The sequence below is a fragment of the Amycolatopsis sp. NPDC049688 genome, from assembly GCF_040674975.1.
Taxonomy (GTDB): domain Bacteria; phylum Actinomycetota; class Actinomycetes; order Mycobacteriales; family Pseudonocardiaceae; genus Amycolatopsis.
The window spans coordinates 97,936-146,405 of sequence record NZ_JBFANY010000008.1 but is presented as its reverse complement, the minus strand read 5'-3'; the positions used below and the strand labels follow the sequence as shown (position 1 = coordinate 146,405).

The 48,470-nt window shown below is 72.7% G+C and carries 25 protein-coding genes (1 of these 25 running past the window's edge); 11 read left to right on the top strand and 14 right to left on the bottom strand.

Going from position 1 to position 48,470, the window contains the following annotated elements:
- From AB0J55_RS25855 to AB0J55_RS25845, 3 genes are all read right to left on the bottom strand, one after another.
- A partial coding sequence (locus AB0J55_RS25855) for a type I polyketide synthase (RefSeq protein WP_364253401.1) occupies positions 1–16,200 on the bottom strand: 16,200 nt, incomplete at its 3' end.
- Between the two features lie 37 nt (positions 16,201–16,237).
- A complete protein-coding gene (locus tag AB0J55_RS25850) occupies positions 16,238–18,985 on the bottom strand; it encodes an acyltransferase domain-containing protein (RefSeq protein ID WP_364253399.1) in 2,748 nt (915 codons plus the stop codon).
- A 24-nt stretch (positions 18,986–19,009) separates the two neighbouring features.
- On the bottom strand, positions 19,010–20,500 hold the full coding sequence (locus AB0J55_RS25845) for an FAD-binding protein (RefSeq protein WP_364253396.1): 1,491 nt from the start codon (positions 20,498–20,500) through the stop codon (positions 19,010–19,012).
- A gap of 202 nt (positions 20,501–20,702) precedes the next feature.
- Between AB0J55_RS25845 and AB0J55_RS25840 the strand changes: the two genes are divergently transcribed.
- The 5 genes from AB0J55_RS25840 to AB0J55_RS25820 are packed head-to-tail and all read left to right on the top strand — an operon-like array spanning position 20,703 to position 28,670.
- A complete protein-coding gene (locus AB0J55_RS25840; protein WP_364253393.1) occupies positions 20,703–21,494 on the top strand; it encodes a hypothetical protein in 792 nt (263 codons plus the stop codon).
- Between the two features lie 34 nt (positions 21,495–21,528).
- Positions 21,529–22,950: a methyltransferase gene (locus tag AB0J55_RS25835; RefSeq protein WP_364253390.1), complete on the top strand. Its 1,422-nt coding sequence runs from the start codon at positions 21,529–21,531 to the stop codon at positions 22,948–22,950.
- A complete protein-coding gene (locus AB0J55_RS25830) occupies positions 22,937–25,696 on the top strand; it encodes a condensation domain-containing protein (protein ID WP_364253387.1) in 2,760 nt (919 codons plus the stop codon). Before AB0J55_RS25835 ends, AB0J55_RS25830 begins: the two co-directional genes overlap by 14 nt.
- Positions 25,693–27,453, top strand: coding sequence for a non-ribosomal peptide synthetase (locus AB0J55_RS25825; protein WP_364253384.1), 1,761 nt, complete (start codon positions 25,693–25,695; stop codon positions 27,451–27,453). Before AB0J55_RS25830 ends, AB0J55_RS25825 begins: the two co-directional genes overlap by 4 nt.
- The gene (locus tag AB0J55_RS25820; protein ID WP_364253381.1) at positions 27,450–28,670 is read left to right on the top strand and encodes a cytochrome P450; all 1,221 of its coding nucleotides are present in this window, start codon (positions 27,450–27,452) and stop codon (positions 28,668–28,670) included. Before AB0J55_RS25825 ends, AB0J55_RS25820 begins: the two co-directional genes overlap by 4 nt.
- Before the next feature lie 205 nt (positions 28,671–28,875).
- On the opposite strand, the gene AB0J55_RS25815 is transcribed toward AB0J55_RS25820, so the two are convergent.
- The 3 genes from AB0J55_RS25815 to AB0J55_RS25805 all read right to left on the bottom strand — a co-directional run bounded on the left by AB0J55_RS25815 (position 28,876) and on the right by AB0J55_RS25805 (position 33,046).
- Positions 28,876–31,275 (bottom strand): glycoside hydrolase family 3 C-terminal domain-containing protein, encoded by a 2,400-nt coding sequence (locus AB0J55_RS25815; RefSeq protein ID WP_364253378.1) that lies wholly within the window; start codon positions 31,273–31,275, stop codon positions 28,876–28,878.
- A 134-nt stretch (positions 31,276–31,409) separates the two neighbouring features.
- Positions 31,410–31,700, bottom strand: a complete 291-nt coding sequence (locus AB0J55_RS25810; protein ID WP_364253375.1) for a hypothetical protein — start codon at positions 31,698–31,700, stop codon at positions 31,410–31,412.
- A gap of 32 nt (positions 31,701–31,732) precedes the next feature.
- Positions 31,733–33,046 (bottom strand): histidine kinase, encoded by a 1,314-nt coding sequence (locus tag AB0J55_RS25805; RefSeq protein WP_364253372.1) that lies wholly within the window; start codon positions 33,044–33,046, stop codon positions 31,733–31,735.
- 301 nt (positions 33,047–33,347) lie between these two features.
- Here AB0J55_RS25805 and AB0J55_RS25800 point away from each other — a divergent pair, with 301 nt between their 5' ends.
- The 5 genes from AB0J55_RS25800 (at position 33,348) to AB0J55_RS25780 (ending at position 37,896) form a co-directional block, all read left to right on the top strand.
- Complete coding sequence (locus tag AB0J55_RS25800; RefSeq protein ID WP_364253369.1) at positions 33,348–34,019, top strand: VC0807 family protein; 672 nt, start codon at positions 33,348–33,350, stop codon at positions 34,017–34,019.
- 39 nt (positions 34,020–34,058) lie between these two features.
- Positions 34,059–35,252: a macrolide family glycosyltransferase gene (locus AB0J55_RS25795; RefSeq protein ID WP_364253366.1), complete on the top strand. Its 1,194-nt coding sequence runs from the start codon at positions 34,059–34,061 to the stop codon at positions 35,250–35,252.
- A 111-nt stretch (positions 35,253–35,363) separates the two neighbouring features.
- On the top strand, positions 35,364–36,350 hold the full coding sequence (locus tag AB0J55_RS25790) for an ABC transporter ATP-binding protein (protein ID WP_364253363.1): 987 nt from the start codon (positions 35,364–35,366) through the stop codon (positions 36,348–36,350).
- A complete protein-coding gene (locus AB0J55_RS25785) occupies positions 36,347–37,162 on the top strand; it encodes an ABC transporter permease (protein ID WP_364253360.1) in 816 nt (271 codons plus the stop codon). The genes AB0J55_RS25790 and AB0J55_RS25785 overlap by 4 nt, the downstream gene beginning before the upstream one ends.
- Positions 37,163–37,236: 74 nt before the next feature.
- Positions 37,237–37,896, top strand: coding sequence for a response regulator transcription factor (locus tag AB0J55_RS25780; protein WP_364253357.1), 660 nt, complete (start codon positions 37,237–37,239; stop codon positions 37,894–37,896).
- A 46-nt stretch (positions 37,897–37,942) separates the two neighbouring features.
- Here the strand turns inward: AB0J55_RS25780 and AB0J55_RS25775 are convergent, their stop codons facing one another.
- The 8 genes from AB0J55_RS25775 to AB0J55_RS25740 form a co-directional block, all read right to left on the bottom strand.
- Complete coding sequence (locus tag AB0J55_RS25775; protein ID WP_364253354.1) at positions 37,943–38,995, bottom strand: DegT/DnrJ/EryC1/StrS family aminotransferase; 1,053 nt, start codon at positions 38,993–38,995, stop codon at positions 37,943–37,945.
- 11 nt (positions 38,996–39,006) lie between these two features.
- Positions 39,007–40,356, bottom strand: a complete 1,350-nt coding sequence (locus tag AB0J55_RS25770; protein ID WP_364253351.1) for a glycosyltransferase — start codon at positions 40,354–40,356, stop codon at positions 39,007–39,009.
- 5 nt (positions 40,357–40,361) lie between these two features.
- On the bottom strand, positions 40,362–41,390 hold the full coding sequence (locus AB0J55_RS25765; protein WP_364253348.1) for a GDP-mannose 4,6-dehydratase: 1,029 nt from the start codon (positions 41,388–41,390) through the stop codon (positions 40,362–40,364).
- A 276-nt stretch (positions 41,391–41,666) separates the two neighbouring features.
- Positions 41,667–44,519: an AAA family ATPase gene (locus AB0J55_RS25760; RefSeq protein ID WP_364253345.1), complete on the bottom strand. Its 2,853-nt coding sequence runs from the start codon at positions 44,517–44,519 to the stop codon at positions 41,667–41,669.
- A gap of 731 nt (positions 44,520–45,250) precedes the next feature.
- The gene (locus AB0J55_RS25755) at positions 45,251–45,739 is read right to left on the bottom strand and encodes a hypothetical protein (RefSeq protein WP_364253342.1); all 489 of its coding nucleotides are present in this window, start codon (positions 45,737–45,739) and stop codon (positions 45,251–45,253) included.
- A gap of 11 nt (positions 45,740–45,750) precedes the next feature.
- Entirely contained in the window at positions 45,751–46,347 is a 597-nt protein-coding gene (locus tag AB0J55_RS25750) for a TetR/AcrR family transcriptional regulator (RefSeq protein ID WP_364253339.1), read from the bottom strand.
- 137 nt (positions 46,348–46,484) lie between these two features.
- Entirely contained in the window at positions 46,485–46,925 is a 441-nt protein-coding gene (locus tag AB0J55_RS25745) for a nuclear transport factor 2 family protein (RefSeq protein ID WP_364253336.1), read from the bottom strand.
- A 5-nt stretch (positions 46,926–46,930) separates the two neighbouring features.
- Positions 46,931–47,806 (bottom strand): TIGR03619 family F420-dependent LLM class oxidoreductase, encoded by an 876-nt coding sequence (locus AB0J55_RS25740; protein ID WP_364253334.1) that lies wholly within the window; start codon positions 47,804–47,806, stop codon positions 46,931–46,933.
- 147 nt (positions 47,807–47,953) lie between these two features.
- Between AB0J55_RS25740 and AB0J55_RS25735 the strand changes: the two genes are divergently transcribed.
- A protein-coding gene (locus AB0J55_RS25735) for a hypothetical protein (protein WP_364253331.1) crosses the window boundary here: on the top strand, positions 47,954–48,470 show its 5' portion. The gene runs 332 nt beyond the window's last position; the window shows 517 of its 849 coding nt (coding positions 1–517); it begins with the start codon at positions 47,954–47,956; its stop codon lies off the right edge, out of view.

The following is a 48,470-nucleotide window of genomic DNA, read 5'->3' as shown; positions in this document are numbered from 1 at the left end:
GTCACGCACCTCGGCAAGCGCCGGCTCGGTCCCGACCGGCGAAACCCCCGCCACCGCGGAGTCACGCACCTCGGCAAGCGCCGGCTCGGCCCCGACCGGCGAAACCCCCGCCACCTCCGATTCGCGAGCCTGCGCCGGCTCGCGATCGGCCGACAGCGCCCGCACCAGCTTGCGGGCCTGGGCTCGCAACGCCGGTTCCCCTTTCGCCGACAGCGCCCAAGCCACCACCGGCGGCTCCGGCACCGCCGCCACCGGAGCCGAAGCCGGGGCCGGTTCCGGCGGGAGCTCCAGGATCGCGTGCGCGTTGGTGCCGGAGATGCCGAACGCCGACACCGCCGCGCGGCGCGGGCGGTCCACCGCCGGCCACGGGCGCTGCTCGGTGAGCAGCTCGACCGCACCCGAAGTCCAGTCCACCCGGGTCGACGGGGCGTCCACGTGCAACGTCTTCGGCAGCACGCCGTGGCGCAACGCCTGCACCATCTTGATCACCCCCGCCACGCCCGCCGCCGACTGGGTGTGGCCGAGATTGGACTTCAGGGACCCCAGCCACAGCGGCGCCGACCGGTCCTGGCCGTAGGTCGCCAGCACCGCCTGGGCCTCGATCGGGTCACCCAGCGTCGTCCCGGTGCCGTGCGCCTCGACCACGTCCACGTCCGCAGTGGACAGTCCGGCGTCGGCCAGTGCCGCCCGGATCACCCGCTGCTGCGACGGGCCGTTCGGTGCGGTCAGGCCGTTCGACGCGCCGTCCGAGTTGACCGCCGATCCGCGCAGGAGCGCCAGGACCTCGTGGCCGTTGCGGCGCGCGTCCGAAAGCCGCTCCAGGACCACCATTCCGGCGCCTTCGCTCCAGCCGGTGCCGTCGGCGGCGTCCGCGAAGGCCTTGCACCGGCCGTCCGCGGACAGCCCGCGCTGGCGGCTGAACTCGACGAAGATGTCCGGCGTGCCGAGGACCGCGACGCCGCCAGCCAGCGCCAAGTCGCACTCACCGTGGCGCAGCGCCTGCCCGGCCAGGTGCAGCGCGACCAGCGACGACGAACACGCCGTGTCCACGGTGACCGCGGAACCCTCCAGACCCAGGTGGTAGGCGACCCGCCCGGACAGCACGCTGCCCGCGTTGCCGGTGAGCAGGTGCCCCTCGGCACCGGCCGGCGCGCCGGCCGCGTAGCCGGAGTGGGCGGCGCCGACGAACACGCCCGTGTTGCTGCCGCGCAACGTGCCCGGGTCGATGCCCGCGCGTTCGACCGCTTCCCACGAAACTTCCAGGAGCAGCCGCTGCTGCGGGTCCATGGCGAGGGCTTCGCGGGGCGAGATCCCGAAGAACGCCGCGTCGAAGTGCGCGGCACCGGGCAGGAAACCGCCGCCCTTGGCGTAGAACGTGCCCGGGTGCGCCGGGTCCGGGTGGTACAGCTCGTCGACCGGCCAGCCGCGGTCGTCCGGGAACCCCCCGATCGCGTCGCGGCCCTCAACGACGAGCCGCCACAGGGCGTCCGGCGAATCGACGTCACCCGGGTAGCGGCAGCTCATCGCGACGATCGCGATCGGGTCGTCCGCCGGGACGCGCACCGCGGGCACCACCGCCGCGCCGGCGGATTCGCCGTGCAGGAACCTGGCCAGCGCTTCGGGGGTCGGGTAGTCGAAGACGAGCGTCGCGGGCAGCGTGCGGCCGAGCGCGGTCGCCAGCCGGTTGCGCAGCTCCACCGAGGTCAGGGAGTCGAAGCCGGTGTCCTTGAACGCCTTCGCGGGGTCGACGGCCTCGGGGCTCGCGTGCCCCAGCACCGCGGCGACGTGCTTGCGGACCAGCTCCAGCAACCGGCGCCGGGCCTCTTCGGGGTCCAGGCCGGTCCAGCCGTCGTCGACGACGGCGGCGGCCGCGGCCCGGCGGACCGGTGCGCGCACGAGCCCGCGCCACAGCGGGGCGAGGTCGCCGGCCGCGCGCAGGGCGGCGAAGTCCAGGCGCAGCGGCACGGCGACCGGCCGGCCGAGCCCGATGGCCGCGTCCATCGCGGCCAATGCGTCCTCAGTGGACAGTGGACGGATGCCCGAGCGCTCGATGCGGCCGCGGTCGCGCTCGCCGAGCTTGCCGGTCATCGCGCTGCTCAGGGCCCACTGGCCCCACGCCAGGGAAACCGCGGGCAGGCCCGCGGACCGCCGTCGCACGGCGAGGGCGTCCAGCGCGCTGTTCGCCGCGGCGTACCCGCTCTGGCCGGGCGCGCCGACGATTCCGGCGACCGAGGAGAACAGGACGAACCAGGCCAGGTCGTGGTCCCGGGAAAGCCTGTCGAGCGCCGACGCGCCGTCCACTTTGGCGCGAAGCACCGAGGCCACCCGGGCCGGTGTCTGCGCTTCGAGCACGCCGTCGTCGAGAACGCCCGCGGCGTGCACCACCCCGATCAGCGGTTGCCCGGCGGGGATCTCCCGCAGCACGTCCGCCACGAACCCCGGCTCGGCCACGTCGCCGGCGACCACGGTCGCCTCGGCGCCGAGCGCGGTCAGCTCCTCACGCAGCGCGGCGGCCCCGGGCGCGGCCGGGCCCCGCCTGCTCACCAGCACCAGCCGCCGGACTTCCGGACGGCGGGCCAGGTGCCGGGCCACGGCGGCGCCGAGCGTGCCGGTGCCGCCGGTGACGAGCACGGTGCCCGCCGGCTCCGGCCGCGGCAGCGTGAGCACGTTCTTGCCGACGTGCCGGGCCTGGCTGACGAACCGGAACGCCTCGGCCGCCCGGCCGAGTTCCCAGGCACGCACCGGCAACGGCGTCAGCTCGCCGCGGCCGAAGGCGGCCAGGAGGTCGGCGAGGATGGCCGCGATCCGGTCCGGGCCGGGGTCGCCGAGGTCGAAACGGTGGTAGTCCGGGCCCTCGCGGACGTCGGTCTTGCCCAGCTCGACGAACTGGCCGCCGGGGGCGAGCAGCTCCAGCGAGGCGTCGACGAACGGCCCGGTCAGGGAGTTGAGGACGACGTCGACGGGCCCGAACCGCTCGCGGAAGTCCAGGGTGCGGGAGCTCGCCAGGTGCGCGTCGTCGAGACCGAGCTCGCGGAGCACGTTGTGCTTGCCCTCACTCGCCGTGGCGAACACCTCGGCGCCCTTCCAGCGGGCCAGCTGCACCGCGGCCATGCCGACCCCGCCGGCCGCCGCGTGGACCAGCACCGACTGACCGGCGCGGAGCCCGCCGAGGTCGAAGAGGCCGTAGTAGGCGGTCACGAAGGCGACCGGCACGGTCGCCGCTTCGGCGAACGTCCACCGGGCCGGGATCCGCGCCAGCCGGCGGGCGTCCGTGCCGGCCCGCGGGCCGAAGGCGTCGTCGACCAGGCCGAACACCCGATCCCCGACGGCGAGGTCGCGGACCCCGGAGCCGATTTCGACGACCACGCCCGCCGCTTCGGAGCCGAGGCGCGCTTCCGGGTCGGGGTACATGCCGAGGGAGATGAGCACGTCCCGGAAGTTCAGCCCGGCCGCGCGCACCTCGATCCGGACCTCGCGCTCGCCGAGCGGCGCCTCGGCCGTCCCGGCCAGGGCCAGGCCGTCGGTGGTCCCGGTGCCGGTGGTGACGAGCTGCCAGGTCGCCGCGGCGGGCGGGGTCAGCGGCAGCGCGCTCGCCCGCCTCAGCCGGGGCGCCGACGCGGTGCCTTCCCGCAGGGTCAGCTGCGGTTCCCCGAAGGTGTCCATAGTGGACAGCAAGGCCTGCGACCGGGGATCGTCGTCGACGTCGGCCAGGAGGAACCGGCCCGGGTGTTCCGACTGCGCGGATCGCACCAGGCCGCCGGCCGCGGCCGCCGCGAGGTCGCCGTCAGCTGCCCCGCGGGTGACGAAGACGAGCCGTCCCGGCCGTTCCTCGGCGAGCCAGCTCTGCAGTCTTTGCAGGACCTCGATGGTGGTTTCGTGGACGTCTTCCCCGGTCACGGGAGCGAAGACGAGGTCCGCGGCCGTCGCCGCGGGGTCGGCGGTGACCGGGGTCCAGACCTGCTCGAACAGCGTGTCGGGGACGGTTTCCGCGGGTGCGGCGAGCGCGCGCAGCAGCAGCGATCCGACCGTCACCACGGGTGCGCCGGTGGCGTCCCACGCGGTGAGCGCAACGGCGTTCTCTCCCGCCGGCGACAGCCGGACCCGCAGCTCGGTGGCGCCGGCGGCGTGCACCGCGACGCGCGTGAAGGAGAACGGGACCCGGGCCGAACCGTCGTCCGGGGTGACGATGCCGAGGCCCAGCGGGTGCAGGGCGGCGTCGAGCAGGGCCGGGTGCACCGCGAAGCCGGCGGCGTCGAACGGCTCGGGCAGCGCCACTTCGGCGTACACGTCGGTGCCGTCCCGCCAGACGCGGGTGAGACCGCCGAAGGCTTCGCCGTATCTGAAACCCATCGCGGCGAGCCGGGGGTACAGCCCGGCGATGTCGACCGGCTCGGCCCCGCGCGGCGGCCACTCGGCGCCGGTTTCCCGGGGAAGGGGCGTGGGGCTGACGCTGCCGGTGGCGTGCGGCGTCCACTCGGCGTCGGCGGCCCGCGAATGCACCGCGATCGGGCGGCGTCCGGCGGCATCGGCCGGACCGGCCGACACCTGGACGGTGACCGCGCCGCGGCCGGGCACCACCAGGGGTGCGGCGAAGGTCAGCTCGTCCACGACGGTGCAGCCCACCTGGTCGCCGGCCTGCACCACGAGTTCGAGCAGCGCGGTGCCGGGGACCAGCACCGTGCCGGACAGCGCGTGCCCGGCCAGCCACGGGTGCGTCTCCAGCGACAGCCGTCCGGTGAGGACAGTGCCTTCGCCGTCGGCCAGGTCGACCGCCGCGCCGAGCAGCGGGTGCTCCAGCGCGCCCACCCCGGCCGCGCCGAGGTCGCCCCGGGCCGCTCCGGCGCGCGGCCAGTAGCGCTCGCGCTGGAACGGGTAGGTCGGGAGGTCGATGCGGCGGCCGCCGGAGAAGAACGGCGTCCAGTCGACCTCGACCCCATGGACGTGAGCGGTGCTCAATGCCGTGAGCAGTGCTCTCTCTTCGGAGCGGTCTCGCCGGAGAGCGGGAACCGCGGTGCCGTCGACCATCGCGCTGAGTACCCCATCGGGACCCAGCTCCAGGAACACACCGACGCCTGCGGACTTCAGTGTCTCGACACCGTCGGCGAACCGGACGGTCTCGCGCACGTGCCGCACCCAGTAGTCCGCGGTGAACGGTTCCGCGAGAGCACCGCTCACGTTCGAGATCACCGGTATCGTCGGCCGGTGATAGGTCAGGCTTTCGGCGACCGCGCGGAACTCGGCCAGCATCGGGTCCATCAGCGGCGAGTGGAATGCGTGGCTCACCTTCAGCCTCTTGGTCTTCGGGAACTGCGCCGCGATCGCCAGCACCGCGGCCTCGTCACCGGAGATCACCACCGACTCCGGGCCGTTCACCGCCGCGAGAGAAACACCCTCGGTCAAAACGATTTCGGACTCAGGCGCGGCGATGGAGACCATCGCGCCCCCGGGCGGCAGCGCCTGCATCAGCGACGCCCGCGCCGACACCAGCCGACAAGCGTCCTCAAGGGACAACACCCCAGCCACATGCGCAGCCGAGATTTCACCGATCGAGTGTCCCGCCACAAAATCCGGGCGGACACCGAACGACTCGACCAGCCGGAACAACGCCACCTCGACCGCGAACAACGCGGGCTGGGTGAACTCGGTCCTGTCGAGCAGCTCGGCATCGTCGAAAGCGGGCCGCAGGCCGGGGAAATGTGCAAGCACCGCGTCGAAAGCCGAGGCGTACACCGGGAACCGCTCGTAGAGCTCAAGACCCATCCCGGCCCGCTGGGCGCCTTGGCCGGTGAAGAGGACCGCCAGCAGCGCGTCCGGATCGGCGGTGCCGGTGACGACGTCCTCGCCCAGCAGCACCGCGCGGCGGCCGAGCCGGGCGCGGGTGGTGGCCAGCGAGAAGCCGACGTCCACCGGGTTCGCGTCCGGGAGCCAGGCGATCAGGGCGTCGAGAGCAGCGTCGTCGTGGGCGGAGAGGACGAACGGCAGCAGCGCGTCCGTCGGTCCGGGCTCCGGCTGCGGCGCGACACCCGGCGCCTGTTCGAGGATCGTGTGGACGTTGGTGCCGCTGACGCCGAACGCCGAAACGGCGGCCCGGCGCGGCCGGTCGCGGTCCGGCCAGTCGCGGGCTTCGGTGAGCAGCTCGACCGCCCCGGCCGACCAGTCCACTTGCGACGACGGCGTGTCGACGTGCAGGGTGCGCGGGAGAATGCCGTGCCGCAGGGCCTCGACCGTCTTGATCACCCCGGCCATCCCGGCCGCGGCCTGGGTGTGACCCAGGTTGGACTTCACCGACCCGAGCCACAGCGGCGTTTCGCGGTCCTGGCCGTAGGTCGCCAGCAACGCCTGCGCCTCGATCGGATCACCCAGCCGGGTGCCCGTGCCGTGCGCTTCCACCGCGTCGACGTCCGAAGTGGACAGACCGGCGTTCGCCAGCGCAGCCCGGATCACCCGCTGCTGCGAAGGACCGTTCGGCGCGCTCAAGCCATTGGACGCACCATCCTGGTTGACCGCCGAACCACGGACCACGGCGAGCACCTGGTGGCCGTTGCGCTCAGCGTCCGACAGTCGCTCCAGCAGCACCAAACCGACGCCCTCGCCCCAGCCGGTGCCGTCCGCGGCGTCGGCGAACGCCTTGCACCGGCCGTCCGAAGCGAGGCCGCGCTGGCGGGCGAACTCGAGGAACGCCATCGGCTCGGCCATGATCGCCACGCCACCGGCCAGCGCGAGCGAGCACTCGCCCTGCCGCAGCGCCTGCGCGGCCAGGTGCATCGCGACCAGCGCCGACGAGCACGCGGTGTCCACCGTGACGGCCGGGCCTTCCAGGCCGAAGGTGTAGGACAGCCGCCCGGACATCACGCTGGGCGCCTCGCCGGTGAGCAGGTACCCCTCCGAGCCGGGCTCGAAGCCGGCGCCGTAGCCGGAGCTGCTCGCGCCGACGAAGACGCCGGTCGCGCTGCCGCGCAGGGCCGCCGGGTCCAGCCCGGCCCGCTCGAACACCTCCCACGACGTCTCCAGCAGCACCCGCTGCTGCGGGTCCATCGCGAGGGCTTCCCGCGGGGAGATGCCGAAGAAGGCCGCGTCGAACTCGGCCGCGTCGGCCAGGAACCCGCCGACCTCGGCGAATTCCGCGTCGCCGAAGGAGGCCAGGTCCCAGCCGCGGTCGGCGGGGAACGCCGTCAGCGCGTCGACGCCGTCGGCGACCAGCCGCCAGAGGTCTTCCGGCGAGCGCACGCCGCCGGGGAACCGGCAGCCCATCGCCACGATCGCGATCGGCTCGTCGGTGGCCGCCGCCGCGGTGACCACCGCGGTTCCGGTCCGGCCGAGCAGCAGGCGGTGCAGTTCCGCGGCGAGCGCGGCCGGGTTCGGGTGGTCGAACACCAGCGTCGCGGGCAGGACCAGCCCGGTCGCCGCGGTGATCCGGTTGCGCACCTCGACCGCGGTCAGCGAGTCGAAGCCGAGTTCGCGGAACGCCCGCCCGGCCGGGACCGCCGTCGCGGAGTCGTGCCCGAGCACCGACGCGGCCTGGCCGCGCACGATGTCCAGCAGCAGCCGGCGGCCCTCGGCCTCGCCCAGCTCCGCGACCCGCCGGGCCAGCGCGGGACGCTCCGGCGTTTCGGGGGTTTCCGCGAGCGCCCGGACCTCGGGGAGGTCCTCGATGAGCGGACGCCGCCGGGACAACGTGAAACCGGGCGCGAACCGGGCCCAGTCGACGTCGGCGACGGCCAGGAACACCTCTCGCGCGTCCAGGGCCTGGCAGAGCGCCTCCACCGCGGCTTCCGGCGCCATCTCGCGGAGGCCGCGCCGGCGCAGCTGGTCTTCCAGCTCGACGTCGCCCGCCATGCCCCCGCCGCCCCAGAAACCCCAGGCGACCGAGGTCGCGGCCGCCCCGCGGGCCCGGCGTTGCTCGGCGAGCGCGTCGAGGTACGCGTTGCCCGCCGCGTAGGCGCCCTGGCCGCCGCTGCCCCAGACCCCGGCGTTCGAGGAGAAGAGCACGAAGGCGTCGAGGTCGTCGCCGAGCAGTTCGTCCAGATTGCGGGCCCCGGCGACCTTGCCGCCGATGACGTGCGCGAACTCGGCCGCGGTGGTGTCCAGGACGGGGGTGGCCTGCGGCAGCCCGGCCGCGTGCACGACCGCGCGCACCGGCTCGTCCAGGTCCGCCAGCAGCGCGGACAGCGCAGCGCGATCGGCGACGTCGCAGGCAGCGATCGTCACCCGCGTTCCGAGCGCGGACAGCTCGGCTTCGAGTTCGGCCGCGCCCGGGGCGTCCGGGCCGCGGCGGCTGGTCAGCACCAGGTGCTCGGCACCGTCGGCGGCGAGACGGCGGGCGACGTGTCCCCCGAGTGCACCGGTACCGCCGGTGATCAGGACCGTGCCGCGCGGCTTCCACCGCTGCGCCGGCGGGGTGAAAGGCGCGCGGACGAGCCGCCGGGCCAGCAATCCGGACGGCCGGATCGCGAGCTGGTCCTCATCGTCCACACCGGACAGGGCGGCGGCGAGCAACGCCCCGGTCTTCGCGTCCGGCTCGGCGGGCAGGTCGACCAGGCCGCCCCAGATTTCGGGCCGTTCCAAGCCGATCACGCGGCCCAGGCCCCACGTCATCGCCTGCGCGGGCCGGATGTCGTCGCCGGTGACCCCGCCGCGGGTCAGCAGCCACAGTGGCGCATCGGCCATCGCCTGGGCCAGCGCGAGGTTCGCGACGGCTCCGCCGGTTTCGTCGAGCGCGAGCAGCGACACGACCCCGGCGAACCCTTCGGCGCCGGTGAACTCGGACGTCACGACCGGCTCGGCGCCGTGGGCGGCCAGCGCTTCCGGGACGCCTGCGTCGTCGTGACCAGCGGGAACGATGACCAGCCAGCGGCCGGACAGCTCCGGCGAGGAGGGCGCGGCGACGGGCTTCCACTCGATGCGGTAACGCCACGAGTCCACTTCGGACGCGACGCGAGCTCGGTCGCGCCAGCGGGTCAGCGCGGGCAGGACCTCGGCCAGGGTGCTGCCCGGCTCGACGTCGAGGGTGCCTGCGACGGTGTCGAGGTCGAGACCGTCCACGGCGGCCCAGAACGCGGCGTCCACCGGGTCGGCGGCCGCGGTGCCCGCGTCGAGCCAGTAGCGACGGCGCTGGAACGCATAGGTGGGCAATTCGATCCGGTGGGCACCGGGGAACGCGGGCGTCCAGTCCACCGCGACCCCGCGCACGTGCGCCTCGCCGAGCGAGCGGAGGAACCGCTCGTACCCGCCGTCGTCCCGGCGCAGGGAACCGAGCGCTTCGACCCCCTCGGCCTCGCCGATCGCCGTGGTCAGCACGGGGTGCGGTGAGGACTCGACGAACGTGGCGAAGCCTTCCGCGGCGAGCGTGCGCACCGCCACGTCGAGCCGGACGGTTTCGCGGAGGTTGGTGTACCAGTAGCGCGCGTCCAGCTCGGCGCCGTCGAGCCAGGTACCGGTGACGGTCGAGAAGAACGCGATGTCGCCAGCCCGCGGCCGGATCGGGGCCAGCACGTCGAGGAGTTCGGCACGCAGCTGCTCGACCTGCGCCGAGTGGGACGCGTAGTCGACCGGAATCCGCTTCGCGCGCACGCCGTCCGCCTCGCACGCGGCGACCAGCGCGTCCAGCGCCGCGGGCGCACCCGAGACGACGACGGCGGCCGGGCCGTTCACCGCGGCGATCGACAGCCCGTCGGTCAGCCGAGCTTCGACGGCCGCGAGAGGAGCAGCGACCGACACCATCCCGCCGCCGCCGGCCAGCGCCAGAATGGCCCGGCTGCGCAACGCCACCACGCGGGCACCGTCCTCAAGGGACAGCGCGCCCGACACCACCGCCGCGGCGATCTCGCCCTGCGAGTGGCCGACGACGGCGTCCGGCACCACACCGAAGGACCGCCACAGCTCGGCCAGCGACACCATCACGGCCCACAACGCGGGCTGGACGACGTCGACCCGGGTCAGTGCCTCGGCGTCGGCCAGGACGTCCCGCAACGACCAGTCCACAAAGGGCGCCAACGCAAGAGCGCACTCGTCGAGACGCGCCGCGAACGCCGGTGAGGACCCCGCCAGCTCCAGAGCCATCCCGGCCCACTGCGAACCCTGCCCGGGAAACACGAGCGCAGTACGGCCGGGGGCAACCGTCCCGGTGACCACGTTCGGCGCCGGGAGCCCCTCGGCCAGCGCGGAAAGCCCGCCGGACAACGCCGTCCGGTCGCCGGTGACGACCGCGCGGTGCGGGAAGCCGGTGCGCGAGGTGGCCAGCGAGAACGCGATGTCCGCGACGCTGCCCTCGTGTTCCCGAAGAGCTGCGGCCTGCGCCTGCAGTGCTTCGGGCGTCTTGGCGGACAGCACCCACGGCACCACCGCGGGCTCGGGCGTGGGTGCCGGGCCGGTGTCGCCCTGTTCGAGGATGACGTGGGCGTTCGTGCCGGAGATGCCGAACGACGAGATGGCCGCCCGCCGCGGTCGCGGGCGCTCCCAGGCGCGCGGCTCGTCGAGCAGCCGCACCGCGCCGCTGTCCCAGTCCACATGGGACGACGGCGTCCCGGCGTGCAGCGTCCGCGGCATCAGCCCGTGCCGCAGCGCCTGCACGGTCTTGATCACCCCGGCCACGCCGGCCGCCGCCTGGGTGTGGCCGATGTTCGACTTGAGCGAGCCCAGCCACAGGGGCTCCGCACGGTCCTGGCCGTAGGTGGCGAGCAGGGCCTGCGCCTCGATCGGGTCGCCCAGCGCGGTGCCGGTGCCGTGCGCTTCGACCAGGTCGACGTCCGAAGTGGACAGCCCGGCGTCGGCGAGGGCCGCCCGGATGACGCGCTGCTGGGCCGGTCCGCTGGGCGCGCTGAGCCCGTTGGACGCGCCGTCCTGGTTGAGCGCGCTGCCGCGGAGCACGGCGAGCACCGGGTGCCCGAGCCGCCGGGCGTCGGACAGCCGCTCGACCAGCACCAGGCCGGCGCCCTCGGCCATGCCCATGCCGTCGGCCCCGGCCCCGAACGCCTTGCAGCGCCCGTCGGCGGCCAGGCCGCGCTGGCGGCTGAAGGCGGTGAACGACGACGGCGTCACCATCACCGCCACGCCGCCCGCGAGGGCCAGCGAGCATTCCCCGCGGCGCAGGGCCTGCGCGGCCAGGTGCAACGCCACCAGCGAAGACGAGCAGGCCGCGTCGATGGTGACGGCGGGGCCTTCCAGCCCGAGCGTGTAGGCGATCCGGCCGGAGAGCACGCTCGACACGCTGCCGGTGAGCAGGTGTCCTTCGAGGCCGTCCGGGATGTCGCGCATCCGGGCGTGGTAGTCCTGGTAGTTCGCGCCGACGAAGACGCCCGCGGGTTCGCCGCGCAGGGTGGCCGGGTCGATCCCGGCGTGCTCGATCGCCTCCCACGAGATCTCCAGCAGGAGCCGCTGCTGCGGGTCCATGGCGAGCGCTTCGCGCGGCGAGATGCCGAAGAACCCGGCGTCGAAGTCGGCGACGTCGTGCAGGAAGCCACCTTCGCGGACCGTCGACGTTCCCTGCCCGTCGGAGCCGTCGAACAGCTTCGCGAGGTCCCAGCCGCGGTCGGCGGGGAACGCCGAGATGGCGTCGCGGCCTTCGGTGACCAGGGTCCACAGGCCGTCCGCGGACCGCACGCCGCCGGGGTACCGGCAGCCCATGCCGATGATGGCGATCGGGTCGTCGGCGTCCGCCGCCCGGGTCACCACGGCCGGCCCGGTGCGGGCGCCGAGGACGGCATCCCGCAGGTGCGCGGCCAGCCGCCGCGGGGTCGGGTGGTCGAAGACGAGCGTCGCGGGCAGCCGCACGCCGGTCGCGGCGGCGATCCGGTTGCGCACGTCCAGGGCGGTCAGCGAGTCGAAGCCGAGGTCGGTGAACGGCCGGTCCGGGTCGACGGCGGTGCCGCCGGCATGTCCGAGCACCGCGGCGGCCTGGGTGCGGACCAGGTCCAGCAGCAGCCGGTCGGCGTCGTCGCCGGACAGCCCGGCGAGCTGCGCGGCCAGCGGCGTGGCCTCGGCGACCGGCGTCGCGGCTTCCGGTCGGACCTGCGGCAGGTCGTCGAACAGCGGCCGGGCGCGGCCGGCGGTGAACACCGGCAGGAACCGGGCCCAGTCGACGTCGGCGAGCACCACGAACGGCTCGTCGCGGCCCAGGGTGTCGTGCAGCGCGGCGATCGCCGTGGCCGGGTCCATCAGCGGCAGCCCGCGGCGGGCCAGCTGCCCGGAGTCGACGCCCTCCGACATCCCGCCCCGGCCTTCGATCTCCGTCGGCGCCCAGACGCCCCAGGCGATCGACGTCGCGGCGGCGCCGCGGGCGCGGCGCTGCTCGGCGAGCGTGTCGAGGAAGGTGTTGGCGGCGGAGTAGGCCGCGTGGTCGCCGCTGCCCCAGACCCCGGCGATCGAGGAGAACAGCACGAAGGCGTCGAGGTCGTCGCCGAGGAGTTCGTCGAGGTGGCGGGCGCCGGCGACCTTCGCCCGGACGACCTCGGCGAACCCTGGCAGCGTCGTCTCGCTCACCGGCAGGAGCTCGACCGTGCCCGCGGCGTGGAAGACCGAGCGGACCGGCTCGCCGAGGTCCGCCAGCAGCGCGGCGAGGGCGTCGCGGTCGGCGACGTCGCAGCGGGCGAGGGTGACGCGCGTACCGAAGGCCGCCAGCTCGGCGGCCAGCTCGCGTGCGCCCGGCGCGTCCGGTCCGCGGCGGCCGGTCAGGACCAGGTGCGAGGCGCCTTCCGCGGCGAGCCAGCGGGCGACGTGCGTGCCGAGTGCGCCGGTGCCGCCGGTGACGAGGATCGTGCCTTCGGGCTGCCAGTTCCGCGGCCGTTCGCCCCGGGCCGCGGGCAGCAGCCGCCGGACGCGGAGGCCGCCCGGCCGGACGGCGAGCTGGTCCTCGTCGCCGCGGGCGGCGAGGATCCGGCCCAGCCGGTCGAGCTCCGCGGCCCCGGGTTCCGGGGTGAGGTCGACGAGGCCGCCCCAGCGGCCGGCGTGTTCCAGCGCGAGGACGCGGCCGAGGCCCCAGACCAGCGACTGCTCCAGACCGGGCAGCTCGTCGGCGGGCCCGGTGCGGACCGCGCCGCGGGTCAGCACCCACAGCGGGGCGGTGACCCCGGCGTCGCCCAGCGCCTGCGCCAGGACCAGCGTCAGGATCAGCCCGGCCGGGCTCGCCGGGAAGTCCGGGTGCGGGCGTTCGTCGGCGGCCAGCAGCGACAGCACGCCGTCGAACGGCCCGGTCAGGCGCTCGGCCAGCGCCGCCCGGTCGGTGCTGGTCAGGATGAGGGTTTCGACGTCGGCGGTGCGGGCGAGGGTGTCCACGACGTCCTGGCCGCCGCCGTCTTCACCGCGCACGACCAGCCAGCGCCCGGACGGCGTGGCGGCGGGCAGCTCCGCCGGCTTCCAGGTGATCCCGTACCGCCAGGAGTCCACAGCGGACTCGACGGTCCGGCGGCGGCGCCACGCGGCCAGGGCCGGGAGGACCTCGTCCAGCGGCGCGTCGACGGCGACGCCGAGGGTGCCCGCGAGGTCGTCGCGGTCCACGAGGTCCCAGAAGCCCGCGTCGGCGGAAGCTTCGTGTTCGGTGCGCAGCCAGAAGCTTTCCCGCTGGAAGGGGTAGGTGGGCAGGTCCACGCGGCTCGCCCCGGGGAACGCCGGGGTCCAGTCGACCGGGACGCCGGTGCAGTGCGCCTCCGCCAGGGCCCGCTGGAACCGGCCGAGGCCGCCGTCGCCGCGGCGCAGGGTGCCGAGCGCGGTCGCCGTTTCGCCGATGGCCATCGTCAGGACCGGGTGCGGTGAGGCTTCGATGAACGTGCCGAAGCCGCGTTCGGTCAGGGCCTGCACGGCGTCGTCGAGCAGCACGGTGCTGCGGAGGTTGGTGTACCAGTACTCGGCGTCCAGCTCGGCGCCGTCGGCCCAGTCGCCGGTGACGGTGGAGAAGAATCCCGTTTCCGCGGTTCGCGGGGTGATCGGGGCGAGGACGTTCAGGAGTTCGTCGCGGATCTCCTCGACCTGCGCGGAGTGCGACGCGTAGTCGACCGGGATCCGCTTGGCGCGGATGCCGTCGGCCGCGCAGGACGCGATCAGTGCTTCCAGGGCGTCGGCGGCGCCGGAAACCACCACGGCGGCCGGGCCGTTCACCGCCGCGATCGAGAGTCCCTCGGTCAGCCGCGTCTCGACGGCCCCGAGGGACGCGGCCACCGAGACCATGCCACCGCGTCCGGCCAAGGCGAGGATGGCTTTGCTGCGCAGGGCAACCACGCGAGCACCGTCCTCGAGGGACAGCGCGCCGGCGACGACGGCGGCCGCGATCTCGCCCTGCGAGTGCCCCAGAACGGCGTCCGGCACCACGCCGTACGACCGCCACAGCTCCGCCAGCGACACCATGACGGCGAACAACGCGGGCTGCACCACGTCGACCCGGCTCAACGCCTCCGCGTCGGCCAGCACGTCACGCAGCGACCAGTCCACAAAGGAATCGAGCGCGGTCGCACACTCGTCGAGTCGCGCCGCGAACACCGGCGACGACTCCGCCAGCTCCAGAGCCATCCCGGCCCACTGGGAACCCTGGCCGGGGAACACCAGGGCGACCTTGCCCGGTTTCCCGGCCACTCCGGACACCACCGCATCATCCGGCGCGCCCGCGGCGACGGCGGCGAGCCCGCGCAGCAGTCCAGCCCGATCGTGGCCGACCACGACGGCCCGGTGCTCGAACCGAGCCCGCGTCACCGCCAGCGAGTAGCCCACCTCGGCCAGTCCCAGATCGTCCACATCGGACAACAGGGTCGCCTGCGCGCACAGGGCTTCCGCCGTGCGTCCTGACAGCACCCACGGGACGGCCGCGGGCACCGGCGCGGGCAACGCGGGTTCGACGGGCGGCGCAGCTTCGAGAACGGCGTGCGCGTTGGTCCCGCTGATCCCGAACGACGACACGGCCGCGCGCCGCGGGTGGTCCCGCTCCGGCCACGCGGTTTCGCGGTCCAGCAACCGCAGGGTGCCCGCCGACCAGTCCACTTCGGACGTCGGACGTTCGCCGTGCTTCGACGCCGGCAGGGTCGCGTGCTGCAGCGCCAGCACGGCCTTCATCACCCCGGCGACCCCGGCGGCGGCCTGCGTGTGCCCGATGTTCGACTTCACCGAGCCCAGCCACAGCGGCTGTTCCGGCGACCGGCCGCGGCCGTAGGTCTCCAGCAGTGCCTGCGCCTCGATCGGGTCGCCGAGCGGGGTGCCGGTGCCGTGCGCCTCCATCAGGTCGACCTGGCTGGCCGCCACCCGGGCGTTGGCCAGCGCGTCGAGGATGACCCGTTCCTGCGACGGCCCGTTCGGGGCGCTGAGCCCGGTGGACGCGCCGTCGGAGTTGACCGCCGAACCGCGCACGACGGCGAGCACGGGGTGCCCGTTCCGCTGGGCGTCGGACAGCCGTTCCAGCACCAGCATCCCGGCGCCCTCGGCGGCGCCGAAGCCGTCGGCGTCCGCGGAGAACGGCTTGCACCGGCCGTCCGGCGACAGCGCCCGCTGCCGGCTGAGTTCGATGAGGATGCCCGGCGTCGCCATCACGGTGACGCCACCCGCCAGCGCCAGCGAACACTCGTCGCGGCGCAGCGCCTGCACCGCCCAGTGCAGCGCGACCAGCGACGACGAGCACGCCGTGTCGACGGTGACCGCGGGCCCCTCCAGGCCGAGGACGTAGGCGATCCGGCCGGAGGCGACGCTGGTGATCGTGCCGGTGAGCAGGTGCCCTTCGACGGACTCGGGCACCTGGTGCGAGCTCGGCGCGTAGTTCTGCTGCATGGCTCCGACGAACACGCCGGTGCGGCTGGCCCGCAGCGTCCGCGGGTCGATGCCGCCGCGTTCGAGGGCCTCCCACGACGTCTCCAGCAGCAGCCGTTGCTGGGGGTCCATCGCGAGGGCCTCGCGCGGGGAGATGCCGAAGAAGGCGGCGTCGAACCGGTCGGCGTCGTGCAGGAACGCGCCGCCGCGCATGGAGAACGTGCCGGGCCGCGCCGGGTCCGGGTCGTAGCGCGACGGCCAGTTCCGGTTGGCGGGCAGCTCCCCGACGACGTCACCGCCCTCGGAAACCAGGCGCCACAACGCTTCCGGCGTCTCGATGCCGCCCGGGAAGCGGCAGCCCATGCCGACGATCGCGATCGGCTCGGTTTCCCGCGCCTCGAAGTCCCGCAACCGCTGCTTGGCCTGGCGCAGGTCCGCCGTGGCCAGCTTCAGGTAGTCGCGGAGCTTGTCCTCGTTCGCCATGTGCCGTCAACTCTCCTGCGTTGTCTCCCGGCCCGTCTCAGGACAGGTCGAGCTCCCGATCGAGCAGTGCGAAGATTTCGTCGTCCGAGGCCGCGTCGAGCGGGGCGGCCCCGGGGTCCGGGTCGCCCGCCTCGGCCGCGCCGTCCAGCCGGAACAGCAGGTCCCGCAGCCGGACCTTGACCCGGCCGTGCAGCGGCGGCCCGCCCGGCTCGCCGAACAGCGCCTCCTCCAGCCGGTCGAGGTCCGCCAGCACGCCGGAATCCGCGGGGCTGAGCGCTTCCAGCAGGTGCCCGGCCAGCAAGGCCGGGGTCGGGTAGTCGAAGGCCAGCGTGGTGCGCAGCTTCAGCCCGGTCGCCTCGGCGAGCCGGTTGCGCAGCGCCACCGCGGTGAGCGATTCGAAGCCCAGTTCGGTGAAGGTGTCGTCGCCGCCGGCGGTGTCACGGCCGAGCACCGCCGCGGTGTGCTCGAGGACCAGGTCCAGCAGCAGTTCCGCCCGGGCGGGTTCGGGCAGCTCGCCCAGTCGCGCGGCCAGGCCACTGGCGGGACCGGGGTGGGTCGCCGGCCCGGTGTGCGGCGCCCGGACGTACTCCCCGGGCAGCGCACCCAGCACGACGTGCTCGGCGGAGAACACCGGCCGCCCCAGGAGATCGGTGGCCGAAACCGACACCGAGTCCGGGCCGGTGGCGCGCACCCGGACCCGCAGCGCCGGAGCACCGGCCGTGTGCAGGGCCAGCCCGCTCCACGAGGACGCGAGCCAGCCGTCGGACTCCGCCGCGGCGGGGAACAGCGCCACCGCCTGCAGCGCGGAGTCCAGCAGCGCGGGATGGATGCCGTAGCCCGCGCCGCTCCCGGCCGGCGTCGGCAGCACGACCTCGGCGAACAGCTCGCCGTCGAGCGACCACGCCCCGGTCAGGCCGCCGAACTCGGGGCCCAGCTCGATGCCGTGTGCCCGCAGGCGATCGCGGGCGGTCCCGGTGTCCTCGGCGGCCGCGCCCGGCGGCGGGAAGTCCAGGGGCTCCGGGCCGGGCGTCGAGCCCGCGGTTTCGGCCATGATCCCGGTGGCGTGCCGGGTCCACGGCCCGCCCTGGGCGGCGCCGACCGAGTCGGGCCGGGCGAACACGCCGATCCGGCGCGCCCCGGCGTCGTCGACCGGGCCGATCCGCACCTGCAGGCACAGCGCGTCCTCCGCGAAGACGACCGGCAGGTGCTGGGTGAGTTCCTCGATCCGGGCGCAGCCCAGCTCGGACGCCGCATGCAGGGTGAGTTCGACGAGCACCGACGACGGCAGCACGGTCCGGCCGAACACGGTGTGCCCGGCCAGCCACGGGTGCTGCGCGGCGGAGAGGCGGCCGGTGAACAGCCAGCCGCCGTCTTCGGCGAGTTCGACGGCCGCGCCGAGCAGCGGGTGCCCGGCGGCCAGCAGGCCGGCGGCCGCGACCGTGGCGTCCGAGCCGGACTCCGGCAGCGCCACCGGCTCGGCCCCGCCGGGGAAGGCCGCGGTCCAATCGACACTGGCGCCGGAGACGTAGGCCGCAGCGAGCGAGCCGAGGAAGGACCGGGGGCCGTCTTCGCGGCGGCGGATCGTGCCGAGCACGACGGCCCGGCCGTCGAGCGCGTCGATCGTGTCCTGCACCGCGACCGTGAGCACCGGGTGCGGGCTGATCTCGGCGAATACCCCGTGCCCCTGCTCGACCAGCCCGCGGGTGGCTTCGTCGAAGCGGACCGGGTTGCGCAGGTTGCGGAACCAGTAGCGGGCGTCGAGCGCGGCGGTGTCCAAGGGGCCTTCGGTCACCGTCGAGTGGAACGGGACCACAGTGGACACCGGGGCCAGCGGCGCGAGGTCGGCCAGCAGCCGGTCGCGGAGGTCGTCGATGTGCCGGGAGTGGGCGGCCAGGCCGACCGGGATCCGCCGGGCGCGCACGCCGCCGGCGGTCAGGTCGGCCAGCAGCTCCGCCACCGCCGCGGAGTCGCCGGAGACGATCACCCATGAGGGCCCGTTCACCGCCCCGATGTCCAGCCCCTCGCGGCCGGTCAGCCGCGACCGCACCTCGGCCACCGGCAGCGGCACCGAGATCATGTCGCCGCGGCCGGACAAGGTGGCCTGGGCGCTGCTCCACAGCGCGGCCACGCGCATACCGTCCTCATGGGACAGGGCGCCGGTCGCGCAGGCGGCGGCGACCTCGCCGAGGCTGTGCCCGACGACGGCGGCCGGCTCGACGCCGTGCGCGCGCCACAACGCGGCGAGCGCCACCATCACCGCGAACAGCACCGGCTGCACGACGTCGGCGCCGTCGTCCAGGGTCGGCGCGCCCGGACGTCCACGGAGGACGTCCACAACGGACCAATCGGCGAAGGGGCCGAGCGCGGCGTCGCAGCGGGCGAGTTCCGCGGCGAACACCGGCGACCAGTCCAGCAGGTCCAAAGCCATGCCCGGCCACTGCGAACCCTGGCCGGGGAAGACGAACACGACCCGCTCGGCGCGCCGGGCGCTGCCGCGCACCACGTCGGGCGGGTTCTGGCCGGCGGCCAGGGTTTCCAGCCCGCGCCGGCCGTCCTCGCGGCCGGCGGCCAGCAGCACGGCCCGGTGCGCCCGGCCGGTGTCCTCGGCGGCGACCGAGCGGGCGAACGCCTCGAACGGCGTGTCCGGGTGGTCGGCGAGGTACCGCGCGAGGCGGTGGGCTTTCGACCGCAGGCCCGCCTTGCTGTCCGCGGAGACGATCAGCGGCACGACGTCGTGCCCGCTGCCGGTGTGCTCGTGCTCGGTGGTCAGGGTCGGGGTGGCCACGCGTTACCTCCCGGGGTCAGGTGTTCAGGGGAGCCGCACGGAGAACGGGTTCCGGAACACGTCACCCGGGTCCCACCGCGCCTTGACCTGTTGCAGCCGCGGGTAGTTGTGCTGGTGGTAGAGCTCGTGCCAGGCCAGCCCGGAGGAGTTCCACTGCTCGTCCTGGACGTCGAAGTCCGGGTTGTTCACGTAGGACCCGTTGGTGCGCTCGTCCGGCACCGGCACCCCGCCGGTCCCGGCGTAGACGTCGGCGTAGAACTCCCGCAGCCACGCCAGGTGCGGCCCGGCCTGCTCGGAGGCGTCCCAGTGGGTGGAGTAGACGAGCTTGAGGATCGAGTCGCGCTGCGCGATCGCGGTCTCGTCCGGCGCGAGGGCGTTCATCCGGCCGCCGCAGCCGACGAACATCACGCCCGCGCGGTGGTTGCCGTAGTCCTCGCGCAGCAGGTGCCGGTACAGCTTGGCGGCCTGCTCGTCGGTGCAGCGTTTCCGCAGGTCAGCGGCCTTGATCTTGAAGCTCAGCGTGTGGTCGCCGCTGTCGGCGATGCCGCCCCACGACGTCGAGTGCAGCCACGGCAGCTCCTGGCGGCTGCTCAGCGCGGGGGCGACGCCGAGGTCGCGGCGGATCGCGCCGACGTAGTCGTCGAGCAAGCCGGCCGCGTTCGGGGCCGCGCTGTCGATCTGTGTCGACATGGCGACGAACTGGGACGCGCGCGTCCCGCACCACAGGCCGCTGTAGAGGTCTTCGTACGGCGAGCCCGGGTCGCTGTGGCGCTCGTACCACTCGCCGTGGTTGCGCAGCAGGCGCGTGAACGCGGCTTCGTCGAGCATGTCCCACACCCAGACGTCCTGCTGCACCAGCAGCCGCGCGGGTGGCGTGGGCAGGAGGTCGCCGGGGGCGCCGGTCGCGCCGGGGATCCGCAGCCAGTAGCGCGTCACCACGCCGAAGTTGCCGCCGCCACCGCCGGTGTGCGCCCACCACAGGTCGTGGTTCTCGTCGTTCGCGTCGCGGGTCGCGACGACCGCGCGGGCGGTGCCGTCGGCGTCGACCACGACGACCTCGACCGCGTACAGGTGGTCGGAGACGTACCCGAACTTCCGCGACAGCGGGCCGTAGCCGCCGCCCGCGATGTGCCCGCCCAGGCCGACGCTCGGGCAGGAGCCGGCCGGGATGGTGACGCCCCAGCGCTTGTAGAGCGTCCGGTAGGCCTGGCCCACGGTCGCCCCCGGCTCGACGAAGAACGCGTCACGCTCGGCGTCGAAGCCGATCCGGTTCAGTTCGGACAGGTCGATGACCACCTGGATGTCCGCGGCGCCGACCATCTCCTCGACGCAGTGCCCGCCGCTGCGGACCGCGATCCGCCGGCCTTCGCGCACCGCGGCGCCGACGGCGTCCACCACCTCTTCGGTGGAGGTGGGCACGCAGACGTAATCGGGCTTGCCGACCCAGCGCTGATTCACCCCGCGCACGAGATCGGCGTACCGGGCGTCGTCCGGCAGAACTGTTACCGCGCCCATCGATCGCCCTCATTCCCCAGTTTATTCATCCTGGCCGAACACTACGGCGGCGGTCCGGCGCGCTCCAACCCCTAACCCCCCGGAACCACAGCTCGACCTGCCCTTGCTTAGGGGCGCGCTAGGGGTTACCGCCCTGGTCGGCCGCTGCTAGCTTCACCCTGCGGAAATCTTTGTTCTGCTGAATGACAAAGGCGGGAAAATCGTGGCCGAACTCCATTCCTGGCAGCCGATCGACGAAAACGCGGACGACACGGAAGTAATCATCACGGTGGATTTCACGGTCACCGGACGGCCGGAGGCGGGGTTCGCCGAGCTCGCGAAGCACCTCGAGACGCCCTACGGCATCTGGGAGAGCCTGCCGCCCGCCGTCGGCGACGAGACCGGCATGACCGGCGACGACTACCTCGACCGGTGGACCGAAGAGCTGCGCGCGAGCGGCGCCGAGGTCAAGGCGGTGTTCGGCTACTGCGCGTCCAGCGTGTTCGCCCTCGCCATCGCCGAGCGCGTCGCGACCTGGCAGGCGAAGCCGCGGGTGGTCCTGTTCGACCCGACCGCCGCGACCGGGTTCACCGTGCTGTACTACGGCTTCTTCCGGGTGGTGGACGCCCTCGCGGCCGTCCTCACCGAAGACGAGGTGCAGCAGGCGCACGCAGCCGGCGAGGCCGCCCAGCGCACCCACGACGACCTCGAGACGCTCACGAAGGAGTTCGTGCGCCTCTACCGCGAGGTCGGCACCACGGCGTTCGAGCGGGTCGAGCTGGACGCCGACCGCGCCGAGGAACTCGTCTCCTGGTTCAGCAGCTACATGACCTACCTGGTGGCCGCCTCGCAGGTCACCGTCACCGGCGACCTCGACGGCGTCGACGTGATCCGCTCCGCCGAGCTGCCCGGCGCGCTGGAGATCGGCGCGCGCGAGATCCGGTTCGACATCGACCACTCCGGCCTGCTCAGCCAGCCGGAGGTCGCGCAGGCCGTCCGCGGCCTGCTCCCCTGACCGTCCTTCCGCCCGAAATCCAGCAGGAGAGCTGATGCCGACGTCACCGACCGGTCTGGGCACCGGCACGGAAAGCCAAGCCGAAGCCGCGCTCGCCGGGCACCCCGGGGTCGCGCGGGCCAGTGTCACCCGCGAACGCGGGACCGGGCGGCTCGTCGCCCACGTCGTGCCGCGGGACCCGGTCGCCGAAGCCGGCGACGACCGCGCGCGCGTCGACGAGTGGCAGCTCATCTACGAATGGGTCTACGGCGAGCTGCCCGAAGCCGGCGGGCTCGGCGAGAACTTCGTGGGCTGGCACAGCACCTACACCGGGCTGCCGATCGAGCTCGCGCAGATGCGGGAGTGGCGGGACGCGACCGTCGAGCGGATCCGCTCGCTGCGGCCCCGCCGGGTGCTGGAGATCGGCGTCGGCACCGGCCTGCTGATGGCCAAGCTCGCCCGGGACTGCGAAGAGTACGTGGCAACGGACTTCTCCGCGACCGTGATCGAGACGCTCACCGCGCAGGCCGCCGCCGACCCCGCACTCGCCCACGTGCGGCTGCACAACCGTGAGGCCACCGACTTCTCCGGGCTGGCGGCGGGCCACTTCGACACGGTGGTGATCAACTCCGTCGTCCAGTACTTCCCGGACATCGGCTACCTCGCCGACGTCCTGCGCCAAGCCGCCGCGCTGGTCGTGCCCGGCGGCGCGGTGTTCGTCGGCGACGTGCGGAACCTGCGGCTGCTGCGGGCCTTCCGCGCCGCCGTGCTCGCCGACGAGCTGGCCGCGTCCCCGGAGCAGGCCCGCGAGCTGGTCGAGAACAGCGTCCTGGAAGAGAAGGAACTGCTCGTCGACCCGGACTTCTTCCCCGCACTGGCCGCCACCCTGCCCGGGATCGCGGCGGCGGACGTCCGGCTGAAGCGGGCCCGCCACCACAACGAGCTGAGCCGGCACCGCTACGACGCCGTCCTGCGCAAGGAACCCTCGGAGACCGTCGAGCCCGCGCACACGCTGGCCTGGAACCCGGCGGCCCTGGAGACGCTGCTGAGCGACACCCAGCCGCCGTCCGCGCGGATCACCGGCGTGCCGAACGGCCGGGTCGCCCGCGAGCTGGCCGCGCTGGCGAAGCTGGACACCGGCACCGCGCCCGCCGCGGTGACCGCACCGGATCCCGAAGACCTGCACGAAATCGGCCGCCGCCGCGGCTACCAGGCCGCGGTGACGTGGTCGGCCGAGGGCCCCGGCCTGGTCGACGTCGTGTACACCCGCGAGCCGGGGACCGTGCCCGCTTCGGCCGCCACGCCCGGGCTGCCGTTCACCGCGTACGCGAACGCGCCCTCGCGCGCTGCGAAGACCAGCACCTTCGTCGCCGAGCTGCGCGCGTACCTGGCCGCGCGGCTGCCCGCCGAGGCGGTGCCGCACGCCTTCGTCACCGTCGAAGACCTCCCCGAAGGGACCGGACATGCCGACCGCTGAGATTCCGGCGACCCGCAAGGAAGAAGGGCTCTGGCTGCTCGAACGGCTGGTGCCCGGCGAAGGCGTCAACAACGTGCCGGGCGTCGCCCTGCGGGTGGCGGGCCGGCTCGACCGGGCCGTCCTGCAGGAAGCCGTCACGCAGCTGGTGCGCCGGTACGACGCGCTGCGGACCGTCTTCCACGCCGGCGACACGCGGCTGACCAAGTCGGTGCTCGCGTCCTTCCCGATCCGCCTCGAAGGCTCGGAAGGCACCGACGTCGACGCCGCCCTGCGGGAGCTCATCACGCGACCGTTCACTTTGGACGGATCGCCGCTGCTGCGCGTCGGCCTGTACCACGGCCCGGAGCACGACTCGGTCGGCGTGGCCGTGCACCACCTCATCTTCGACGGCACGTCGATGTCGATCTTCCTGGAGGAGCTCGCCGCCGCCTACGACGCCGTGCTCGCCGGGGATCTCCCCGACGCCGGCCCGCCCGTCCCGCTCTGGCCCGAGTCCGAGCCGAAGCCGGAGAGCCTCGCGTTCTGGCGCGAGCACCTGCGGGACTTCGGCTCCGGCGGCCCCGGCCTGTGGTGCGGTGGCCAGGAAAGCGCCCAGCCGACGCTGCGCGGCGAGCAGCTCGTCCGGCCGTTCTCCGCGGCGGCCGAGGACGTCGTCACCGCGCTGCAGAAGGAACTCAGGGCGCCCGACGTCGTCGTGCTGCTGGCCGCGTACTACCTGCTGTTGCACGCCCACGGCGCCGGCGACGACCTCGCGGTCGGCTTCCCGGTGAACGTCCGCAGCCAGCAGGCGCAGCGCGCGATCGGCTACCACGTCAACATCGTCCCGCTGCGCGTGCGGATCGACCCGGCCGAGACGTTCCGCGCGTTCAGCCGCCGGGTGCGGGACCTGTTCTTCGAGGCCATCGCGCACGCGGACGTGCCGATGGACGTCCTGCTGCCCGAGGTCGAGCGCGCCGGATCGTCCTGGCGCACCACGATGTTCCGGCACGTGTTCAACTACCTGCCCTTCGGCGGGCGGGCCGCGACGAGCATCGGCGGCGCGCCCGCCGAAGTCGTCGAAATCGACCCCGGGCACAGCAAGTTCGACCTCGAGTTCGTCATCCTGCCCTCGGCCGGGGAGAGTCGCGTCAAAGCGGTCTACGGCGCCGAGGTGCTCGACCGCGGCGAGGTCGAGCTGTTGCTGGAGCGCTACGACGCCCTGCTGGTCGCGGCGGCGAGCGCGCCGGACCGGCCGCTGCGCGAGCTGGACGGCTGGGGCGCCACCGACCACGCCGTCCTCGACGCTCCGCGGCGTCCCGCCGGAACGGACACGGTTCTCACCGCGATCGCCCGGCACGTCTCGGAAAACCCCGGCGCGCCCGCGATCGTGACCGACGACGGCACCACGTCCTACCGGGATCTCTGGCGCGCCGCCGCAGCGGTCACCACCCTGTTGGCCGACGCCGGGACCGGCCGGGGAGACGTCGTCGCCGTGACCGCTCCGCGCGGCCCGGAACTCGCGGCCGCGATCCTCGGCAGCTGGCTGGCCGGCGCCACCGTCACCACAGACGCCTCCGCCGCGAAAGTGGTGCTGGGCACCGAGGAAATCTCCTACGCCGTCACGGTCGCCGTCGACCCGGACGCTGCCGCGGTGTCGCCGGACAGCCGGGCGCTGCCCGGCGTGACCCACCGCGAACTCGCCGACTCCGTCCGGCCCGTCTCGGTCGGTTCCCGGCCGGTGCTGTGGCTCTCGGCCGCCGTCCCGGAGCTGCTCCTGGCCCTGACCAACGGCGTGCCCCTGGTCGTCGCGCCGGACGCGGCCCGCACCGACGGCCACCTGCTCGCCGGGCTGCTCACCCGGCACGACGTCGGCGTCGTGCACGCCACCCCGCTCGTCTGGGCCCGCGTGGCCGAGCAGCTCGGCGAGGCCATGGGCGGCCGCACCGCGCTGATCGGCGCCGAACCCGCGCCCGGCCCGCTCGTCCAGACCCTGCGAGCCCTCGAAGCCGACGTCCACACGGTGTTTTCCGCCCGCGGCCGCTGGGTGCTCGCCGACGGCGTGCCTGTCCCGGGCCTCGGCGCCGACGTCGTCGCCCCGGACGGGCGGCGGCTGCCGCTGCGCGTGCGCGGCGAACTGAAACTCGGCACCGCCACCGGCGTGCTCGCGCACTGGCGCCCCGACGGGACCCTGCACGTCCACGGCCCCCTGGACCGCCAGCTGACCTCCGGTGGCACCCGCGTCGACCTGGCCACCGTGGAAGACGCCCTGACCGCGCACACCGACGTCGCCGCCGCCGCGGTCACCTCGCGGCCCGGCGCCGCGGACCTGGTCGCCGTCGTGCAGGCGCCGGACAAGCCGCAGCTCGCGGCCGACCTGGCCCGGCACGCCGAAACGGTCCTGCCGCCGCGGGCGCGGCCGGCGTGGTACCTGCGGGTCGACGCGCTGCCCGAGACAGCCGCGCACGAGGTGGACCGGGCGGCCGTCGCCGAGCTGGCCGCCACGGCCGGCCCGCCGCCGGAAGCCCCCGCCGAGGCCGCGCCCGACGCCACGACCGGCGCCGTCGTGGCGATGTTCGCCGAACTGCTCAAGCGCGCCGACGTCACCCCGGACACCAACTTCTTCGCCGGCGGCGGGCATTCGCTGCTGGCCGCCCAGCTCGTCCAGCGGATCCAGAAGCAGACCGGGGTCCGGCTGAAGCTGTCCGCCGCCTTCGCCCACCCGACGCCGGCCGCGCTGGCGGAGCTGATCACCGGGAGCGCCCGATGACCCCGTCCTTCACCCCGGCGCCGTTCGGCCGGGCCGAGACCATGCACGGTCTGTTCGAGTGGTGCGCCTCGCGGTGGCCCGGCCGCACCGCGCTGCACCACCGCGGCCGGGACACCACCTACCGCGAACTGGCGGAGCTCGCCGACGCCTACGCGGCCGAACTGCAGGCCCGTGGCGTCGAACGCGGCTCGATCGTGCCGGTCCTGCTGCCCCGCTCACCCGAACTCTTCGCGACGCTGCTGGCGGTGCTCAAGTGCGGGGCCGCGTACGCCGCACTCGACCTGCGGTGGCCGCCCAGCCGGCTCGCCGAGCTGATCGAGCACCTCGGCGGCCCGGTGGTCGCCGCCGGACGGGACGCCTCCTGGCCGTCGGTGTGGTCGCCGCCGGCACAGCCGATCCTGGGCGCCCGGCCGGCCGCGGTGGACGTCGGCGCGGACGACCCCTGCGCGGTCTTCTTCACCTCGGGAACCACCGGAACGCCGAAGGGCGTGGTCACCGCGCACCGCGGCAACGTCCGGTTGTTCGACGACTGGCTGTTCACCCCGCTGGACTCCGGCGCGGTGATGCCGCAGGCCCTCGCGGCGACGTGGGACGCCTTCGGCCTCGACTCGTGGGGTGTCCTGTTCAACGGCGGCACCCTGGTCCTGCTCGAAGACACCCTCGAACTGGCGACGAAACTGCGTGACCTGATCACGATCCACGGCGTCACCACGATCTTCCCGCCGACCGCGGTGTTCCACAGCATGGTCGACACCGACCTCGACGCCTTCGCCGGCCTGCGCGCGGTGGGCACCGGCGGCGAGAAGCTCTCGGCGCGGCACGCGGCCCGGTTCCTCGAGGCGTACCCGGACATCCCGCTGTACAACATGTACGGCCCGGTCGAATCCAGCGTCGCGGCCACCTGCCACCGCGTGCGGCCGGAGGACCGCTCCGACGTGCCGCTCGGGCTTCCCCTGCCCCACACCCAGGCGTACCTCCTCGACGGCGACCGGCCGGCCGACGCCGGCGAGATCTGCCTGGGCGGCCGGGGTCTCGCGCTGGGGTACTTCAAGGACGAGGAACTCACCGCGCGCAAGTTCGTCACGGTTTCCCTGCCGTCCGGGCCGGAGCGCGTGTACCGCACCGGCGACCTCGGCCGCCGGACCCCCGACGGCCTGCTGCACTTCGAAGGCCGCGCCGACCGCCAGGTCAAGATCCGCGGCCACCGCATCGAACTCGACGACGTCGAGCAGAACGCCGGCCGCGTGCCCGGGGTCGGTGCGTGCGCGGTGGTGCCGGTGACCGGCGCCGACGGCGCTCACGAAGACCTCTGCCTGTTCTACACCGGCACACCCGGCGAGGACGAACTGCGCGCCGACCTGGCCGGACGGTTGCCCGGCTACCTGGTGCCCGCGCTCGTGCAGCGGCTGGAACGGCTGCCCGTGCTGGAAGACCGGAAGGTGGACCGCCGCGCGCTGGCCGAGCTCGCCGCACGGCTGCGGACCGCGGCCGCCCCCGCGGACGGCCTGCCGCTGTCGGAAACCGAAGCGGCCGTGGCGGAGATCCTGCGCGAGATCATCGGCGTGCCCTCCATCGCCACCGACGTCTCGTTCTTCCGGCAGGGCGGCAACTCTTTGTCCGCCGCCCAGCTGTGCTCGCGGATCAGCCGCGACCTCGGCGTCAAGCTGCGGATCTCCCAGGTGTTCGAGGCACCGACCGTGCGCGGCGTAGCCGGATTGGTCACTGCCGGGCTGATCACCGCCGGGAAGCCGGCATGACGGTCCAGGACATGACCACCCAGATGCGGGTGCTGTGGACGCTCGGCGAACTCGGCGACCCCCTGGCGCTGCTGCTGCGCGGCCCGGAGGACCCGTATCCCCTCTACGAACGGATCCGCGCGAAGGGCCCCCTGCACCGCAGCGAACTCGGGGCGTGGACGACGGTCGACCACGCGACGGCCACGAAGGTGCTGCGCGACCGCCGGTTCGGCGTGCTCAAGTCCGACGGCACGCCGATCAGCCCGGTGATCACGACGTTCGACAACTCGATGCTCGGGGCCGACGGCGCCGACCACGCCCGGCTGCGGAAGCTGGCCACGCCGTTCCTGAGCCCGAAGGCGATCGCGGGGTTCCGGGACCGGCTGACCGCGATCTGCCACGAGCTGCTGGACCGGGTGGACACGAGCCGCGAGTTCGACCTGATGACGGCGTTCGCCGACCTCATCCCGGTCACCGTCGTCGCCACCATCTTCGACATCCCCGAGCCGTTCCTGAGCCGGTACCTCGACCACGGCCCGAAGTTCGGCACGATCTTCGACGAGATCACCTCGGTGGAGCACATCACGGCGGTGCAGCGATCGCTGGACGAGCTCGACGCGCTGTTCACCGAGCTGATGGAGCTGCGCCTGGCCCACCCGGGCGACGACGCGATCAGCAAGCTCCTCACCGCCCGCGCCGAGGACCGGCTCTCGACGCACGAACTGGTGTCGCTGTGCCAGCTGCTGACCCTGGCCGGTGCGGAGTCGACGGTGAACCTCATCGGCGTCGGCGTGCAGACGATGCTGGAGCGGCGAGACCAGTGGGACCGGCTGGTGGCGGACCCGGACCTGGCCCCGCAGGCCGCGCAGGAGTCGCTGCGGTTCGAGGCGCCGGTCCAGCAGTCCAGCCGGGTGTCCACAGTGGACGTCCTGGTCGGTGACACGGTGATCCCCGCGGACACGGCGGTGGTGATCCTGACGGCGGGCTGCAACCGCGACCCCCGGGTGTGGTCCCGGCCCGACGTCTTCGACATCACCCGCCCGACGACGCCGGACAACCTCTCGTTCTCGGGCGGCTCGCACTACTGTCTGGGCGCACCCCTGGCCCGCCTGGAGGCGGACGTGGCGTTCCGCGTCCTGGCGACCCGCCTGCCGGACCTCCGCCAGGCGGGCCCGGCCGACCGCCGCCGCTCGGCGATCATCCGCGGCCTCCGCCACCTCCCGGTCACCAACGGCTGACGAGCACAGCGAAACGGCCGGCGCCCATCCGGGCGCCGGCCGTTCGCCTGTGCTGGAAAGGTCGACACACGTGATCACACAGCCGACACGCGTGATCAGAAGGTCGACACGCGTGATTGCGGAGCCGACACGGCGAGACCGGCCCCGCCCGCCGTGTCGACCCTCCAATCACGCGTGTCGACCCGTCAATCACGCGTGTCGACCCTCAGCGCACCGCGACCCGGGTGTTGAGCGCGGACGACCCCACCTGGATCGCGCGGGTTCCGCCGCCGCGCTTCCAGGCCTTCGCCGTTGCGTCCCAATAGGACAGCTGGCGCGGGTCGACGTGGATGGTCACCGTCCGGGAGGCGCCAGGAGCCAGCGTCACCTTCGCGTACCCACCCAGCGCCGTCGACGGCTGGGGTGCCGTCACCTCCGGGCTCGGGCCGACGAACACCTGGGCCACTTCCGTGCCCGTGCGGGTGCCCGTGTTCCGCACCGTCACCTTCACGTCCAGCCCGCCGTCCGACGTGCTCGAAGCCGTCAGGCCGCTGTAGGCGAACGTCGTGTACGAAAGGCCGAAGCCGAACGGGAACAGCGGGGCCGTCTTGTGACCCGCATACCAGCGGTAGCCGACGTTGACGCCCTCCGTGTAGGCGACCTGGCCGTCCTGGCCCGGGTACAGCCCGGCGCCGCCGCTGACGAGCGTGTGGGCCTCGTCCACCGGGAACGTCTGCGTCAGCTTGCCCTGCGGGTTGACGTCGCCGTACAGCAGCGCCGTCGTCGCCTCCGCGCCCTTCTGGCCCGGGTACCACATCTCCAGCACCGCGGCCGTCTTCGCCAGCCACGGCATCTTGACCGCGGACCCGGTGTTCAGCACCACCACCGTGCGCGGGTTCGCCGCCGCGACCGCGTCGATCAGCTCGTCCTGGTATCCCGGCAGGGACAGATCCGGCCGGTCGAGCCCCTCGGAGCTGTCGTCGTAGGCGAACACGACCGGCGTGGTGGCGGCCTTGGCCGCCGTCACCGCCTGGGCGATCTTGGCCTGCGCCGCGGCCGGGGTGATCCAGTGCAGGCCGACCTTCAGCGGGTTGACGAAGTCCGCGAACCCGTACAGCAGCAGCGTGTGCGGCCCGGCGGTCAGGTGCACGGTGATGCCGGTGTAGCCCGCCGCGATGGAGTCGCCGAACAGGCCGCTCGCCGTCCCGTCCACCTGGAGGAAGCCGCCGCCCCCGGTCGACTGCAGCTGGATGCTGTAGTCGCCTTCGGCCGGTGCGGTGATCGTGCCGTTGTAGAACACGCCTTCCGTGCCCGCCGGCAGGCCACCGCCCTGGGTGAACGCCGGCGACAGCGCGTCCGCCGGTACGGCCTCACCCGCCGGGTCGTAGCCCGGGGTGTACGTCGTGGTGCTGCCCGCGCGCTGCTTGATCAGGTCCAGCGGCGCGGCCGGCGTCGCGGACGGCAGCACGTGCGAACTGCCGCCGCCGTTGAGCTTCGGCGTCTTCGCGTTGTAGCCGATCACCGCGACCTTGCCCGAACGCGCGGTGCTCAGGGGCAGCGCGGACTTCTCGTTGCGCAGCAGGACCGCACCCGCCTGGGCGACGTCCTGCGCGGTCGCCGTCAGCCCGGCGAGGTCGCGGGACGGCCGCGCCGGGTCGTCGAGCAGGTGGAACCGGTCCAGCTGGCCGAGGATGCGCCCGACCGCGGTGTCCAAAGCGGACTGTGGGATGGTGCCCGCGGTGATCGCGGCCTTGAGCTGGTCGCCGAAGTACGTCCCGGCCGGCATCTCCTGGTCGAGGCCCTTCGGCAGGCTGCCGGACGTCAGCGCCATCCGCCAGTCCGACATCACCCAGCCCTGGAACGCCAGCTGCTCACGCAGGATCCCGGTCAGCAGGTCGGCGTTCGCGCAGGCGGACGGCCCGTTGAGGTTGTTGTAGGAGCACATCACCGCGCCGGCCCCGGCTTTGACGGCCGCCTCGAAGCCGGGCAGCTCGACCTCGTGCAGCGTCTGGTCGTCCATCACGACGTTGATCGTCTGCCGGTCGTTCTCCTGGTTGTTGCCGGCCAGGTGCTTGACGACCGGGATCGTGCCCTGCCCGGCGATGCCGCGCACCTCGGCGGCGGCCATCCGCGACGTCAGCAGCGGGTCCTCGCTGAAGGTCTCGAAATTCCGGCCGCCGTAGGGGATCCGGATCGTGTTGACCATCGGGGACAGCAGCACGTCGGTGCCCAGCGCGCGGGCTTCGCGGCCGACGCCGGCGCCGTAGCGCGTGGCGAGCGACTCGTCGAAACCGGACGCGAGCGATACCGGCGCCGGCATGACGACCGACGGCTTGTCGACACGCACCCCGGCCGAGCCGTCGGCCAGCCGCAGCGACGGGATCCCGAGCCGCGGCACACCGGGCACATACCCGGCTTCACCGATGCTGTCCGGGTCGTTTCCGCCGTGCACCAGGGAAAGCTTCTCGTCGAGGGTCAGCTCGCCGACGAGGCTCCGCACTCTCGGCGAGAACTTGCCGGCCGGGTCGGCCGCGGCGCCGGACGCCGCCAAACCGGACGTCAGCAGCACGCCGGCGAGGACGACCGCCGCCGCGCGCGGGCGCGCCCGAAGAAGATCATTACGCATAGTCACCCCAGAAACCCGCGAAAGGGTCGCCCCTGCCGCTAGTCGGTCCAATCGTGGACCAACCTAGGTGACTGCTGCACGGACCGTAACCCCTGTCTTGACCAGCGCGGACAGGGCTTCCGTGAAGCGGGCGGCTAATTCTGCGTGACGTCCAAACTCGCCTCGCCGCCGCGGATCTCCCCGAGGTGCAGGTGGTACCCCAGGAAATCGAGATCGACGCCCTGGAACAGCGAGACACTGATCCCGTCGGTCAAGAACGTCACGGAATTGCTGTCCATTTTCTGCACCTTCAGCTCCTGCCCGCCGAGGTCCACTTTCCCGCCGCTGACGAGGTTGAAATGACAGGACCGTTCCGCGCACCCGAGGTCGACGAAATGGTCACACCCGGCCACCGAAAAAGAAGTGACCACGGCGAACAGGCACACTGCAATCCCGCGACGCATGCTGATCCCCCTGGTTATCCGGCATACGGAAGGACGATGGTGATTTCGGTCGGCCCGCCCGGCGGGCTGGAACACTCCACGACGCCGTCGAACGCGGCGACCCGCCGCTGGACCCCGGCCAGGCCGGTACCGCGGCCGAAGTCGGCGCCGCCCTTGCCGTCGTCGGCGACGACCACCTGCAGCGCGCCGGGCCGGTGCGTGACGCTCACCCGCACGCGCTTGGCCGCGGCGTGCTTGGCCGCGTTGGCCAGCAGTTCGGCGACCGAGAAGTAGACGGCCGACTCCAGGGCTGCGTCCGGGCGGCCGGCCAGGCCGACCTCGACGTCGGTGGGCACCGGGGCGTCCATCGCGAGGTCCTCGAGCGCGGCGCCGAGGCCGCGGTCGGCGAGCATCGGGGGCTGGATGCCGTGCACCAGCCCGCGCAGCTCCCGCAGCGCGGCGGCGGACAACTCGCGCGCGCCGGCCAGCTGCCGCCGGACCTCGTCGGGGTCGGTGTCGAGCAGCATCTCCGCGGTGCCGAGCGAAATACCGATCGCGATCAGCCGCGCCTGGGCGCCGTCGTGCAGGTCACGCTCGATCCGCCGCAGCTCCGCGGCCTGCGCGTCGATCGCCGCCGCCCGCGTGGCGAACAGCCGCTCCACCCGCCGGGCCAGCAGGGCCCGCTCGTCCGGCGCGAGCAGCCACCGCGTCCACGTTTCGTGCAGGCCCACCGCGCCCGGTGCGGCCACCAGCCCCAGCACGAGCAGGACCAGCCCTGCAACGACCGTTGCGGCGACCCCGGCCGGGCTGTCCACCGGCAGCGGGAAGTACCACGCCCCGGCCGTGAGGTGCGGCGCGGTCAGCGGCGCGACCAGCAGGAACGCCCCGAACCCGGCCAGGCCGACCGGGACGGCCGCCAGCAGGCCGCCGGTCAGGGGGTTGACCACGAGCCAGCACAGGTCCCGCCAGGTGGCCGGGTCGGTGAAGAACCAGCGGCCGCGCCGCTGGGCCAGCGAGATCCAGCGGGACTTGTGGAAGTCGTAGCCGTTCCAGTACCAGCCGTTCTCGGTGCGCTCCAGGGCCGGCAGCGGCAGGTACGGCGATTCGATGGCCCGGCCGTAGAGCGCCGGCGCGCATTTGCGGGAAAGCACGGGCAGCAACCGGCACGCGGGAATGGCGACCAGCACGGTGAGCCCGGCGGCGGCGACGTATTCCGGCAGCCAGAACAGCGCGGGCAGCGTGAGAACGCACACCTGCACCGCCGCGAACAGCACGAGAACGACCAGCCGCGCCATTCCGGCGAACCCCCGCCGGACGGCCGAGGCGCTGCGCCGGGGAATCGTCGACATCGCCAGATCATACTCTCCGCGGGAGAGTGTTCCCGGTCGGCTCATCGCATCCCCCATCGTCTCCGCGGGGCCGGACCGGCCCGCTCGCGCTCGAGGTCACTCCAGTCTGGGGGCGGCCCGGGGGCGGCACAATCGGCCAAGCCCACTCATAGGGGTATAGGTAGCCATACCCCTATGTTCGGCCTAACAGGCTCACGCCGACCGGTATCGCGACACTACCGTTGTCCCCGGAGCAGCGCCACGACGCAAGCGAATGGCGTTGGCGAATGAGAACGCACTCGCGAACCACCAGGAGCAGGCAATGAACGAAACCGGCATTCAACGCACCCAGGCCGCCGCGCCGTCGCACGGGGAACCGCGCAACCCGCGGCTGGCGCTGTTCGCTTCCGCGGCCTTCGACCTGATCGTCCCGCTCGCCGTCTACTACATCCTGCGCCAGAACGGCGTCCCGCTGTTGACCGCCGCGATCATCGGTGGCATCGTCCCGGTGGTCCGGACCGTGTACGTCTTCGCCCGCTACCGCAAGATCGACGGGCTGGGCCTGTTCATGGTGACGATGATGGTCATCGGTACCGCGGTCTCGCTGATTTCCGGTGACGCGCGGTTCTTCTTCGCCAAGGACGGCTGGCTCACCGCGATGTTCGGCATCTGGATGCTGATCACGCTGTTCTTCGAGAAGCCGTTCTTCCTGCACGCCGGGGTCAGCATCGCGCGCACCAAGCGCGGCGGCGCCGGCGCCGAGGTGTGGGAGCGCCGCTGGGACACCGAGCCCAAGATGCGCCACGGGCTGCGCCTGCTGACCGTCGTCTTCGGCGTCGGCATGATCGTGGACGCCGTCGTCCGCGTGGCGCTCGCCTACACGCTGCCGCTCGACGACATCAACCTGGTGACGACCGTGCAGTGGATCGTGGTCCTCGGCGGGCTCATCGGCTTCATGGCCTACTACACCCGCAAGCACGACCTGCGTGCCTGAGGGCCCCCGGCCGTCCACCGCATTCCGAGGAGCTTTCCCATGGCACACATCGCGCTGCTGAACATCCCCGCGTACGGCCACGTCATGCCGACGCTGGAGGTGGCCGCCGAACTGGTCCGCCGCGGGCACCGCGTCACCTACGCCACGACGGACCAGTTCGCGGACCTGGTGGCGGCGACCGGGGCGCAGGTCCTGCGCTACGAGTCGTCCCTGACGCCGAAGCCGCGCACCGAGGACCCGCCCGCCGACTTCGCCGCGTGGCTGCCGCTGGTGCTGGTCATGGAAAGCACCGCGACCATCCCGGTGTTCGAGGCGGCTTTCGCCGGCGACGTACCGGATCTGATCCTGTACGACCGCACGGTCTACGCCACCGGGCGGGTGCTCTCGGCGAAGTGGGGCGTGCCCGCGGTCGAGCTGTTCCCGTCCTTCGCCTACAACGACCAATGGTCGCTGGCGAAGTTCCTGGGCGAGGAGAACGGGTTCAGCGAAGAACACCCGGCCCGCGTCGCCTTCCGCGAAAAGATCGCCGAGCTGACGGCGGCGCACGGCGTCCCGGCGATCTCGCCGGCCGACTTCGCGATCGGCCGCGAAGAGTTCGCCCTTGCCTTCGTGGCCAAGGAATTCCAGTACCGGGGCGAAACCTTCGACGACAACTTCGCGTTCGTCGGCCCGTGCCTGGGCGACCGGACGTACCAGGGCAGCTGGCAGCCGCCGTCGGACGGGCGGCCGGTGCTGCTGGTCTCGCTCGGCACGGCGTTCAACGACCGGCCGGAGTTCTTCCGCGCCGTCGTGACGGCGTTCACCGGCGAGGACTGGCACGTCGTGCTCTCGATCGGCGCGCTCGACCCGGCGGAACTCGGCGAGCTGCCGCCGAACGTCGAGGCGCACGCCCAGGTGCCGCAGCTCGCGGTGCTGGCCTGCGCTTCGGCCTTCATCACCCACTCGGGGATGGGCGGGACGATGGAGGCGCTGTACTTCGACACGCCGATGGTGACCCTGCCGCAGAGCGTCGAGCAGGCCGCCGTCGCCAACCGGGTCGCCGAGCTCGGCCTCGGCACGAACCTCGCCGGCCAGGAGCCGACGCCCGAGCTGCTGCGCACCGCCGTGCGGTCGACGGCGGCCGACGGGCGGATCCGCGCCGCAGTCGCCGCGATGAGCGCGCGGGTCCGCGCCGCCGGTGGCGCGTCCCGCGCGGCCGACGAGCTCGAGCGGCACCTCAAGCACGCTTCCTGACCCGCTGGTTCGGCAGAACCAGCCGCCTGTGGGGAAGGGCCGAGGTTGTCCCCCAGCACCGCGGCCCTTCCTCACCTCCTTCTTCCCCCTTCGATCTCCTGGAGGACCAGCGTGCAGGACGCTGTGGTGGTACGGGACCTCGTCAAGAGGTACCCGAAAGCAGAACGGCCTGCGGTCGACGGCCTCGGTTTCACCATCGCCACCGGCGAGGTGTTCGGCCTGCTGGGCCCCAACGGCGCGGGCAAGACGACGACGGTCAGCATGCTGACCACCCGCGCGCTGCCGACGTCCGGCCGGGCCGAGGTGGCCGGCATCGACGTCGTCAAGCACGCGACGGCGGCCCGGCAGGCGCTGGCCGTCGTGCCGCAGCGCAACAACCTCGACCAGTCGCTGACCGTGCGGCAGAACCTGCTGTTCCACGCCGCCTACCACGGCATGGCGCGGGCGCAGCGGCACCGCCGGGCCGACGAGCTGATCGAGTGGATGGGCCTCGGCCCGCGTGCGAAGGCCCGCGTCGACGAAATGTCCGGCGGCCAGGCCCAGCGCGTGATGATCGCCCGCGCGCTGATGCACCGGCCGAAGGTGATGTTCCTCGACGAGCCGGCGACCGGGCTGGACCCGCAGTCGCGGCTGTTCGTGCACGAGCGCGTCGCCGAGCTGACCGCGGAGGGCGTCACGGTCGTGGTCACCACGCACGACATGGAGGAGGCGGCCAAGCTGTGCGACCGGGTCGGCATCGTCGACCGCGGGAAGTTGCTGGCGCTGGACACCACGGACGCGCTGACCCGGTCCCTGCCCGGCAACACGACCCTGACCGTAGGGGTGGGCCTGGCGGATTCGCCGGCCGAAGGTGTCGCCAAGGAACTGGAGCAGGTGCCGACGGTCGAGCGGGTCGAGCGGCTCGCCGCGGCCGGCCGGGCCGCCGCGGACGAGAAGGCCGTCCAGTTCCGCCTCTACACCGAAGCCGAACCGGCGTCGCTGCTGCCGGGTGTCCTGGCCGTGCTGGGCCGCGAGCGGTGCGAGGTCACCGGCATCTCGTTCGGCAAGCCCACCCTCGAAGACGTGTTCATCTCCATCACCGGACGGGACCTCCGATGACCGCCGCCACTGCCGCCCCGCCGCAGCCACAATCACAGCCCGGCCAGGCTCGCGCGTTCTTCGCGGTGCTCGGCCGCGACTTCTTCGTCACCGGCCGCGAGCTGCTGCCGTTCCTGGCCCAGATGCTGATCCAGCCGCTGTTCCTGTTGTTCATCTTCGGCAAGGTGCTGTCGCAGATCGGCTACGCGGGCGCGGGGTACGCGCAGATCCTGCTGCCCGGCATGGTGGCGATGAACGCGTTCACCGGCGCGCTGCAGAACACCGCGCTGCCGCTGGTGCTGGACTTCTCGGTGACGCGGGAGATCGAGGACCGCCTGCTGGCCCCGCTGTCGATCCGCCTGGTGGCGGTGGAGAAGATGCTGTTCGGCGCGATCCGCGGCATCATCGCGGGCCTGGTGATGATCCCGATCGGCCTGCTGATCCTCGACGGCGTCCACTGGAGCCCGGCGGCGCTGCCGGGCGTGGCGGGCGTCGTGGCGCTGGGCTCGCTGGCGGGCGCGGCGGTGGGCATGGTGCTGGGCACCATCGTCCCGCCCCGCCACATCAACCTGGTGTTCACCATCCTGCTGGTTCCCCTGATCTTCACCGGCTCGGGTCAGTTCCCGTGGCTGAGCCTGTCCGGTTTGCGCTGGTTCCAGGTGATCTGCGCGGCCAACCCGCTGACCTACGTGTCGGAGGCGCTGCGGCGGCTGGTGATGCCGGACCAGGTGCCGTCGATCCCGCTGTGGATCTCCCTGCTGGTGATGGTGGCGGCCACGGCGATCTTCGGCGCGTTCGGCATCGCGGGGTTCCTGAAGCGCGCGCTGGACTGACGGCCTCCGGCGGGGACGGTACGGTTGGGACACCCAGCCCGGCCCCGCCCGGCCCGGAACCCCAGGAGCGGTTCGTGCGCGTTGTCCTCGCGGAGGATCTCTACCTGCTTCGAGACGGCATGACGAGGCTCCTCGAGGCGCACGGGTTCACGGTGGTGAGCGCGGTGGGCAACGCCACGGAGCTGCTGAAGGCGATCGACGACGAGGCCCCGGACATCGCGGTGGTCGACGTCCGCCTCCCGCCGACGTTCAGCGACGAGGGCATCAAGGCGGCCCTGGAGGCCCGCCGCCGGCGTCCGGGGTTGCCGGTGCTGGTGCTGTCCCAGCACGTGGAGCAGACGTACGCGCGTGAGTTGCTGGCGGACGGCGCCGGAGCGATCGGCTACCTGCTGAAGGACCGGGTGCTCAACGCGGACCAGTTCGTCGACGCGCTCCGCATGGTGGCGGCGGGAGGAACGGCGATGGACCCCGAGGTGATCACGAAGCTGCTGGCCAGCCGGTCGCGCCGGGACCCCCTGGACGCGTTGACGCCCCGGGAGCGCCAGGTGCTGGAGCTGATGGCGGAGGGCCGGTCGAACGCGGCGATCGCGCAGCGGCTGACGATCAGCGAGGCCGCGGTGGGCAAGCACACCGCGAGCATCTTCACGAAGCTGGACCTGGCCCAGCACGAGGACGACAACCGCCGGGTGCTGGCGGTGCTGACGTACCTGAGCAGCAAGGTCCGGCAGGGCTGAACCGGCGCACCCCGGCCGTGGTGCCGGCCGGGGTGCGGACGCGGGGTCAGCTGTAGAACTTGCGCACCCGCGAAACGATGTACTCCTGGTCGTCCTCGCCCAGTGACGTGTACGTGGGCAGGTACAACCCCTCTTCGGCGAACCGGTTGGCCCGCAACGACGGCCAGACCGGATCCAGGTACATCGGCTGGCGGCTCATCGGCTTGAAGAACACCCGGGTCTCGATCCCCTCGGCGGCAAGGAAAGCCCGCAGTTCGTCCCGCCGGTCGCACAGCAGGTCGTACATCCACAGCACATCGCGCCGGGGCATCAGCGTCACCCCGCGAACGTCACGCAACCCGGCGTCGTATCGGGCTTCGATCTCCGCGCGCAACGCCAGGATCGAGTCCAGCTGGGCCACCTGCGCCGTCGCCACCGCGGCCTGCAGGTTCGTCATGCGGAAGTTGTAGCCGAGCTTCTTGTGCAGGAACGTGTGATCGCGGTTGAACGCCATCCCCCGCAGGTGCTGCATCTGCGCCGCCAGGCGCGGGTCCGCCGTCAGGCAGATCCCGCCCTCACCCGACGCGATGATCTTGTTGGCGAACAGCGAAAAGCACGCGATGTCCCCCACCGGGCGCACCCCGTGCGCCTCCGCCGAATCCTCGACCACGCGCAGGTTGTACTCGTACGCCAGCTCCATGATCGCGTCCATGTCGCACTGGCGGCCGTAGACGTGCACCGGCATGATCGCCTTCGTGCGCGGGGTGATCTTCGCCTCGATCAGCGACACGTCGAGGTTCAGGTCGTCGCCGCAGTCGACGAACACCGGGGTCGCGCCCGTGTACGTCACCGCCCACGCCGAGGCGATCATGGTGAACTCCGGGACGATCACCTCGTCGCCCGGGCCGATGCCCAGTGCCCGCAACGCCAGCGTCAGTGCCGTCGTGCCGGACGAACACGCCACCCCGTGCGCGACTCCGTTGTACGCCGCGAACGCCTCCTCGAACCGGGCCACGTACGGTCCCTGCGAAGAGATCCAGCCGCTCGTCACCGCGTCGGTGACGTTGGCCAGTTCGTCGCCGTTCAGGTACGGCTGGGACACCGGGTACTTGACGGACATGCCGTTTCCTTTCAGAGCGCGGCCAGGACGGTGTCGGCCGCCGCCGAAGCGCCGCCCGCCGAGCGGAACCGGTCCGCCCACTCCTCCGCGTGCGCGGTGAACTCCTTGTCCTCCAGCACGCGGCGCAGCTTCGCCACGATCGCGTCCGCGGACACCGTCTCCTCGGGCGACAGCACGAGCCCGCAGCCGCTGTCGAGGACGCGCGCCGCGTGGTCGTGGCAGTCCATCCAGAACGGCTGGACCAGGCCCGGCTTGCCGAAGTAGATCCCTTCGTACGCACTGTTGCCGCCACCGTGGTGGTAGTACGCGCGCACGTGCGGGTGGGCCAGGACGTCGAACTGGGACGGGACCCAGTTCTCCAGGCGCACGTTCGGCGGCAGGTCCGCCGGCAGCAACGCACGCTGCGCCTTCGGCAGCTTCCACAGCAGGTGGTGCTCGGGCCCGATCCGGCGTGCCGCCTCCGCGATCGCCGCCACCTGCGGGGCCGTCAGCCGCATGTGAGTGCCGAACGCCAGGTACACCACCGACTCGTGCTCGTCGAGCCAGGCCGACAGCGCCGGGTCCGGCTCCACCGCTTCCGGCAGCGGCGGCACGACCGGGCCCACCATCCGCAGGTGCGACGGCGCCGCGTCGAACGGGTACTCCATGCCGAACACCGAATAGCCCAGGATCGCCTGAGCGCGGTCGGCGTAGCCGGACTGGCCCGCCGTGGCGTTCAGGATCCCGGCTTCCTTGCGGGCCTTGGTGAACTGCACCGCCGGCACCTTCGTCAGCATGCCGTACAGCAAGCGCAGCCGGAACCACAGGTTCGCCAGCTTCTGCCGTCCCGAAAGGTCCCGCGGCAGCCCGGTGTTCGGGCTCGGGTAGCTCAGCGGGAGCCGCTCGGCGAAGATCTCGCTCACCGAGATCGGCACGCTGTAGACGTACGGGATCTCCCGGGCGATCGCCGCGTCCGTGGGGTAGACGCTGGAGGAGTCGATGACCATCAGGGCGGGCTTGACCTCGTCGACCACGGCCAGGGCGCGCTCGTACATCGTCACCATGATGCTGGCGTCGGTGACGCCGCTGAGGTAGGCGATGACGTTCTGCGGCCGCGCGGTGCGGCTGCCCGGCTTCGCGGGCTGCGTCGCCGCGGCGTAGAGGTCCGGGTCCCACTCGCCCGGCGGGCGTTCGAGCCGTTCCCCGAACGAAACGAACCGGACCGGGTTGCCCGCGGAGATCGCCTCGACGTCGGCCCGACGGTCCTCAGTGGACGCGAAGTACAGGTCGGGCACGCCGCGGCGGGCGAGTTCCCCGGCGATGACCAGCAGCGGGTTGATCATGCCGGCGTCGGCGATCGACGCGAAGAGGATGGGCTCCACGGCCGTCACCAGCTCCCGGCGAGCATCAGCTCACTGTACTTGTGCTCGTTCGACGCCTTCCGCAGGTCGGCCTCGACCATCATCCGCATGAGCTCCTCGAAGTCGACCGACTGCTTCCAGCCGAGCTCGGCCCGGGCCTTTTCCGGGTTGGCGCAGAGGGTTTCGACCTCCGCGGGCCGCACCAGGGCCGGGTCGATGACGACGTGGTCCCGCCAGTTCAGGTCCACCGCGTCGAAGGCGATCTGGACGGCGTCGCGGACCGAGTGCATCCGGCCGGTGCCGACCACGTAGTCCGTCGCCGTGTCCTGTTGCAGCATCAGGTGCATCGCGCGGACGTAGTCGCCGGCGAAGCCCCAGTCGCGCACCGCGTCCAGGTTGCCCAGGTAGAGCTTGTCGCGCAGGCCCAGCTTGATCTCCGCCACCGCCATGGTGATCTTGCGGGTGACGAATTCGGCGCCGCGGCGCGGCGACTCGTGGTTGAACAGGATCCCCGACACCCCGAACATGCCGAAGGATTCGCGGTAGTTCTTGGTGATGAAGTGCCCGTAGGTCTTCGCGACCCCGTAGGGGCTGCGCGGGTGGAAGATGGTCTGCTCGTTCTGCGGGGTCTCGGCGACCTTGCCGTACATCTCCGACGACGACGCCTGGTAGAACCGGATCCCGCCGCCGGTCGGCCGGGACTTGTCCAGGCCGCACACCATCCGGACCGCTTCGAGCACCCGCAGCACGCCCATGCCGTTCACCTCGGTGGTGAGTTCGGGCTGCTGCCACGACATCGGCACGAACGAGATGGCCGCCAGGTTGTACACCTCGTCCGGCTGCACGAAGTCCACCGCGGACACGAGGCTGACCTGGTCCATCAGGTCGCCCTCCACGAAATGGAGTTCGGAGACCAGCCTGCTGATCCGCGACTTGCGCGGGTTCGCCTGGCCGCGGACCAGGCCCCACACCTGGTAGCCCTCGGCCAGCAGGTGCTCGGCCAGGTAGGAGCCGTCCTGCCCGGTGATACCGGTGATCAACGCACGCTTCGCCATGAAGTCGCCTTCCCTTGCCACGTAACGAGTACAGCCCCCGCCGTGGCGTCGTCCGGCCGCCGTGCGAGCAGCTCCGGTGCACCTCGCCGCCGCGAATCCGCGCCGAATCCGGTACCCGGCAACGACGTCCACGCTCGCGTGACGCCGTTTCTTTGTCAATGAATCCGGCGGCAAGTCAGTGGCCCCGCGGCGAAACCTAGGGGCGCGCCCATAGGGGTCCCGCAAGCGAAAAGGAGCCGGGACCTCCGTGCGAGGTCCCGGCTCCTCGAAAAGCCGTCAGCGCACCGGCGGCACCGGCCTCAGTGGACGGCGCACCGGCGGTGCCGGCGCCCGGTGGTTGACCGCCACCGGCGGCCGGGGCACGCCCGGCAGGCGCTCCTGCTGCTCCGGCACCCGCAGCTGCGGCTCCGACGCCAGGTCGCGGCGCCGGCTGACGCTCAGCTTGCGGTAGACGCGCGTCAGGTGCTGTTCCACCGTGCTGACGGTGATGTACAGCTGGCTGGCGATCTCGCGGTTGGTGTGGCCCCGCGCGGCGAGCCAGCCGACGCGCTGCTCGGCGTCGGTCAGCAGCTTGACGTCGGCGGGGGCGACCGCGCCGCGGATGGCGACCACCACGTCTTCGCCGCCGCCGTCGAGGAACGTCTTCCGCAGCAGTTCGGCGCCGCATTCCTTGGCCAGCGCCCGGGCGTCCCGATCGGCCGTGCGGACCGTCGCGGCGTCCCCGCCCGACCGGCTCAGCTCGGCGAGCGTCCGGGCCAGCTCCAGCTTGGCGCCGGACTTCTCGAGCACGTCCACCGCCTCCTGCATCAGCTTCGGCCGCCGCGCCGGGTCGGCCACGAGCGCCAGCGTCCGCAGCGTGATGCCCCGGGTGCGGTCGCCGCAGTCCGGGCCCAGTTTCGCCGCCTGCGCTTCGGCCAGTGCCCGCGCCTTCTCGCGGTCACCCAGCTTCAGGTAGACCTCCGCGGCGCTGGAGCGCCACGGCACCAGGGACGGCTGGTCCAGGTCCCAGCGGGCCATCTGCTCCCCGCAGGCGAGGAAGTCGTTCAGCGCCGTCGGCAGCCGGCCCGTCGCGAGGTAGTAGTGCCCGCGGGCGTGCAGGTAGTGCAGGCCGAACCGGGTTTCGCCGAGCGCGTCGGGCACCGGCTGGTTGAGCAGCTCCGCCGCCTCGTCGAACCGGCCCATCTCGGTCAGCGCGGCCAGCAGGGTGGCCAGCGGCGCGCCGACGCCGATGCCCCACGCCTCCGGCGTCATCTTCGTCAGCGCGATCTTCGCGTTGCGGGCGGCGAGCGGCAGGTCGCCCTGCCGCAGGGCCACCTCCGCGCGCAGCTCCGCCAGCGACGCCTGCCACGTCGGAGCCGGACGGCCGGCGGCCTGCGCCATCAGGTGGTCGGACCAGGTGGCCGCCTTGTCGAGCCGCTCGGCGTAGATCAGCACCGTCGCCGCGAACACCAGGTGCCGCAGGGTGATGTCGGTCATCCGGGTGCCCTCCAGCACCTGCTCGGCGTCGAGCACGGCGGCCTCGGACGGCCCCTCGCGGACCGCGCTGGTCAGCGCGTCGATCGCCTTCAGCTGCGAGTTCACCGCGAGCCCGAACTGCGGCGACGGCGTGCCGTCGGTGATCGAGGCGAGCATCGGCTCCACCAGGTGCCGCATCCCCGGCACCGAGCTGGCCAGCCACGACGACAGCGTCAGCAGCTCGCCGCGGGTGCGGCGGTCCCGGCAGTCGACCAGGTCACCGAACGCGTTCGCGATCTCCACGGCCTCGTCGACCCGGCCGAACCAGAGCAGGAACTCGAAGATGCCGACGACCCGGATGCCGGGCAGGTGCCCGGCGCGCGTCGCGTGCACCAGTTCCGGCAGCCGGCGCATCGCCTTCGCCGGCGTGGTCCGCCATTCGATGTCGGCCAGCGACGCCTTGGCGATCGCCCGGTCGCGGTCGTCGGTGCAGCAGCGGCTGGCCAGCGCGATGCAGGCGCGGGCCAGCTCGACGTCGTCCTCGAGCAGGGCCGCCTCCGACGCCTCGGACAGCAGGTGCTCGGTCCACGGCTCGTCGACGTTGCCCGCCACCACGTGGGCGGCGATGGCGGTCGGCCGGGCGCCCTGGTCGAACAGCAGGCGGGCGGCCTGGCCGTGCAGGGCCGACCGGACGGCGGGGTCGAGCTCCTCCAGCACCGCGACCCGGGCCTCGGCGTGCCGGAACCGGTGCCCGGCGAGGACCCCCGCCGACTCCAGCGCCCGGCGCACCGGTTCGGTCGTGGCCGGTGCGAACGAAACCATGCCGCCGGCCAGGGAAATCTGCGCCTGCTCGTCGTCGCCGAGGACGGCGAGCGCCCGGGCGAGCTCGAGCGCCCGCGGTTCGCAGGAGTGCAGGCAGCTCAGCACGGCGTGCCGGTAGGCGGATCCGGCGACGACCTCACCGGTCCCGGCCGCCCGCGTGTCGTGCACCAGGGCGGTCGCCAGCAGCGGGTTGCCGCCGCTGACCGCGAAGCACTCCGCGGCGAGGGCGCGGGCCTTGCCCTCGTCGAGCTTGCCGGCCAGCAGCACACCTACGCCGTTGCGGGACAACGGCGCCAGCCGCAGCTGGCGGCAGTGCGGCCGGCGCATGAGGTCGACGTGGCGCACCGGGCGCCGCTCACCCGGGTCGGCCCGCTCGGCCAGCAGCACGAGCACCCGGGCCGGCCGGATGCGCCGGGCCATGTGCTGCAGGAACTGCAGCGACGCGGGATCGGCGTGGTGGGCGTCGTCGACGCAGATGACCAGCGGGCTCTCGGCCGACCAGCCGATCACCGCGCTGGAGAGGCGGTGCAGGAACCGGCTGTCCAGCAGCGTCGCGTCGGCCTCGGCGTCCTCCACGTACGCCGAAACCTGCTCCGCGATGTCCGCCCGGACCCCCGGTGTGTGCACCAGCTGCGACACGACACCCAGGCCGACGGCCGTTTCCGACCGGGCGCCGGACGCCGAGAGCACGACCGCGCCGGTGCCGGCGGCCTGCCGGCCGAACGCCTCCAGCAGCGCGGTCTTGCCGCTGGCGACCGGGCCGAGGACCAGGCCGACACCACCGGCCCCGGAGTGGGTGTCGGCGAGCATCTGACTCAGTGTCGCCGTTTCGAAATCACGTTCGATGAGCATGACGGGAACTTCCCCCAGGAATTCGTTGCGTGTTGGATTCGTCTGATCCACGCCGCGCGTTGCGGCCACCCCAGACGGGCCCAACGCGGTTTTTCCCGTGAATCACCAGCACAGCCGCGTGCGCGGGCAAATGCCGCCGCACGCAATGCTTCACGGTCGATCAGCCCGGCAGACCGCTCCCCAACGAGTGCCCGGTGATGACAAAGTCCCGCCGGCTCCTGCGAGCCGGCGTCGAAGTGTTTTTCGGGCCCCTTATGAAGGACCGCGGTAAACGTGCATCGGACAACCTTTCCCCAGACCCCAGATCCCCGCGGTTCCCACTTGGACGATTACTGCCCTGATCGCCCGGTTCGCCGCGAGGAGATAACGATCAGAAGCTACCACCTGCCCCTACGTGCCGCAACGAGCCACGACGGGGGTTCACCCGGACCCCCGATGTCCGTTTTGTCGGTTCGTCGGGACATTCCGCTGGTCAACGTCACACCGGTCACGCAGGCCACTGACCAGCATTAACCGTCAGGAAACCTCGGGCGCACCAAAAGCCGCGCGGAGGCGCCACTCCACTCACAGTGGAAGGCACCGCGGCCGCGTTCGGGCATTCGAGTGAGCGCGGCGCCGACGTCCTGCCGTGTGTAACGCTTACTTCCCGGAACCCCCGGCACGTTCCGAATCGACGACAATTTTTCCGCGTTCCGCCGAATAAGACGCGGGAAACACAATGTGAACGAAAATCACACTTTTGCGGGTACCCGGCCCTGCTTCGAGAAGTACCCGCGGACGCGCTTCGTGCACAGCAGCAGGAACAGCACGAGCAGCACCACGGCCTGCCCGGCCTGCCCGGCCCGCATCCAGTCCGGGAACTCGGCGGCGACGACCAGGTACACCAGGCCGGCCAGCCCGAGGACGGTGATGATCATGAGCCGGACGTAGGTGCGGCGGCGGCCGAGCTTGAGCCGTCCCGCCAGCCGGACGTAGACGATCGCGATGACCAGCACGGACACCGGGCGGATCCACAGGACGCTCTCCAGCGAGGCGCGCGTGCCCGCCCGGTCGGCCGGGTTCGCCTGGCCGGTCGACTCCCAGTGCAGCACCTGGTAGTCGAGGATGCCGTCCTTGCGCAGGAAGGTCAGCACCGCGAAGGCGACGCTGATCAGCAGGTTGAGGTAGAGCAGGAAGGTGATCGGCCGCAGCACGCGGTCGGACGTGGTCGAGGTGGCCATGGTTCCCCAGTTCAGTCGTGCGCGGTGGCCCGTTCGACGATGGCGACGAGCTCGGCCGCGTAGGCGTCGACGTCCGTCTCGGGACGCCGGATCAGTTCGGTGTGGATGCCGTCGATGGCCTGGCGGACGGTGATCGCCATGACGCGCGGGTCGAACCGGCCGAAGGCGCCGGTGCGCTGTCCCTCGCGCAGGCAGGATTCCAGGACGTCGACAGCGCCGTGGTACCAGTCGTCGTTGCCCGCGGTGGTGGCGCCGCCACCGCCGTGGCGCAGGCAGTCGAGCAGCGCGGTGAGTTCGACCGGGTGCTCGGCGACGAACGCCAGGTTCGACTCGATGTAGGCCCGCAGCTCCGCCGCCGGCCCCTCCACCGCGTCGATCCGCTCCCGCATGTAGGCGAGGCTCGTGGCCAGCACGTCCCGGACGACTTCGGCGATCAGGTCGGCCTTGCCGTCGAAGTGGTAGGAGATCATGCCGGTGCTGCTCAGCCCGGCGCGTTTCGCGATCTGCCCGAACGAAGCCTTCGCATACCCCAGTTCACCGATGGTTTCGATCGCCGCGCGGACGATCTGCGCCCGCCGGGCGTTCTCGGTGAACGTTTTTGCTTGCATGAGCAAAAAGTAGCACGGTTGAGCAAACAATCGCCAGAATGCCCTCTTTCCGCAACAGGGCGGTTGCGGTATGTGTCGATCACGGCCACGAAAAAGGCCACCCCGGGGTTCCGGGGTGGCCTTCGCAGGGGCAGGGATCAGACCTGGCGTGCCGTCGCCATCGCGCGCTCGGTCTCCCAGAACGCCCGCACCGACCGGATCAGGCCGTCGTCGCCGACGCGGTAGACGAACACCCCGTCGGTGTCGACGCGGTAGCCGCCGGGCAGGAACGTGGTGATCGTGCCGACGTTGGCCACCTCGTCACCACCGGCGTGGGAGTCACGGATCGTGAACTCGAAGCGCTCGACGTTGGCGATCGTCTTGTCCCAGAAGGCGCCGATGCCGTCGCGGCCGTGGTGGCCCTTCCCCTCGGCGTCGAAGAACGACGGCCCGACCGGGTCCTCGACCACCGCGTCCGGGGCGAACAGGGCCAGCCAGCCCTCCTTGTCGCCCGCCGTCACCGCCGTCATCGACGCGAACGCCGCGCGCCGCGCCGCCGGCTGCTCCTGCTCGGTGTCCCAGCTGACCTGCACGCCCACGGCAGTCACTCCTCGAATTTCGCGATGATCTCGGCTCCGAACTTGCGGATCGCTTCGAGCTTCGGCTCGACGGGCGCGTCGAACCCGACGCCGTCGAACACCCACGGCATGGTGATGACGTCGGTGACGCCCACCTCCGCCTGGGCGCGGTAGCCGTCCAGGCCGAAGGCGTCGATGCAGACCGCCTGGTACTCGAACGGGTCGCCGGCGCGGCCCTGTTCGGCCAGCAGCTCCTTGATCCGGGCGATCGTGTCGCGCAGCTCCTCGAGCTTCATCATCGCCGACGACCAGCCGTCGGCGACCCGGGCGGCGCGCTTGAGCGCGACTTCGGTGTGGCCGCCGATGTAGAACGGCACCCGGCTCGGCGGCGCCGGGCTCATCTGGATCTTGTCGAAGTCGTAGAACTCGCCGTGGTACTCGACCATCCCGCCGCCGAGGATCAGCCGCAGCACGTCGATGGCTTCGTCGACGCGCTTGCCGCGCCGCTCGAACGGCACGCCGCAGTACTCGAACTCCTGGGGCAGCCAGCCGACGCCGAGCCCGAGGCCGAACCGGCCGCCGGTGAGCACGGCCGCCGAGCCGACCTGGCGCGCCAGCAGCACCGGGTTGCGCGAGCCGAGTTTCAGCACCGACGTGTAGAAGCGGATCCGGCTCGTCACCGCCCCCATCGACGCGGCCGCGACGAGCGGGTCCACCCAGGGCGTCTCCGCGGTCCAGAACCGGCTGCCGTCGGGGGTGTACGGGTAGTCGGTGTCCACCGTTTCGGCGTAGAAGAGCGAGTCGGGCAGGGCAATGGAGGCGAAGCCGGCCTCTTCGGCGGCCCGGGCGAGCTCGCCCAGCTGATCGAGGGGGTTCATCGCGATCGACAGGGTGAACTTCATGCGTCGAACTATAACGTGTTCTAGTTTGCTCGGCCAGGTCCCGCGGTGGGCCCGGTCACGCAGCGGGAACCCACCGCGTAGCGTCCGCGTTGTCCGAATCAGAAGGTGACCACCTGTCACCGAGCCCCGAACTTCCAGGAGTGGTCCATGGGCACCGCGATCTTCCTGATCGTGCTCGTCGTCGTGATCGTCGGTGGCGGCCTCTATTTCTCGCGGCAGCGCGCCGCGGCCCGGCAGCGGGAGCTCGACGACGCCAAGGCCGACGCCCGGCGCCTGGTCGAGCGGCTCGGCGGCCAGGTCCTCAACATCAACGGCACGGACACCGCGTCACAGCAGGCGATGGCCGACGCGAGCGAGCGCTACAACGCGGCCGGATCGCAGCTGGAGCAGGCCCGCACGATCGAGCAGGCCCGGCTGGTCAAGGAGACCGCGATCGAGGGCCTCTACTACGTCCGCGCCGCGCGCACCGCGATGGGCATGGACCCCGGCCCGCAGCTGCCGGAGGAGGCCGAGCGCGAGCGCGCCGGCAAGGTGACCGAGCGCCGTGACGTCGACGTCGAGGGCCAGCACTACGCCGCTTCGCCCGAGGCGGGCCAGGACACGCCGTACTACTACCCCGGCGGCCGCGTCGCGGGCCGTCCGGTGCCGCAGGGCTGGTACAGCG

Excerpts from the sequence above, each read along its gene's own strand:
- AB0J55_RS25845 (WP_364253396.1), bottom strand. The coding sequence starts at position 20,500 with ATGGGCGCGGTAACAGTTCTGCCGGACGACGCCCGGTACGCCGATCTC.
- AB0J55_RS25835 (WP_364253390.1), top strand. The coding sequence starts at position 21,529 with ATGCCGACGTCACCGACCGGTCTGGGCACCGGCACGGAAAGCCAAGCC.
- AB0J55_RS25830 (WP_364253387.1), top strand. The coding sequence starts at position 22,937 with ATGCCGACCGCTGAGATTCCGGCGACCCGCAAGGAAGAAGGGCTCTGG.
- AB0J55_RS25825 (WP_364253384.1), top strand. The coding sequence starts at position 25,693 with ATGACCCCGTCCTTCACCCCGGCGCCGTTCGGCCGGGCCGAGACCATG.
- AB0J55_RS25820 (WP_364253381.1), top strand. The coding sequence starts at position 27,450 with ATGACGGTCCAGGACATGACCACCCAGATGCGGGTGCTGTGGACGCTC.
- AB0J55_RS25815 (WP_364253378.1), bottom strand. The coding sequence starts at position 31,275 with ATGCGTAATGATCTTCTTCGGGCGCGCCCGCGCGCGGCGGCGGTCGTC.
- AB0J55_RS25805 (WP_364253372.1), bottom strand. The coding sequence starts at position 33,046 with ATGTCGACGATTCCCCGGCGCAGCGCCTCGGCCGTCCGGCGGGGGTTC.
- AB0J55_RS25800 (WP_364253369.1), top strand. The coding sequence starts at position 33,348 with ATGAACGAAACCGGCATTCAACGCACCCAGGCCGCCGCGCCGTCGCAC.
- AB0J55_RS25795 (WP_364253366.1), top strand. The coding sequence starts at position 34,059 with ATGGCACACATCGCGCTGCTGAACATCCCCGCGTACGGCCACGTCATG.
- AB0J55_RS25785 (WP_364253360.1), top strand. The coding sequence starts at position 36,347 with ATGACCGCCGCCACTGCCGCCCCGCCGCAGCCACAATCACAGCCCGGC.
- AB0J55_RS25775 (WP_364253354.1), bottom strand. The coding sequence starts at position 38,995 with ATGTCCGTCAAGTACCCGGTGTCCCAGCCGTACCTGAACGGCGACGAA.
- AB0J55_RS25765 (WP_364253348.1), bottom strand. The coding sequence starts at position 41,390 with ATGGCGAAGCGTGCGTTGATCACCGGTATCACCGGGCAGGACGGCTCC.
- AB0J55_RS25760 (WP_364253345.1), bottom strand. The coding sequence starts at position 44,519 with ATGCTCATCGAACGTGATTTCGAAACGGCGACACTGAGTCAGATGCTC.
- AB0J55_RS25755 (WP_364253342.1), bottom strand. The coding sequence starts at position 45,739 with ATGGCCACCTCGACCACGTCCGACCGCGTGCTGCGGCCGATCACCTTC.
- AB0J55_RS25750 (WP_364253339.1), bottom strand. The coding sequence starts at position 46,347 with ATGCAAGCAAAAACGTTCACCGAGAACGCCCGGCGGGCGCAGATCGTC.
- AB0J55_RS25740 (WP_364253334.1), bottom strand. The coding sequence starts at position 47,806 with ATGAAGTTCACCCTGTCGATCGCGATGAACCCCCTCGATCAGCTGGGC.